Raw genomic sequence first — 41924 nt, 5'->3', positions numbered from 1 at the left:
CCACAACGGTATGCTAAGAACAAAAATGCCGTTCACTCTTAAGTGAACGGCATTAGACCAGCGTGTCTCCTTTTCTTTGTTATCAAGCCGACACTCTCAACGATTGAGACCACAACACAATTATAACTAACTGATTACACAATTAAGCAGAGCTGCACACAATGCGATCAATCTCGCAGAACAAATACAGTACCAGGTGCATAATACGCAAAATTTTATAAAGGTGCAGCAGAGGACAGATATGGATACAACTACACTCATCTACGATACATTGGAAGGTCTGTCGAGCGCAAAGCCACAGCAACACGCTCAAATCCGCCAAAATCTATATAACCAATTAGATTTATCATTTGAGAAGCAGTTGGCTTTGTATTCATCAGTTCTTGGTCCAGCAAGTGCTGGTAGATTGACCGATTTGGATAGCGCAGTGATGTCTGCACGCAAGATTGTTGGCTTAGAAAACAGCTAAGTAATCTTCAACCGCTCTCAACTTTAACGCTGCCACTGTGCAGCGTTTTTTATGGATGCCATTTACGATAAGTACCGTTGGTTACGATGAATGCAGTTAGGTACGATAAATACTGTTAGTTAAGATCAGTTCAATAAGGTCTGTTTTTCAAGTTACACGCATTCTCATTTGGTTAATCTTATGTTCCATTTTTAACAGGTGTGCAACCTCAACAATGGCGCTAATGTTAGTAGCACGTTAACCACACATCGGATTGAAGAATCATGAGAGTACTTATTGAATATACACAAACAGGCAAATACCGTGATCATGCGTGGGAAGCACTAACTATTCGTTCCAAGGGCGAAGTTCAAGCTGTGACTCCCTCTTATGCGGCTCAACTTATCGAACAGAACCGCGCCAGCTTATCGACTACTGAAAATCAAGATATCGTCATCCAACCATAATGAGTTTAGGAACTATCCCTCCCGGTTCTTAAACTCTCTGTTTTACTCGCTTTAGTAATCAATACGATACTGAGTAAAACAGAGTTTGATGACATAAAAAAACGCTGCACGGATGCAGCGTTTTCTTGTTTCTAGCGTATCTTGTCTCTAACGTAGAGAGCTTCTAACATCGATAGCTTCTAACGTAGATAACCTACGCAGAGAGTTTGACTATTTTGGCAGGTTCTCTAACGCTTCGACCATCGTCATTAATTTATCTACAATTCGTTCACCATCGACTCTCAAGCCATTGTGTTCATACTCGTTAGTGATCCACGCTTTTGAGTTTGGAATGTTCGCTAGCGTTTCACGGCTGTAATCCAGCTCTACATACATGTCATCCGCGTAAACTGCGCATGCCATTGGAACCGTATTCTTACTCAGCTGCTCTGCGTTGTACAAAGAGCCCCAGTCCGACTTCTCGGCCAACATATTTGCCGCTTCACGTAATGGCTTCAGCGTTTCTAATTGGTCGAACATCCATGGGTACACCATTTCTCCGGTAAACCAGAACTCGCTACCCGATTGATAGTTAAAGTGTGGGTACTGCTCGCGTACTCGGTGTGCAGACCAGTTAGACGCTGCACCTTGGCAGTAAATCGATTCATGCAAAATAGCGTAGATTGGGTTCGTTAGGTAGCCCTGCTCTTGCTGCATTTGATTTAAGAAGCTATAGCTCAGCTGCTTGCTTCCGTTCACTTCAACAAACGCACTCTCCAGTGTGAAATACATTGGAAGGTTTGCTTCGCCGCCACCAAGATTAATACCGATCAACTGGAACTGTTCAACGGTAAACACCTGACCGTTTGGCAGTCTCACATCATTGTTAAGCAGGTAATCAGAGATCTCACGACACATAACTTGCGCTTGTGGGAACTGAGCAAAGAAGGCTCTGTTTTTGTCTTCTACACGCTTGTAAGTCGCACGATAAACATCGTCAGCTTCTCGTTCAATAGAAGGAATGCCGCCCGTCACATAACAACGCTGCAAGCTCTGTGGGAACAGTGACAAATAGCTCAGTGTACAGAAGCCACCAAAGCTTTGACCAATCGTCGACCATTGCTTAATACCAAACTGTTCACGAATCGCTTCAGCGTCACGAACGATGTTATCCGCTCTGAAATGCGTTAAATATTCGACTTGTTGTTCTGGAGACAGATGGGCCAATGTTTCATGGCTGATCACGGTGCTGTTACCAGTACCACGTTGGTCAAGAAGCAGAACACGATAGTTTTGTAATGCACGCTTTAGCCAACCTGATTGACCGCTCACTCGTGGAGATGGAAAGCCTGGGCCGCCCTGAAAGTAGATAAGCCACGGCAGTTCTTGCGCATCTTTTGCGAGATCAACCAGTTCACGTGCGAAGACTTGGATCTGTTGTCCATCTTTGGCTTGATAGTCGAGTGGCAACTCAAAAGAGTGCTGACGATACAGGGTGGTTCCATCAATAAAGTTAGCTTGCACGCTTCATTCCTTTTTATCTAATTCTAAAGTCATCGGTACGAATAAAAACGGCGCCCTTTGGCACCTTCCAGTTAGCAAGATACGCATAGTAGCTTGTAAAAGAAACCGTTTGTTTAATATGAATGTGAAGGTGCTTCGTTTAATTGTTCAATTACCTCTCAACGGGTAACAACGTGTGTCAAAACAGTCAGTTTAGAATAGGTAGATCCAGCGAGAGATCAAAAGAATGAGGTAAAGCAAACCCAAAGCGTGAGGCAAATAAAAAGAGCTTAACGAGGTGAGGATACGTTAAGCTCTTTGGTTTTATCTGTGTTGATAAACTAACTGGCTTACTCGCTGTTAATCTATCGAACCTGTTAGTTCTAATGAACCTATTAAATCTAGCGGCTACGAAGCTGTCAGTTCACCTGCACCTTGAGTCGAGCGTTCGCTGCTCTGAACTAAAATTGCGGTAGCGGTCTCTTTCAGTGCCGCCCACTCCCCATCATCAACTTCAATGCCATCGTTCCACGCTTTCTCTTGAGTTTTAAAAAGCGCTTCTGATTCAATGTGTGTTTGGTAGCCATCTGACAAACGTTCGATATCGAAATCCTGGACGGAAAGTTCGATGGTCATATTGTGGATATGTTCGTACGATGCCAGTGGCAAATCTGATAAAAACAGTTCTGGAGCAACGCAACCACGATTAAGCACATACAAAGTGCTCTTAGGGTTAGAGCCGTTATCCCAACGTGCCATGCACGCAATACCTTTCGCAGCTAACTTTACAAGCTCGCTGTACGCCAACCAACGGTTGTGGCAGTTATTTAACTCAATTTTCAGCGTCTTTTTGCCGACCATTTTTTCAATGGCGTAATCGATAACCACAGGAAGGTGACACGCCAAACTCGCTTTGTGCAGGTCAACTTCAACCGTATTGTCACTAAGCACTTGAATGTCAACTGGGCAATCGTCTTCTAGCCCAATGAAGTTGCTTGCATTGTTAAAGTGACGAACACCATCCAAGCCCACCATTTGTAAATCTGCCACCATGTTCGCTATCACATCGGCTTCACCACATGTACGACGCATCCCCAGAAAGGCTTTATTGACGGCCGCTACCAGTTCATTGTGAGAAACGATCATAACGATTTACCTCCATGCTGAGCGTTGATATGTGTAGGAACTTTATTTGAGTCAGCCATCTCCGCTTCACTCGGTAACACTGGGAACACCCATTCGTCCTGATGAATTTCATCAAGCAGTGGTGCACCTTGGAAAAACGTCACTCGTACCCAACGGTCTGAGCGAGGATCAAACTTAGTCGCACCAAACATCGCTAGCTTGCAACGCAGCAAGTGCATTGGTGGCGAATCTTGATGCAGCACATTCATTTGAATGTCGCCCATCGCTTTGTTACCTAGCGTCCACACACGGCGCGCAATTGCACGGTGTTGCGGCTGTTTAACAAGGAACTCAGCCAATGAAAGCTCAGGCGCGAATTGCAATAAAGCATGGTACAAACGGTAAGCTTGACGGCCAATATCCAACGGCAGTTCACGCTCTTCACCCAACTCTTCGCCTCGAACTCCAAGCCTTGGCTCTTCTTTATCTTGAGAGCGATACCAGAACCAGTAGTTGTTTTCTGCTTTAGTAAAGTCGGTCGTGATCGCCCAACGGTACTTTTCTTCTAGTACAACCAGAAGGTCTTGAATCTTTTTGCCGCTAGGAAGCGACAGTGTTTCGCTGCAATTCATTTGCTCTTGATGGGCGTCCACTAATTCTGGGTACAATTCCATCAAACATGAGATAAGGATTTCTTGGGCTTCCATACTCATTTGCTTAGATTGCTCGACTAACTGCGACCATGTATCGCACAGGCTGACAGAAGCTTCTAATGATTGTTCTGTGTGCTTCAAATCATCAACAGCAGCTTTGTTCAACTCTTGTTGTGTTTCATTGATAGTAACGACTTGTTCTAAATGACAAATCGCTTTTTTAACTAAGGTACGTAGTGGCTCGATCAACGCCGTATCAGTTTCACTGGACAACACGTCCGCCAATGCATGTTCACGGGTTGTCATCCACTGGTCGACAATACTAGGGTGGTTAATAAGGTATGGCGCCATGCCTAAACCTGTTGCATTACCAACACCAAGGTAACGTTGTAATCCTCGATGCAAGGCAATCGCTTGTTCACCGCCCTGTTGCTCGGCTAGGTAATGAACCCAGTCTAAGCTGAACTCACGCAGCATATACACCGCACACATTTGCGCGCTAAACGACTGATTAAAAACTTCATTTTTCTCTAAGATTTTAAAATCAGCGATGCCAAATTTGCCATTACCATAAACGGCAGTGGTTCGCAGGATGTAGCCTACTTCAGCCAGTTCTTTGGGCGTTGGTTGAACACCTTTAGCCAGGTGACTAACGATATGTTCAAACACACGTACACTTTTGTTTGCACGCGCTAAAACAAGCACATTGTTAGGATTACGGCCGGCTTCTTGAAGCGGTACATTCGCACGAAGTCTTTCAAGTAGGGTGACATCAACATCACCAAGAACAAGCGCAAACGTTACGTCCCACTTTTCAGCAATTACACGGTCATTTCGTTCGTCATCTGCAATTTCATCGCAAAAAACAACCAAATGATAAACATGGTTTGGCGTCGCTAGCTTATAGATAACATGACCAAAACCTTGAGCATCTAATTGCCACTCATGTTTGGTCACTTTCCACTCTTGCTGCGCCATTTTACGAATCAGAGTTCTCACGAAGCTGATGCGTGTTTGGTGCATCGCACCTAGCCTTTCCGGTGCCATGACAACCGTTGCGTCACGTAATGCTGATTCAGTGTAGGTAGAACGATGTGCATCCATTTTGCTCACCACCTTATAGTTATAGGGTTTTGCTAGCCATTCAGAACCGATCGTTGCCGTCATTTGAAGCATTCGTTATTACAGTATGCTGGTTAGCTTTCACGTTATGTGGGGCAAGCGAGCTCGCCCCTTATTATTTGTCCTGACTAGATCGATTGACCTAAATACTTTGCTGTCCGGTGTATCTTCACCAGTACAGTTTTGCTGCTCCTTTCGGAATTTTTGCATCAGCCTTCTTTCGAAGGCTGATTTTTCTTATTTAATCAGTTTCTTGTTTTACAGAGCTCTTGTCTTAAAGAGCCCTTTTCTTTACAAAATCTGCTCTTTAAAAAACCTGTTCTTTAAAAACCTTGTTCTTTCGCCATCTTGATTGCGATTTGAGGCGCATTCCAAAGCGATGGCAGTAAGATTATGGACACCGGTACCGCTGTGATTACAATGAACGATTGCAGCGCAGAGATTCCGCCTGAACCTAGGGAAATCAGAATCAATGCTGTTACCCCCATCATCACACCCCAGAAAGTACGAATAATTGCGTTAGGCTCTGTCTCACCACTGACTACCACACTGATGGTGTAAGTCATTGAGTCACCTGTCGTTACGATGAAGATCGTCGTCAAGATCAAGAACAGAATAGAGATAAGCATTGGCATTGGTAGTTGCTGAGTTACTGCCAATAGCGCGCCAGGTAAGTTAAAGCCTTCGAACGCTTTACTTACGCTGCCTGGATCTGCAATTTCGAACGCAAGACCAGAGCCACCAACAATCGTGAACCAGAAGCAAGTTACAAACGGTGCGATGAGGCTAATGGTTGATACCAATTGGCGAATACTACGACCGCGTGAAATACGAGCGATGAAGATTGCCATCATTGGGCCGTAACCTAAGAACCAACCCCAGAAGAACACTGTCCACCAGCTTAACCAACCTTCATCACCACGGTATGTTGCCATTGGGATGAAGTTATCTATCATGCTGCCTACACCTTGAATGTAGCCATTGAAGATGAAGTTCGTTGGACCGAAGATAAGGATGTAAATCATCAATGCCATTGCTAAAATTACGTTGTAACGACTTAGCATTTGCATTCCGCGGTTGAGACCACTTAATGCCGACAATGTGTAAAGCACGATAGCGAACAAGATAATGATTAGCTGAGTTGTGAAGCCATCTGGAATACCAAACAGTTCATTCAGAGCGTAGCTGACTTGCAAACCCAAGAAGCCGATCGGACCGATAGTACCCGCCGCTACAGCGACAATACAACATGCATCAATCAGTGCGCCGGTATGGCCTTTCAGTGCTCTTTCGCCCAAAACTGGGTAAAGCAAAATACGAGGTTTAAGAGGCAAGCCTTTGTCGTAGTGAAGGTGCATAACCACGATAGACGTTAAGCTGCCCACAATAGCCCATGCTAGGAAACCCCAGTGCATGAATGATTGTGATAAAGCATTCACTGCGCCTTGCTGTGCGTTTTCTTGTGCACCATACAACGGTGGTGGGTTAACGTAGTGTGCGATAGGCTCTGCTGCCGCCCAAAATACACCACCGCCTGCAAGTAGCGTACAGAAGATGATTGCCATCCAACGGAAGCCATCCATTTCAGGTTTCGCGATGCCGCCTAGGATAACCTTGCCTGTTCGCCCTGCCGCCAGGCCAAGACCAATAAGAAAAGTCAGAAGAAGAAGCATTTGCCAATAAGGGCCGAACACTTTTACCGACCAAGCAAAGCCTGTATTTACTAAGCTTGATAGCAGCTCGCCATCAAATAAAGCAAGCGCCACGAACAGAGCGATAAAACCGCCGCTGTACCATAATGCTGGGTTGGTAAGTCCTAATTTGTCTGAAGTCGATTCAGACTGGTTTGTGTTACTTGTTTTGTTGCTTGCTGTGTGTGCTTGACCCGCATTTACGTTTGAAGATTTCACGCTATTGGTTAAATCAGACATACTCTGACTCCAGAGGTTTCTTTGCAGCTGTCATTTTAATGATGACTACAAGAGGTGTATTTAACACCTGCCCTATTGTTTTTTGTGTTGGGCAGGCTAATCCATGTTTGGGTTACCGCGTTGCGAAATAGACCGTTGTTCCTTTTGAATAGTGAAATTGGTTACAACAGCACGTCTAAATGAACGTTAATTAGAAGGCTGCCAATTCGATGATTATTAGTGAGAAAACGCTTAACCCTTGCTTTGAGGCTCTAGGCCATCTTTTAAGAAGTTAAACCAGTTTTCTCCCAAGACTTGCCCAGCTTCAGACTCGCTGAAACCATGACGCATCAATCCGTTATAAATATTTTCCATACCCGCACTACCACAGAACCAAGGCAACGCATCTGGCCAACCTGAGTTGTTCGCAGAGCCTTCACCGTAGTCCATTGCTTTAGACCAACGACCATTTCTCATCCATTCAAGAACGGCTTGAGGTTGGTTTAAGCATAGGTCACTACCAATACCTAGGTGTTCTACGCCAACCATGTCAGCGGTCGTCGCAACCATTTGGCAGAAATCTTCCAACGTACATTGGCTGCCATTTGGTAGGTGGAATGGGTACAAGCTGAATCCGATCAAGCCACCGCGTGCGGTTAGGGCTTTAATCACATCGTTTGATTTGTTTCGTAGTGCATCATGAGCGAACGTTGGGTTCGCATGGCTGATACAAATAGGACGAGAAGACAGGTCAATCGCCTCAAGCGTTGAACGCTCGGCACTGTGAGACATATCGATGATCATGCCCACTCGGTTCATCTCTTCGATCGCTTGCTTACCAAAGCGAGTAATACCTGTGTCGTTCTTCTCGTAGCAACCCGTCGCCAATAAGCTCTGGTTGTTGTACGTCAATTGCATGATCAAAAGACCTTGCTGACGCATTACTTCGATAAGACCAATCTCATCGTCGATTGGAGAACAGTTTTGAGCACCTAGAAAAATGCCGACTTTGCCTGTCGCTTTTGCAGTTTCCACATCAGCCATTGAATGAATCGGCATGATAATGTCTGCATTCTGCTCGAATCTTAAGTTCCATTCTGCAAAGCGAGATAAGGTTTCACGAGCTGTCTCGTGGTAAACCGCGGTAGCGTGAACTGCTGTAATGCCGCTCGCCTTTAGTGTTTGGAAATATTCTCTGTTCCAATTGCAGTATTGCAATCCATCTATAACAATCCGTTGCTGGTACATAACCACTCCTATTGAAAGCTCAGTGTTCTAGCTCGGTTTTGAAAACACGCTCAAATAACATGTTTTCAAAAATGGGTTAAATCACCTGTCTAATTTCGTTTGCTGCTTTGGTTGGGATGTTGGCCTGACTCTGTGAATCAGGCCAATTCGATAGCTGGATAGCTAGAGACTTAATATCTTCAGCTATCCAATTCTTATATAGAAAGTTGATTAGTAAGGACGCTGGTAAGCTGTCTTCACTACTGTGTAGAACTCTTTCGCGTATTGACCTTGCTCACGAGGACCGAAGCTAGACTCTTTACGACCACCAAACGGTACGTGGTAATCGGTGCCTGCTGTTGGTAGGTTCACCATCACACAACCTGTTTGCGCTTGTTGCTTGAACATTGCGCTAGTACGTAGGCTTTGAGTAATGATGCCGCCCGTTAGACCAAAGCGTGTATCATTTGTTGTCGCAATCGCTTCTTCTAGGTCAGCGACACGAATCACGCTTGCCATTGGTGCAAACACTTCTTCTTGGTTCACTTCCCAATCGTTCTTAGTGTTCAAGAACAGCGTTGGAGACATGTAGAAACCTTCGTGTTTCATGCTTAGGCGTTCGCCACCAAATGCTAGCTCACCGCCGCTTTGACGTGCTTTCTCAACCCAACCTAGGTTTGCTTCAAGTTGGTTGCCGTCAACAACAGGACCCATGAACACGCCGTCTTCTAGTGCGTGACCCACTTTCAGCTCGCTCATACGTTTGATTAGTGCTTCAACGTATTGATCGTGAATGCCATCCATAACCACTAGACGAGAAGATGCTGTACATTTTTGACCCGCGCCAGAGAACGAACCTGCGATAGTCGCATCAACAGCTGTTTGGATATCCGCATCATCAGCAACCACAAGTGCGTTCTTACTGCCCATTTCTAGTTGGCAACGAACGAAGTTTGGCGCTGTAGCCGCCGCAACCTTACGACCTGTATCAACAGAACCGGTAAAGCTCACACCATTCACTTCTTTAGAGTTGATCAGTGCATCACCTACTTTTGAACCACTACCTAGAACAAGGTTAAACGTGCCTGCTGGCATGCCTTGACGGTGGATAATCTCAGTTAGCGCAACCGCACTTGCTGGTGTTAAGTTTGCTGGTTTCCAGATAACGCTGTTACCGAAAGCAAGCGCTGGAGCGATTTTCCAAGCAGCAGTCGCTGTCGGGAAGTTCCAAGGAGATATGATGCCGATAACACCCACCGCTTCACGAGTCACTTCTACAGAAACGCCTGGGCGTACTGATTCTGCGTTGTCGCCAATTTGACGAAGTACTTCTGCTGCGAAGTATTGGAAAAACTGACCTGCACGGTAAATTTCGCCGCGACCTTCGGCAAAAGGCTTACCTTCTTCACGAGAAAGCAACGTACCTAGCTCATCACAACGTGCAATCAGCTCATCACCAATCGCTTGAAGTACTGCTTGCTTACGTTCAATCGGCGTTTTTTCCCACTCAGGTTGAGCATGCTTCGCCGCTGAAATCGCTTGTTGAACTTGGTCAGCACTTGCTTGTGCAAAGTTACCGATGTTTTCAGAAATATCTGATGGGTTAATGTTCGCAACGGTGCTTACACCCGCTTGCCATTCGCCACCAATGTAAAGTGCGTTTTCTGCTTGAACATTCTGTAATTGAGTCATCATTCTGTCCTTGTAACGGTTAGGTTGCGTTTGAGCCTGGCAACCATCTGATTAATGAATAAAACGTTAATTTATATAAGAAATAACGTTTAAATCTTGTATCTAAAACTGAACCAAGACGCTTGTATCAATAAAGATCTTTACAGACAAATAGCTTTAATCCGCAAATTGCCTCAGTTCACAGTATCTTTATTCAGGTTGAGAGGCTGATGCGTAAACCACGAACTCAACCAACATTTCTTCTCTTGCTAACCCTGCAACGACGACCGCAGCACGGTTTGGATAAGGTGCATTGAAGTATTCTCCGTATACGCTGTTGACCGTTTTTAGATATTCACGGTCTGTCACGTAAATCAGAACTTGCAGCACTGAATCCATAGATTCGCCTGCACACTCCAACGTATGAACAAGGTTGTTAAAAGTCTGACGCGTTTGCGCTTCGATACCGCCTTCTACTACTGCGCCAGTTTCATCAATTGGAATCTGCGCTGTGTATAGAGTGCCGTTATTAACGATTGCCCACTCTAGTGGTGCTTTTGAAGCGAAAAGCTCGGTTTTTACTGGGTGTTTTTTAGTTTGTGCGTTCACGATTCCATCCAACTTTGTAACAACTATGTTTCAAGATGGTTAAATACTGCACCTTGACGGCTGATAAATCTAACGGTAAATTTTGTGCATTTGATAAATAAAATCTATCACCTTTAAAAAAGTAAGGTATAGCAAGGCCTAGAGAAGGATTCCTGTCATGAGTATTAAGCTACAACAGTTAAAACATTTTGTTTTAGTGGTCGAAGAAGGCGGATTTAGAGCGGCATCTCACCGAGCAAATCGCTCGCAAGCGGCACTTTCAACATCGATAAAAGAGCTAGAAAAAATTCTCGGCCAACCGCTGTTTGAAACGGGCAACAAATCGACGCTGACACCTTTTGGCGAAATATGTTTACCGAAAATCATTCAATTCTTAAATGTTTACAAGGCATTAGATAACGACCTCCGTGCTGCAGCAGCTGGTCAACAAGGGCGAGTTCGAATAGCGAGTGTCCCTTCAGTGGCCGCAAAGCTAATCCCTAGTGTTTTAGGGGCTTTTTGCGAAAAGTACCCCAATGTTGAGGTCAGCTTAATTGATGATAATGCGGCAGGTGTGGAAGCGAGATTACTCTCTGGAGAGGTGGATGTAGCCCTCGGAAATAGCTCCCACTTAGAAGAAGAGAGTATCGACTTCACGCCTTTGCTCTCTGACCCTATTGGTGTGGTCTGCCTCAAAGATAACCCCATCGCCTCTCAACGAGAGGGAATCGAATGGCAAACTTTGTTAAAACAACCCTTCATTCGCAACGGTACTTGTACCCTACTTGACCCAACACCTGCACGAATGCTCAGCGAACAGGCTCTGTATTCAGTAGAGAACATCACTTCGTTGTTTTCGGTGTTAGAACTCGGGATAGGCGTGACCACGCTACCTAAGTTGGCTTTCCCGACCAATGAAACCCGTTTGGTGTGGATCCCATTGATTGACCCGCCCTTACAGCGTCAGATCGGTATTTTCAGATTGTCTGATCGTACGATCTCGCCACAAGCGCAGGCTTTTCATGACTTATGTATTCAATATCTAAGTTATGAAGACGAATAGAGGGACATGATTGAGTTTGTTTTCTTAAAAAGCGGTTGATAGAGCAACACATCAAGAAATTCCAGCTCTAATATCCAGAGTTTTGACCTTTCTATCTTGGGCTTAGTGCCCTAACCTTCAGATTTTTACCCTATCTTCAGCTCCTTACATCCATGTGAGGAGCTGAATTTCTTCCATCATATTCATCTTAAACGCCGACTTATCCGTTTCGGATCGCCTGAAAGGCGTTAAGAATGAAGTCACGACAAACTATTTTGAAAAATAATCACTTCTAGATAGAGAACGCCGTACAAATAAATAACTCAATGCACGACGGCTTTCATCGCTAACTAAACTTGCTTTATCCACTTGTAGAATCACACTCAACAATCAACTTATAAATGACGCTAAGTGTTTGAATATACGTAATTGATAAGATCGTAACTTGCCCAATTGGTAGCTAAAACTTTTTCACAAAAACGCCCATTTTCGCTAAAAATAAAGCATTTAAAATTTTCATGAATAAAGTTATTCAACTATTACTTTCATAAATGAAAAACACTCATTTCAAAAATGGAATTATTGATGTCGCTTTTTGCCGTTTTGATCACATATTTTTAGGCGTAGTTTATATTTTGTCGAAACGATAGCGAATTAGTTTTTATCGTTTAATTTCGTCAGGAGATATAAAGCCAGAAAGATTATTTCTTTGTTAACAAGTAAAGGTTTATTAACAAGTCAAATTGCTATTAACAAGTAAGTGCTAGTAACAAAACATATTCAAACTGTGTTTTATATTGACTTACACTGTTAAATATAGGGTTTTATTATGAGGCTTAATGGGATAAGTAGCGACATCCTTGTTGCTGCTAAAAGAGTTATTCTCTGCCAAATAGTATTAGCCGTCGGTGTAGTTTTATATGAAGTGTTTTTTGGTAATAAAGTAGATATGGAGTCTTCAGCTTTGGGTGTCGTAATCGCGATGTTACCACCGCTGTTTGGTTTTATATATGCAAGCCTAAAGGTGCACAAGAATCCTAGTTATAGTTTACGTGACTTAATGCAAATGAGTCGTGTCGTGAAAATAACCTATACGTTCTTAATGTTTATCTTGGCATTCCAGTTTTTTAAATTGGATAACCCAGTAATATTATACGCGTACATTTTCACAATGATTGGGTACTTCTTAACACCATTTATTACTGCCTCTACAAGATCGGAGTACGTGTAGTATGGATCAAGTCACTACCGCTCACGAATACATAGAGCATCACTTAACCTTCTTAACTACAGGTGATGGTTTCTGGGCGTTCAACATTGACTCAATGTTGGTATCTTGGATTACGGGTTTATTGTTTATTGGAGCTTTTCGATATGTAGTGACCAAGGGCACGAGCGGTGTTCCAGGTCGTTTTCAATGTTTTATCGAGCTTATCTTTGATTTCGTTAACAACCTAGTCAAAGAGATTTTTCAAGCGGAGGATAAATTAATAGGGCCACTGGCGTTAACCACTTTTGTTTGGGTGTTGTTAATGAATGCAGTCGACCTATTACCAATTGATTTAATACCAGGGTTAACTCGTGTAATGGGTTTAGAACACTTTAGAGATCTACCGACAGCGGATGTAAATATCCCAATGTCGATGGCACTCGGTGTGTTTATTCTACTGTTAACTTATACGTTAAAAAATAAAGGTTTGAAAGGCTTTATCAAAGAGCTCACTACTCAGCCATTTGATAACCCTCTTTTATATCCTGTTAACTTCGTTCTTGAATTAATAACATTAATTTCAAAGCCAATATCACTAGGCTTACGATTATTCGGAAATATGTATGCAGGCGAGATGATATTCATCCTTATTGCACTAATGCCTTGGTGGATGCAGTGGGCACTGAGTGTACCTTGGGCCTTCTTCCACATATTAATCGTATTCTTACAAGCATTTATATTTATGGTACTGACCGTTGTTTATTTAGGAATGGCAAAAGAAGAACACCACTAATTAATAACTAAAAAATTAACTAACAAATTATTTTCGGAGATACAAATGGATATCGTAAGCGCAGTTTTATATGTAGCAGGTGCATTACTGATCGGTTTAGGTGCAGCGGGTGCAGCATCTGGTATTGGTAACTTAGCAGGTAAATACCTTGAAGGTGTTGCGCGTCAACCAGACCTTACTCCAATGCTTCGTACTCAATTCTTCATCATGATGGGTCTTGTGGATGCGGTACCGATGATCGGTGTTGGTATCGGTCTATACATCATCTTCGCCGTGGCTTAATCAAACCGCTTTGAAAGATCGATTTATACATAATCAAGATTTAGTGAGGAAGGTATGAACTTAAATGCAAGCATGTTTGGACAAGCAATCTCATTCGTGATTTTTGTTTGGCTCTGCATGAAATATGTATGGCCCCCTCTCACCGCGATGTTAGACGAGCGCCAAAAAGAAATCGCTGATGGTTTACGCCACTCAGAAAACGCTGCGAAAGAGCTAGAACTAGCAAAATCAAATGGCGCGCAACTCATCGAAGATGCAAGAAAAGATGTGACTGAACTGGTTGAACAAGGCCGAAAACGCCGCAATGAAATCATCAGCTTAGCGCAACAAGAAGCCGAGCAAGAAAAGGCACGCATCTTAGAACAAGGTAGAGCTGAGCTAGAAGGCGAACGCCAAAAGTTACGCCGTGAACTTCAGGCGGATATGGCAGACGCCGTTATTCAAAGTGCACAGAAATTGCTCAGCAAAAACCTAGATTCTGAAACGAACCGAGCGTTAGTTGATCAAATGATAAGCGAACTCTAAACGGAGGCAATATGTCAGATTACACCAATATTGCTCATCCCTACGCTAAAGCATCGTTCGACTTTGCTTTAGGTGAAAACAAGTTACAAGAGTGGCACTCAATGCTGTCCATTCTTGTGACGGTAGCGGAAGAAGAAACGATTGCTAAGCAGATTTCATCAGCAGAAGGTGTTCACACACAGCAATCTGAAGAACTGGTCAATCTCATCATTCACGTTTGCCAAGGACTTGTTGATGACCACGTCATTAATCTCATTAAAGTCTTGGCTGAGAATGGCCGTCTTGCAGTGATCAGAGACTTGTTTAACTTGTTCAGCGACCTAAAGGACGAACATGAACGTGTAATCCCTGTCACTGTCACCAGTTCAGAATTGCTTACACAAGATCAAGTTACATCACTCACTGCTGCACTTGAGAAAAAATTAGAGCGTCAGGTTGAAATGGAACAGGTTATTGATGACTCGCTGGTTGGCGGGATCGTAATCAAGGCGGGTGAAACCGTCATCGATGGTTCTTTGAACGCATCAATTAACCGATTAGCTCATCAACTTCACGCGAGATAGGTAACAATTATGCAAATAAATTCAAATGAAATCAGCGACCTGATTAAAGATCGCATCTCGAAATTTAATGTGAGCACCGAAGCTCGCAACGAAGGCACCATTGTCTCGGTTCGTGACGGCATCATTACCATTAACGGCCTTGCGGATGTCATGCAGGGTGAGATGATCGAGCTTCCAGGTGGCAAATACGCTCTTGCTCTTAACCTTGACACGCACTCAGTCGGTGCCGTGGTTATGGGTCCCTACACTGACCTGTCTGAAGGTATGAAAGTGAAAGGGACAGGTCGTATCTTGGAAGTACCCGTAGGTAATGGACTTCTTGGCCGTGTAGTGAACACACTAGGTGAGCCAATCGATGGCAAAGGCCCAGTGAGTTGTGACCGACTCGACCCTGTAGAAGTAATTGCACCCGGCGTAATCGAGCGTAAGTCCGTCGATCAGCCAATTCAAACCGGTTATAAAGCCGTTGATACCATGGTGCCTATCGGTCGTGGTCAACGTGAACTTATCATCGGTGACCGTCAGACGGGTAAAACCGCGTTAGCTATCGATGCGATCATCAATCAGAAAGATTCTGGCATCAAATGTGTTTACGTGGCTATTGGCCAGAAAGCCTCTACTATCGCAAACGTTGTTCGTAAACTGGAAGACCACGATGCGCTTAAAAACACCATCGTTGTTGTTGCATCAGCATCAGAATCAGCAGCTCTTCAATACCTAGCACCTTATGCGGGTTGCACCATGGGTGAATACTTCCGTGACCGCGGTGAAGATGCACTGATCATCTATGATGACCTATCAAAACAAGCCGTCGCTTACCGTCAAATCTCATTGCTACTTAAACGTCCACCGGGTCGTGAAGCCTTCCCTGGCGACGTATTCTACCTCCACTCACGCCTACTAGAACGTGCGGCACGAGTAAATGCGGAATACGTTGAGAAGTTCACAAACGGTGAAGTGAAAGGCCAAACAGGTTCATTAACCGCGCTTCCTATCATTGAGACTCAAGCGGGTGACGTATCGGCGTTTGTACCAACCAACGTAATCTCAATTACTGATGGTCAGGTATTCCTACAAACCCAACTATTCAACTCAGGTCTACGTCCTGCTGTTGACCCAGGTATCTCGGTATCTCGTGTGGGTGGTGCAGCGCAGTGCAAGATCATCAAGAAACTGTCTGGTGGTATTCGTACATCGTTAGCTCAATACCGTGAGTTAGCCGCATTTGCTCAGTTCTCTTCTGACCTAGACGACATGACGCGCAAGCAGCTTGATCATGGTGAGCGTGTAACCGAACTGATGAAGCAAAAGCAATACTCGCCGATGTCTGTCGCTGAACAAGCAACGGTTATCTACGCAGCAGAAAAAGGCTATTTGGCTGACGTAGAGTTGCACAAAGTTGCGCGTTTTGAAGAAGAATTAATTGCTTACGCAAAGGGCCAAAACCCAGAGTTGTTCGACACAATTAACGCTAACGGTGACTACAACGACGAGATCGACAGTGCACTTGCAAAGCTTCTCGGTGACTTTGTAGCGTTGAAAGCTTGGTAAACGCTCCGGTTTGTTGGCTGGAAATCAAAACAAATTAGGAGCAGATGATGGCAAATACTAAAGAAATTCGCACCAAGATAGGCAGTGTTAGTAACACTCAGAAAATCACCAGTGCAATGGAGATGGTTGCGGCAAGTAAGATGCGTAAGGTTCAAGACAATATGACGCTAACACGTCCATATGCCGAGAACATGCGCAAAGTTATCTCTCATGTCGCATCAGGGTCGCTGGAATACCAGCACCCCTACCTTCAACAGCGTGAACCAAAACGCGTTGCTTACATCATTATTTCGTCCGATCGAGGCTTATGTGGTGGCTTGAACTCGAATTTGTTCAAGAAAGTGTTAGAAGAAATGGAGATGTGGCGTACCAAAGGCGTTGAGGTAGAAACGACCCTAATTGGTTCAAAAGCTATCTCATTTTTCCAACGCAGCGGCAATGTTATCGCGCAAACGTCAGGCCTTGGTGACGCGCCTAAATTAGAAGACATTTTAGGTACGGTTAACGCGATGCTAGGGCATTACGACGACGAAAAAATCGACAGTTTGTATCTCGTGTATAACCAGTTCATCAACACCATGGTTCAAGAACCAACGACCTTGCAGTTGCTGCCCCACCCTTCAGATTCTGAGGCCGATGGAGGCGCGAAAAAAGCACGTCGTTGGGACTACATCTATGAACAAGCACCAAGAGACATCCTCTCTGAGCTGTTACATCGATACATTGAATCGCAAGTTTATCAAGGCATCGTAGAGAGCATTGCCTGTGAGCAAGCAGCCCGAATGGTGGCCATGAAAGCGGCGACCGATAACGCAGGCCAACTCATCGATGATTTGCAGTTGGTATACAACAAAGCGCGACAGGCTGCCATTACCCAAGAACTGAGTGAAATAGTCTCAGGTGCTCAAGCTGTCTAAGGGCAGAAAAGAGTGGGTTAAGAATAGAATTTGAGGATTTAGAGATGAGTGTTGGAAAAATAGTTAAAGTTATCGGCGCGGTGGTAGATGTCGAGTTCAGCGGCGGCAACAGCCCACGCGTTTATGATGCATTGAAAGTGACTAGCGAGGAAGCAAGCTCTCTCGTATTGGAAGTTCAGCAACAACTGGGTGGCAGTATCGTTCGTTGTATTGCAATGGGTACGTCAGATGGCTTGCGCCGCGGCCTAACTGTTGAAAACACCGGTTCTCCAATCACCGTTCCTGTGGGCGAAGAAACCTTAGGCCGTATCATGAACGTTCTTGGTCAGCCTATCGATGAATGTGGTGAAATCGGTCAAAAAGAAAGCTACGAAATTCACCGTGAAGCACCCTCTTATGAAGAACAAGCAAACAGCACTGAACTTCTTGAGACCGGCGTTAAAGTTATCGACCTTATTTGTCCGTTCGCAAAGGGCGGTAAAATCGGTCTGTTCGGTGGTGCTGGCGTAGGTAAAACCGTCAACATGATGGAGCTTATCAACAACATCGCAAAAGCCCACTCAGGTCTCTCTGTATTTACCGGTGTTGGTGAGCGTACTCGTGAAGGTAACGACTTCTACTACGAGATGAAAGAAGCGGGTGTACTCGACAAAGTAGCCATGGTTTACGGCCAAATGAACGAGCCACCGGGAAACCGTCTACGTGTTGCACTTACAGGCCTGACTATGGCTGAGCGCTTCCGTGATGAAGGTCGTGACGTACTGTTGTTCATTGATAACATCTACCGTTACACGCTTGCGGGAACAGAGGTGTCAGCACTGTTAGGTCGTATGCCTTCAGCAGTAGGTTACCAACCAACACTCGCTGAAGAGATGGGTGTGCTTCAAGAGCGTATCACTTCGACTAGACAAGGCTCTATCACGTCTATCCAAGCGGTATACGTACCTGCGGATGACTTGACCGATCCATCACCAGCAACAACCTTTGCTCACTTAGATGCGACCGTTGTACTGTCTCGTAATATCGCGGCATTGGGCCTCTACCCTGCGATTGATCCATTGGATTCAACCTCTCGTCAGTTGGATCCGCTTGTGGTTGGTCAAGAGCACTACGACATTGCACAAAAAGTACAAACAACGCTGCAACGCTACAAAGAGCTAAAAGACATCATCGCGATTCTTGGTATGGATGAGCTGTCTACTGAAGACAAACAGACCGTATCTCGCGCTCGTAAGATTGAACGTTTCTTAACTCAGCCTTATCACGTGGCCGAAGTGTTTACCGGTCAGAAAGGTGTATTTGTACCGCTAAGCGAAACACTAAGAGGCTTTAAAGGCCTGTTAGGCGGCGAATATGACGATATCCCAGAGCAAGCATTCTTGTACTGTGGTTCTATCGACGAAGTGCTTAACAAAGCAAAATCACTCTAAGAGGCAGGTGCACCATGGCTATCGGAATTGCAGATAATACATTTCAACTTAATATTGTAAGTGCGGAAGGTACGCTGTTTTCAGGTCCAGCGTATGCCTTAGCCGTTTCTGGCGCTGATGGTGAGCTGGGGATCCGCCCCGGTCACTCCCCGCTTCTCAGTAAAATAAAGCCAGGCGTGACAGTGTTTGTCACAGATCCTAAATCAGAGGGGCAAGTGCTTTATGTCTCTGGCGGGATGCTGGAAGTTCAGCCGGATGTAGTAACGGTGTTAGCCGATACTGCCTTGCACGGCCAAGATATTGACCGCGCTCGCGCAGAAGAAGCGAAATATGCAGCCCTAGAGAATATCAATAAGGGCAATGTAGACATCAACTTTGCACAAGCTCAGCTTGAGCTAGCAAAAGCCGTTGCTCAGCTTCGCGCATCAGAACTGACGTCTTCTCGCACTCGACACTGAGAATAAGCGTTATTGGCCGTTAGCTGTGCTAGCAAACAAATACAAAAAAGGCTCACTAGATAGTGAGCCTTTTGATATCTGCTTAACGTAAAACCGAGGTCTAACGTTGCTTGATGTTCAAACGAATAGTTTTAAAAGATTCGTTTTAGAAAAGCAGTTTAGAGCTGAACTATAGAACTATAGAACTATAGAACTATAGAACTATAGAACTATAGAACTATAGTTTAGAAGAATTCAATCGAGTTACGGCCGCTTTTGTCGTCACGTGTTGGCTTTGGCGTATCCGCTTTCTTTTTCGGCTTTTTTTCTTTCTTCTCTTTTTTCTCTTTCTTTGGTTCAGCCGTTGCGCTTAGCATTTCTGCTTTGCTTTTCTTAGATTCTTTCTTCTTAGAATCCTTTTTAGACTGACCTTTCTTCGCCTTGTTCTCTTTTTTAGGCGCTTCTTTCTTTTTCGGCTGTTCTGATTCTTCTTGTACTGGCTGATCACACACCACTACATAGTACTCTTGGTTGAATTCAAAGAAGTCGCCATCGTACATTTTACGACGTTTACGAGTTTCTAATTCACCATTAACCGCTACATAACCTTCAGAAATGATGTGTTTAGCTTCACCGCCACCACTCACTAAGTTAGCAATTTTAAACACTTTGTAGAGTTCGATGGGCTGAGACGATACATCAATACCAATTGCTTCAATCTCAATCTCTTCGCCTTCTTCGCCCAGCTCTTGACCTTCGTAGTCAGCGTCTTCGTAATGTTCTTGGTCCATGGTGACCTCTACCTAAATATGTACTTCTGAAATATTGGGCGCAGTGTAATCTTAAAACAAGTAAATGACCATGTTGAATTCACCGAGCACTCTTTTGTTCTCGTTACGCACCCACTTTATAGCGCACCACCAACATTCGAAAGGCTGACAAGCTGCTTGGTGTATTCATGCTGCGGATTGCCGAATAAGGTTTCTGTGTCACCCTTCTCTATTACCTCGCCAGCTTTCATAACGATGGTGTAATGACACAGGGATTTCACAACATTCAAATCATGACTAATGAACAGGTACGTCAGACCATACTTTTCTTGAAGTGATTTCAACAGATCCAGCACCTGCGCTTGAACCGTTCTGTCGAGTGACGATGTCGGTTCATCGAGCAAGATAAACTCTGGCTTAAGGATCAGAGCACGAGCAATCGCAATACGTTGCCTTTGACCGCCCGAAAACTCATTCGGATATCGGTGACGAGTCTCAGGATCGAGGTCGACCTCTTTCATTACATCGCAGATGCGTTGGTCGAGTTCAGTGTCGTCCAATTGTTGATGTACTAACAAGCCTTCGCCAATCACTTGCGCGACCGACATTCGAGGGTTCAACGCTGAGAATGGGTCTTGAAAGACCACTTGCATACGGCTTCTAAACGGTAGCATTTGTTGTCGGTTTAAGCCTTGGATTTGTTCGTCAGCGTAGGTAATTGAACCCTCACTCTCCACCAGCTTCAATATCGCCATACCGGTTGTTGATTTACCAGAGCCACTCTCTCCAACTAGACCGATTGAGTGCCCCTTTTTCAAGCTGAACTCCATGTCGGTGACTGCTTTAACATGCGAAATAGTCCGCTTGAACAAGCCTCCCGTAATTGGGAACCAAACACGCAGTTGGTCGACGTTGAGCAGGGGTTCGCTTTGCGGAGAAACAGGAACGGGCAAGCCTTTAGGGTCAGAGTTGATAAGCTTTTGTGTGTAAGGGTGCGCAGGCGCGTTGAAGAGTGTTTTACAGTCATTGCTTTCAACTAAGCGGCCATCTTTCATTACCGCCACTCTGTCGGCAATTTTACGAACGATACTCAAATCATGGGTGATGAAAAGCATCGCCATACCGAGTTCTTGTTGCAGGTCTTTTAGAAGATCAAGGATCTGCGCTTGTACCGATACATCCAATGCCGTTGTCGGCTCATCAGCGATCAGTAACTCTGGTTCATTGATGAGTGCCATCGCAATCATCACACGTTGACGTTCACCACCTGATAGCTCGTGCGGGTACGCTGATATCTTCTGCTCTGGGTAACGAATACCCACCTTTGAAAGCCACTCTATCGCCAAGGCTTGTGCTTTATTGGTCCGCATACCTCGGTGAATCGCGAGGGTTTCAACCAGCTGCTTACCGACTCGATGAAGTGGATTAAGCGAAACCATAGGCTCTTGAAAGATCATGCCAATGCGGCCACCACGAATCCCTCGCAATTGCCTTTCAGAACAACTCAGAATATCGGTGCCAGAGAAATTGATCTTACCGTTTAAGTAGTGCGATGAGCCTTTAGGTAGCAGCTTTAACACTGAGTTAGCCGTAACCGATTTACCGGAGCCACTCTCGCCCACCAGCGCGAGTGTCTCACCTTTGTATATCTCCAACGAGACGTCTTGCGTCACTTGTTCTATCGAGTCTTTACGCCCAAACCCGACAGACAATTTATCTATGGTCAGAACTGGAGATGCATTCGAAGCCTCTGCTGTTGACCCTGAAGCAGGAACTGTATTTGAAGTCATAACCTATCCTTACTTCTGTTGATGTGGGTCGAAAGCATCACGCACCGCTTCACCAACGAAGACCAGTAACGTCAGCATAAGTGATAGCACGACGAAAGCAGAAATGCCAAGCCAAGGCGCTTGCAAGTTAGCTTTACCTTGCGCCAATAGCTCGCCTAATGAAGGCGAACCCGCAGGAAGACCAAAACCTAAGAAATCTAACGACGTTAATGTGGTGACTGAGCCTGAAAGGATAAACGGCATCATAGTTAGTGATGCGACCATCGCGTTAGGTAACATGTGGCGAAGCATAATGCGTTTATCATCAACACCCATCGCTTGCGCGGCACGAACGTAATCAAAATTACGACAGCGTAAGAATTCAGCTCGCACAATCCCAACCAAACTCATCCAACTGAACAGCACCATAATCCCGAGCAACCACCAGAAATTCGGCTCGATAAAACTCGACAGAATGATCAACAAGATCAGAGTCGGCATACCAGACCAGACTTCAATAAAACGTTGTCCGAATAGATCAACCCAGCCACCGTAGTAGCCTTGGGTTGCCCCAACGACGACACCGACCACGCTCGATACAATCGTCAGAATAAACCCAAATAGAACGGAAATACGGAACCCATAAATGATACGAGCCAATACATCTCGTCCTTTATCATCGGTTCCTAACCAGTTCACTGAATCAGGCTCCGAAGGCACCGCGCCTGAAATATCGAAGTTTATTGTGTCGTAACTAAACGGAATGATTGGCCATACGATGTAACCGCTGTCTTCGATGAGTTCGATAACATACGGGTCTTTGTAGTCGGCTTCGGTTTCAAACTCGCCACCAAATTCGGTCTCGGCATACTCATTAATGACAGGTACAAACCACTGATTATCATAAGAAACCAAGAGTGGCTTGTCGTTGGCGATGATCTCAGCGAACAGGCTCAATCCAAACAAAATGGTAAATATCCAAAGGGAGATAAAACCACGCTTGTTTGCTTTAAAACGTAACCAACGAGCTTCAGCTAAAGGGTTGTTAAACATTTATTATCAATACCTTTTTATTCATTCGCCATTAACGCGCTTCAAAATCAATTCGAGGATCAACCCAGGTATAAGTCAGGTCGGAGATAATGCTCAGCACCAAACCAAGCAAGGTCATGATATAGAGAGAACTGAACACCACGGGGTAATCTCGCTGAATGGTCGACTCAAAGCCAAGCAGACCGATGCCTTCGAGTGAAAACATCACTTCAATCAACATAGAACCCGTGAAGAAGATACTAATAAATGCACTCGGGAAACCGGCAATAATGATCAACATCGCGTTACGGAAAACGTGCTTGTAGAGAATACTGCTCTCGTCCAAACCTTTCGCTCGCGCAGTCACCACATATTGCTTATTAATCTCATCCAGGAAGGAGTTTTTGGTCAGCATGCTGAGTGTTGCAAAGCCGCCGATGACCATCGCAAAAATAGGCAAAGCTAAATGCCAGAAATAGTCGCCAATTTGCTGATACCAGTTGAGCTGGTCGAAGTTACTCGATACGAGCCCACGCAATGGGAACCAACTGAAGTAGTTACCACTCGCGAACAAAATAATCAGGATAATCGCAAACAAGAAGCCCGGAACGGCATAGCCGACAATCACCACCGCGCTCGACCAAATATCAAAGCGAGAACCGTGATGTATCGCCTTCATAATGCCTAAGGGTATCGAAATCACATAAATGATTAAGGTACTCCAGAGCCCTAAGGAAATGGAGACGGGCAGCCGCTCGATGATGAGATCAATCACGTTACCGCCCTTAAATAGGCTTTCACCAAAGTTAAAGGTTGCGTAATTTTTCAACATATCGAAGTAACGAACGTGAATTGGCTTATCAAAACCAAACTGCTTTTTGATCTCTTCAACCACTTCAGGATCAAGCCCGCGTGAGCCTTTATAGCCACTGGCAGACGCTTGGTCACTTTCGCTTAAATCAACTTCTTGTCCACCACCAGAAAAGCGCTCCATGATTCCAGAGTTATGCCCTTCTAACTGAGCAACGGCTTGTTCCACCAGGCCACCAGGGGCGATCTGAATGATGAAAAAGTTGATGGTGATGATCGCCCACAACGTGGGGATCACCAACAGTAAACGCCGAAATATATACGCGGCCATGCTAACTAACTCCTAGCGACGTTTTTCAGGAAGCAATGCCGCCTTCTCTTCTGAAATCCACCATGTATCGATACCTAAATCGTATTTAGGCAATACATCTGGACGCTCAAACTTGTCCCACATCGCGACGCGGTACTCGCCAACGTGCCATTGCGGGATGTTGTAGAAATTCCACTGCAATACACGGTCAAGTGAACGACCTAACGTAAGCAGCTTTTCAGGATGCTGTTGGTTACGCGCAATTTCTTCTGTTAACGCGTCAACCACCGGATCCATTACACCTGCAGTATTGTAAGTAGAATCAATGTAGTTAGAGTTCCAAACAATCATTAAGTTCTGGCTAGGATAAGGGTTGGCCGAAAACGATGAAGACACCATATCGAAATCACGGTCACGTAAGCGCTTGATGTACTGAGTGGTATCTATGGTACGGATCTTCATCTCGATACCCATGCGCTTAAGGTTCTTTTGAACCGGCGTTGCGATACGTTCCGTGGTTGGACTGTAAATCAACAACTCAAATGACATCGGCTTACCGGTCTTTTCGTTGGTCATCACCTTGTCTTTCAGCACCCAACCCGCTTCTTTCAGCAGTTTGAAAGCGGTACGCATTTGGCTACGAATACGGCCGCTGCCATCGGTGACTGATGGCTGGAATTCTTCAGTAAACACTCTTGGCGGGATTTGATCTTTGTACTGAGACAACAACTCAACTTCAGCTTCGCTTGGTAAGCCTTTCGCTTCATAGTCAGTGTTTTGGAAGTAACTACGAGTCCGTTTGTACTGACCATAAAACATGTTCTTGTTCATCCACTCAAAGTCCATCGCGTACGTTAACGCTTCACGAACTTTAGGATCAGAGAACACAGGAGATTGAATATTGAAGACAAAACCTTGAGTCGTTTCAGGCTTCTCATGGTTGATCTCTTCTTTAATGATGTAGCCTTTATCGAAGTTTGCGCCCGTGTAAGAGTTGGCCCAGAACTTAGCCGAGTTCTCGGTTCGAAGATCGAACTCCCCTGCTTTAAACGCTTCCAGCATTACGGTGTCATCGCGATAGTAATCGTACTGCACCTGCTTGAAGTTATTACGACCAACGTTAACTGGTAGGTCTGCTGCCCAGTAGTTTTCATCTAGACCAGAGGTAACACTTTGGCCTGATTTGTAGCTGATGATCTTATAAGGACCACTACCGACAGGAGGCTCACTTAGAGGCTCAGACAGTTTTCTGTCTTTCCAGAAATGTTTCGGTAGTACACGAGTGCTTTGCGCAAAGCTAAACAGCTTCTCACGGTTTGGCTTGTTCATCTCAATACGAGCAACCGAATCAGAAACAGCCGTTACTGACTCGATTTCTTTGTAATACACGCGATATTGAGGCACACCTTCTTTTGAAAACTTATCAAAAGTGAAGGCAACATCGTGAGCAGTGATTGGTTTGCCATCTTGGAATTTAGCATTTGGGTTGATGTCGATTTCCATCCAAGTGAAATCACTGGCGTAGCGAACCTTTGAAGCAATCAATGGATAGTACGCATCAATCTCGTCGCTCGGAGAAAACATCAAGGTATCGTAAATCTCTCCGGTATAACTTGCAGCAACGCCGCGGGAACCGAATCGATTAAAGCTATCGTAGGTACCTATGCTGCCATAGGTCACTTTGCCCTGCTTTGGCGCATCAGGATTAACGTAATCAAAGTGAGTAAAATCGGCTGGATATTTTGCTTCACCAAAACCAACCAATTGTGTGGTTTCAATAACGGTGACAGCAGGAGTTGATTGGGTACCAGAAGCGTAAGTAACGGAGGGGTGTAAAACAATAAGCGGCAGCATAACTGCACAGGACTTTAAATTAGACCTGAAAAACTGAGTGCGCTGCGAGGCTTTGCGTCGAAAAACTGTTCCCATTTGACTCTCCCTTCAAATGTTATGAATTCGATATTCAAGTTGATTAATCGGCTTTGAATGCATGCCGTTAAAACAAGTATAGGTTCAAATCTAACATCATGTAATAACTAATAAAACCATCAGCACTTCATCTCTGACGGTTTATTTACAAATTACTCGTCACCGCTCGAAACTATTGGATGCAGTTAACGCTGATCGCTTTGATTCCTTTAATTAGCTTGGTGGCGTTGGAAAGCACGGAGATTGCTCTAGCGGGAATGACATAAGCCTCCACGGTTTAGATTCGCTTTGATTCGCTTTGAAAGTGAAATTTAGGTTCTAAATAATCAACAATCTATACTTTACTGGAGTATCCTTGCTGCTTAGGTCTAAATGGAATGACACTTTGAACAAACCAAACCACATAACATTCGCAACGTTCAACCTTCTGAACTATCTCGAATCGCCGAATGCTTACTATGATTTTGAGAACATCTACAGCTTCGATGAATGGCAGAAGAAACAGCACTGGATGGCTGAAACGATTCGTTCATTAGATTGTGATGTGATTGGCTTTCAAGAGATATTTAGCCCACAGTCTTTAGAGCAATTGATGAACGAGCTAGGTTATCCATACTTTGCAGTCGTCGATAGCGCAAACGTTGAAGATGATTACCTATACACCTCACCTGTCGTTGGTATTGCTTCCCGTTATCCGATTGAAAACGTGCAGCCTGTTACGCCAGATTCGAAGTTACTGACAGCGTTCAACCTTGGAGACAATTTCTCATTCAACAGAACGCCTGTTCATGCCACGATTACGTTACCCCATTTAGGTTCAACCGACTGTTATGTGGTGCACTTCAAATCACAACGTCCGACAGAACCCAAAGCAGAATCTATCGATGTGGATAACGCTCAGCAAGGTGAAAAATCACAAAGTGACACGCTCACTCGCTTCCACCAAGAGCAACTTGGCTCTTGGTTATCTAGCGTGCAGCGCGGCCTTGAAGCTCAGATGCTGCATCAATACATCACCAATCATCGTTACCAAACCGATCAGCCTGTTGTGTTAATGGGTGACTTTAATAAGCCTCTATTCAACGACGAGTTTAAAGGGCTATTAAGTTATTCAATAAGCAGAGACGAAAACAGCAAGCATTGGCTTTCCCACTTCCGGTTAAAAGACAGCTGGGATATTTATCATCAATTGCATGAACAAGACTTACTTGAACAACGCAAACCAACCCACTATTACGGTGCCTCTGGTTCTGTTCTGGATTACATTTTAATGTCGAACGAATTTGACTGTCAGAACTCATCAAGCATGATGGAAATCTCTTGCTACACAGTGCTCGACCATCACCTCATCAATCCCAGCTTTGAACACGACCAATTCAGTACTGACCATGCCATCGTTGCTGTCACCGCTCATATCCGTGAAGCCTAGCTATTCGATTACATCTTCAATCGAGAGTTACCTGAGTTGAACATGAAAAAAACCGCAGTCAAAAACTGCGGCCTTCCACTTTAGCCAAACGGGTTGAGCCAACCGACGCCCCATCTAGAAACCGATTTACCGTTTATCCAATTACGGAACTTAAAAGTTATAGGTTGCGCCAAGGTAGAAAGAAGCCAATACAATATCTTTCTCTACCTTTCTTTGTTTCCAAGAGCTGCCTTCGTCAACTTCTACTGTAAATGCATCGGCTTCATAACCAAGTCTCAGACTTAATTCACAAAGTGGCGTGTACTCAACGCCAAAACCAACTCGTACACCTGCACCAGAATCATCTAAATCAGAACTTGAAGGACGTGAACCGTCTGCATACTTCATATCGAGATCGATTGAAGATAAGCCAATTGTACCAAATGGGCGAACGCCATTATCAAACGTATAACCAAGGTTTGCAGCAATCGAAAAGACTTGAGGAGTCCATGTAAAGCCAGCGTTGCTTCTTAAAGGATATTTAGCAACCACATCACCATAATCCGTGTACTGAAGCTCAAGTGATACAATACGGTTAAACTTATAGCCAGCAATGATACGGTAAGCATTGTCTTCTGCTTCAAACGTCACTGGCTCTTTAATTGATGAAAATAGTCCACCATCATCCACGCCAGAAGTACCAATGGCACCACCTAGATACAAGCCACTGTCATCTGCCATTACATTGTTCGCTGCAAACGCTGACATCATTGCGATGCTTAGAATTAATTTATTGTTCATTATTGATTGACCTTACTTATTTCAAATCAAGATCGCTGCGACTTCCACTGCTACACAATCTTGTTAGAGTTATCCGACACCCCGTCGAATTCGCAAGCAGGATAAGCTCACATAAAACAAAAAAATAAATAAAAATATAATCACTTTGTAATCCCAGTCAACAGAATCAGTTAAAACACAACAAATCACTGAATAAAAAAGAAATAAAAAACATCCCGCATTAACTCTAACAATCCATCCCCTTTCAAATCATCCGGTTTTTATGTTTTTTCACCTGGCACTTACGCAAGCTTACTTTCAAGAGTGGCGTGATTTTGCATAATCCACACGCTTTAGTAGCTTGCGACTTAACTCAATCTCAACCATTCAGAATAAGACGAATAGAAACACGATGAACCACACAATAGAGCTCAACGGCTTAATCATTGATACTGACTCTCGAACGATTACTAATGAACAGGGGAATAAAATCACTTTACGCCCTCACCTACTTTCGGTGCTCTGTTTACTGGCAGAAAATCTAGGGGATCCCGTTTCTAGGGAAGATATTATTGATATGTGCTGGGAAGGGGAACTCACTTCTCCTCACATACTTGCTAACGTCATCTATAATCTGCGTAATGTTTTTACGCGTTTAAGAACACCAGACATTCAGATAACCACAATCACCAAGTTTGGCTACATTTTGTCGGTTGACCCTACTTAATTAAATTTAAGCGACATTACATTGTGTCAAAACTGTATGGGCAACAAGCCGTAGCGCACTCTTTATATCTCCATTGAGAACGTATTTATGCAATCAATGGCGTTGATTAAGATCACTAAAAAACGCCGCATCGAAACGTTTCGATGATCGTTATCACACTCTAGCAAAGTGAAGAGTGCAAATGATAAATCAGACACTATTATCACTATCGAAACGTTTCGATGGTTTTTCTTGAGTTGTTCTCAACCCATTAAACGTTATTTTTCGATAGGTCGTGATATGAAAAAAAGTACTCTAATTAATTCTGAACTCTCTTACTTAGTGGCGACTCTTGGCCACACAGATGAAATCACGATTTGTGACGCGGGCTTGCCGATTCCAGATCACGTAACTCGTATTGATCTTGCCTTAACTCATGGTGTTCCGAGCTTTCAGCAAACAGTAAAAACCATGCTGGATGAATCTCAGATTGAAGGCGTTGTGATTGCAGAAGAGTTTGCGAAAGTAAGCCCAGACCATCACGCTGCACTGATTGATTTAGTTAAGACAGAAGAAGCGCGTTGCGGCAAATCGCTTTCGATTACTTACATCACTCATGAAGAATTCAAAGAGCGAACGCATGACAGCCGCGCGGTTATTCGCACTGGCGAATGCACGCCATACGCAAATGTTATTTTCCAAGCTGGCGTAACCTTTTAACTCAAGCTCAGCGTTTGAACCTAAGCGCAACGACAGCTCAGTGTCATCACTGAACCAAGCAATATTTATGCAGAACAATCAAATACAACTGGCCCCGAGTAAAGGAACCGACATGACTCAAGCCATTTTAGAACTTAGCTCAATTGAGAAAGCCTTCCCAGGTGTTAAAGCACTAGATAAGGCAAGCCTCAACGTTTACCCAGGGCGCGTAATGGCGTTAATGGGGGAAAACGGTGCAGGTAAATCAACGTTGATGAAAGTGCTTACCGGCATTTACCACTTGGACGGCGGCACTATCGCATACCAAGGTAAACCCGCAGCATTTAAAGGACCACGTGATTCACAACAAGCTGGCATTAGTATCATTCACCAAGAATTGAACCTAATTCCTGAGCTAACCATCGCCGAGAACATCTTCTTAGGTCGTGAAATCACAGGCACCATGGGACGTATCTTGTGGAACGAAATGTACCAAGAAGCGGACAAGCTACTTAAACGCCTTAACGTAAAACACAGTTCAAAAACTCCTTTAGGTCAGCTAAGCCTTGGTGAGCAGCAAATGGTAGAGATAGCGAAAGCCCTATCGTTTGAATCTAAGGTCATCATCATGGATGAGCCAACGGATGCACTAACCGATACCGAAACTGAGTCTCTATTTAAAGTAATTAACGAACTACGTGATGAAGGCTGTGGCATTGTTTACATCTCTCACCGTTTGAAAGAGATCTTTGAGATTTGTGATGACATCACCGTGCTTCGTGACGGTAAGTTCATTGGACAATGTGAAGTAAAAGACACCGACGAAGATGGCCTAATCGAGATGATGGTTGGCCGTAAACTGGACGAGCAATATCCACGTATCGGACAGAGCCACGGTGAAACCTGCCTTGAAGTGATTGGCCTGACTGGTTCTGGTGTTCATGACGTGAGCTTTACTCTAAAGCGCGGCGAGATTCTTGGTGTATCTGGCCTAATGGGTGCAGGTCGTACCGAACTGATGAAAGTGATTTACGGTGCCCTTCCAAGTGAACGCGGCGTCATCAACCTAGAAAACAAAACCATCAACCCGGTAAGCCCGAAAGATGGCTTGGCGAATGGCATTGCTTACATCTCTGAAGACCGTAAAGGCGATGGCTTAGTTCTAGGGCTTTCAGTGAAAGAGAATATGTCTTTATGTTCACTTGACCTACTGACAAAGAGCGGTCAAATCCAACATAAAGACGAAGTGATCGCCGTGGATGACTTCATCAAGCTCTTCAACATCAAAACCCCGACTCGCGAGCAAATCATTGGCAACCTTTCTGGTGGTAACCAACAGAAAGTGGCTATCGCTAAAGGCTTGATGACAAAACCAAAAGTATTGATTCTCGATGAGCCAACGCGTGGTGTCGATGTCGGTGCTAAGAAAGAGATTTACCAACTCATTAATAAGTTTAAAGCCGATGGCATGAGCATTATTTTGGTCTCATCTGAAATGCCAGAAGTGTTAGGAATGAGTGACCGCATCATGGTGATGCATGAAGGCCGTGTAAGCGGTGAATTTGATGCTAAAGAAGCAAACCAAGAATTATTACTGGCGTGTGCGGTCGGTAAAAAGATCAACGAGGACGCAGCATGAGTACTAAAACCATGAGCAAAACAACTGAAACTGAAGCGCCAAAGAAAAAACCGTTAATCAGCAAAGAATGGCTGATTGATCAAAAGTCATTGATTGCTTTGATCTTCCTGATTGTTGTCGTTTCTTTCTTAAACCCAAACTTTTTTACTGTCGACAACATTCTGAATATCCTGCGTCAAACCTCGGTTAACGCGATTATCGCAGTAGGTATGACACTGGTTATTTTAACCGCGGGTATCGACTTGAGTGTCGGCTCTGTACTTGCGCTTTGTGGTGCATTCGCAGCCAGCATGATTGGCATGGAAATCCCTGTCATGATCGCAGTACCAACCGCTCTAGTAGCTGGTGCAGCATTAGGTGCTATTAGTGGTGTGATTATCGCCAAGGGTAAAGTTCAAGCCTTCATCGCAACGCTTGTAACCATGACACTACTTCGCGGCGTAACCATGGTTTACACCGACGGTCGCCCTATCTCAACAGGCTTCACTGACACAGCAGACGCATTCGCTTGGTTCGGTACAGGCTACGCAATGGGCATCCCAGTTCCAGTATGGATCATGGTCGTGGTGTTCGCAGCAATATGGTACCTATTAAACCACACACGTTTTGGTCGCTACGTTTACGCACTGGGTGGCAACGAATCAGCAACTCGCCTATCAGGCATCGACGTAGACAAAGTGAAAATCGGCGTTTACGCAATCTGTGGCCTGCTAGCTGCAGTGGCTGGCATCATCGTGGCCTCTCGCTTGTCATCGGCTCAACCTACCGCAGGTATGGGTTATGAGCTAGACGCCATCGCAGCCGTGGTTCTTGGCGGCACAAGCTTAGCGGGCGGTCGTGGTCGCATCATGGGTACATTGATTGGTGCACTGATAATCGGCTTCCTAAACAACGCCCTAAACCTATTAGACGTATCTTCTTACTACCAAATGATTGCAAAAGCAGTGGTTATTCTTCTGGCAGTATTGGTCGATAACAAAAACAAATAAGACTCTAGTTTGAGTCAATGCAACACCCTGCTTTATCTATAGAAAACCCATAGAAAAAGCACCTTTAATAAAAAGATCTATCAGTAACAAACCTATAAACATTAAATCTATAAATAATGTAACAACGAGCTAGGGTTATCCAACCTAGCTCACCCTACATAAAGGACTTACACCATGAAAAAATTAGCGACTCTTATTTCTGCTGCCCTTCTTTCTACAACAGTATCTGTGTCTGCACAGGCGCAAGATACAATGGCAATCGTTCTGTCTACACTGAATAACCCATTCTTTGTAACCATGAAAGATGGCGCAGAAGCGAAAGCAGAAGAGCTAGGCTACAAGCTTATCGTTCTTGATTCTCAAAACGATCCAAGCAAAGAGCTTTCGAACATTGAAGATCTAACCATTCGTGGTGTTAAGGCAATCCTGATTAACCCTACAGATTCAGACGCAGTGTCTAACGCAATTCGCATTGCTAACCGTTCAAACATCCCTGTACTAACACTAGACCGTGGTGCAAGCCGTGGTGACGTAGTGAGCCACATTGCTTCTGATAACGTAATTGGCGGTGAAATGGCGGGTCACTACATCATGGAAAAAGTGGGCGAGAAAGCGAAAGTAATTCAACTTGAAGGTATCGCGGGTACATCGGCTGCTCGTGAACGTGGCGAAGGCTTCATGAACGCAGTAAACGGCAGCGACCTTGAGCTTCTTGCAAGCCAACCTGCTGATTTCGACCGTACTAAAGGTCTGAACGTAATGGAAAACTTGCTTGCTGCTAACCCAGATGTACAGGCGGTATTCGCTCAAAACGATGAAATGGCACTAGGTGCTCTTCGCGCCGTTCAAGCTTCAGGTAAAGAAGTGATGATCGTTGGCTTTGATGGCACTGAAGACGGTATCGCTGCTGTTAACCGCGGCCTACTAGGCGCAACGGTTGCACAACAGCCTGACCTAATCGGTTCTTTAGGTATTGAAATAGCAGACAAAGTACTGAAAGGCGAGACAGTAGACGAGTACGTACCAGTAGCTCTAAAAATCATCGCTAAGTAAGCTTGTTTGTTACTAAGTAATTCAGTTTAACGCTGAGATCTAATTAAGCAGGGAGTCCCCTATCTCCCTGCTCATTAGCTCACTAACTTGCGACTCAAAAAAAAACAAAAAAACCGACAGTGCATCGCTGTTTCTCATAAGCCGTCTAACAAGGCGAGCAATTTACGTAATGAGAAAGACCCATGCATTTTCAAATACGATATATCATAAGGCTCGTATCATGACTCAACTGATTGTTTTAGGTAGCGTTAACGCTGACCACGTACTGCAAGTTCCTTCGTTCCCTCGTCCGGGTGAAACCTTGATTGGCGGTAACTATCAGGTCATCCCTGGCGGCAAAGGCGCAAACCAAGCCGTAGCGGCAGCAAGATTAAACGCAGACATTGGCTTCATCGCCTGTGTCGGTGACGACCCATTTGGTATCAATATTCGTCAAGATTTGGCTAAAGACGGCATCAACATCGACGGCGTGATCGTTGCAGACAACACGCCGACAGGCATCGCGATGATTCAAGTATCAGCAACGGGCGAAAACAGCATTTGTCTTTCTGCGGAAGCCAACAACGAGCTAACTTGCGACCAAATCGAACCGCATCTAGAGAAGATTCGCGGCGCTAAATACCTGCTGACTCAACTTGAAACGCCAATTGAAGGCATTGAATACGCAGCAAAAGTAGCAAAAGAGAGCGGCACGCAAGTGATTCTTAACCCGGCTCCTGCTCGTCCTCTATCAGATACACTATTGGCGTGTGTTGATGTGATCACACCAAACGAAACAGAAGCAGAAGTGCTGACGGGCATTACCGTGACGGACAATGCATCTGCTCATCAGGCAGCTTTGGCTTTGCATGCTAAAGGCATCGAGACTGTAATGATCACGCTAGGCGCGAAAGGCGTTTGGGTGAGTCATCATGGTCAAGGTAATAAAGCTAGCGAAGGTGAATTAATCGCAGGTTTCCGTGTTGAAGCAACGGACACAACCGCTGCTGGTGACACCTTTAACGGCGCATTAGTCACTGGCTTGCTTGAAGACATGCCATTAGAACGCGCGATTAAGTTTGCTCACGCTGCCGCTGCCATTTCAGTGACTCGCTTTGGCGCTCAAACATCGATTCCAAGCCGCGCTGAAACCGATGCGTTTTTGGCAGAGCAACTGTCTGCTTAGCTTGATACCTATTTGAAGGGTTAACTCCTGAACTAAACCGTAGTTAACGGATGTAAGCCTTCAAATTCGGTAACAACAAATATCAAGCATAAGCCCCTGTTTTCAGGCAGAATATCGCCCAACGTGGAAAAGTGATTCCCACAAGGATTTTATATGGCAACAATGAAAGACATCGCTCGGGTTGCAAAGGTTTCAACGTCTACCGTGAGCCATGTGATGAACAAATCACGTTTTGTCAGTGAAGAGATTGCTGAGCGTGTTAACAGTGCGGCCAAAGAACTCAACTACGCGCCGTCTGCATTAGCTCGCAGCTTAAAAATGAAGCAAACCAAAACCTTGGGCATGTTGGTTACCACCTCTACCAACCCATTCTTTGGTGAAGTAGTGAAAGGTGTTGAACGTCGTTGCTACGAAAAAGGCTACAACCTCATCCTATGCAACACCGAAGGCGATAGCGAACGCATGAAATCCTCTATCGATACCTTGCTGCAAAAGCGTGTCGATGGCTTGATGCTGATGTGTTCAACGCTTGAAGGTCAACATATCGATGTGTTCGAGCGCTACCCAGAGTTGCCTGTCGTGGTAATGGACTGGGGTCCAATGCTGTTCGCAAGTGATAAAATCCAAGACAACTCGCATCAAGGTGGCTACATGGCAACCAAACACCTGATCGATAATGGTCACTCGGATATTGGCTGTATTACTGGCCCACTGCATCGCAACCAAGCCTCTTCTCGTTATCAAGGCTATAAGCAAGCAATGGAAGAAGCGAATTTAGAGATCAACCCTAAGTGGATTGTTGAATCCAACTTCGAATGCGATGGTGGCTTTGATTCTTACCAAACATTGAAAGCTCGTGGTCAAATGCCTTCGGCTTTGTTCGTTAGTAACGACATGATGGCGATGGGTGTGATTCATGCGGCAGCTCAAGATGGCACATTGATTCCAAATGACCTGTCTATCATTGGCTACGATGACATCCACTTATCTAAGTACATGACACCCGCTTTAAGCACAATCCACCAGCCAAAGCACCGTTTAGGTAAAGCGGCGGTCGATACCCTGTTAAGCCGACTACAAACGCCAGACGCCTACCCGCAAGTCGTTGAACTAGAACCGACTCTTGTAGAGCGAAGCAGCGTAAAAGCGATTTAGGGCTCAACCTGCCCATGATACAGTTGAAAGCTAGCTTATTCGGGCTAGCTTTTTTGTCTTTGGTACATAATTACGACTTTTAGTTGCTCCCTAAATACCCTTTATATGCAGGACTTACATCCCCAACGTATGCATTTGCGCGCTTAGCAACTATTTACGCACTTAGCTACTCATTATCATCTACACTAACAATGAAATGACATCGACATGGAGAGCGCTGTTTTATGATCGCGGGTTGGTTTGACAACATATCCCTACAGAAGAAGCTATTGGTTAGCTTTTTTATTCCTATCGCTTTGATGCTTATCGTTGCTTTTTCTGTTCATGACAACACCCGAAATATTGTGAAAGACAATAATTGGGTCGTTCATACACACAAAGCCATCGCTCGGGCTCAAGAACTTCTCAGCCTAACAGTAGACATGGAAACAGCTCAGCGTGGCTATCTGATCTCCGGTGACCTCGTGTTTTTAGAACCCTACTACTTAGCACTTGATGTATGGCCTCAAAAAATTCAAACCCTTGAGACTCAAGTGAGTGACAACCCACCTCAAGTAGAACGCCTTAATCGAATTGATGCTATCCACAACACATGGCTAGAAAAATCAGGAGAGAAAGAGATCATGCAGCGCAACCTCGTGAACACAGGTGAAGCTGAAATGCAGAGTGTTGTCTATCTCACTCAGCAGCAAACCGGAAAAAAGCTGATTGATGAGGTCCGTCAAGAGATTGCTCAATTTATTGAAATTGAACAACAACTTATCAGTGTCAGAGTCGCCAAGTCCGAAAGCTCAGCCAATCAAACCAGTTATGTACTCATTCTGGGAACACTGTTTTCGGTGTTTATCTCACTCCTTGTCGCTACGTGGTCGTCCAAGCGAATAAAACGAAGATTACACACTCTACTTCAAGCAGCGAACCAAGTTGCCGCTGGCCATTTGAAACAAGGCGCTGCGACTCTCGAACTTGGTTCAAAGAACGACAGCCAAGACGAAGTGGCTCTCCTCACACAAAGCTTTCAAAAAATGACAACAAACCTCGTAAAAAATGACAGCGAAATGCGAGAGAAAAATCACGAGTTAGTCGAAGAAAGAACCAAAGCAGAAGCGGCGGTAAAGGCTAAGAGCGAGTTTCTGTCGACTATGAGCCACGAGATTCGAACGCCAATGAATGGAGTACTTGGTATCTCCCAGATCATTGCCAGCCAAACCCAAGAGCCGGAAACAAAAGAGAACATCGATCTCATTCTCGATTCTGGCCATCATTTAATGACGATACTCAACGACATATTAGATTTCTCGAAAGTGGAAGAAAATAAACTTGAGTTAGACTTTGCACCCTTTAATTTTGTCCAAGTAATACAACCTGTACGTAGCGCGCTTAAACCCTTGGCCGATGAAAAAGGCATTCGCCTGTTAATCGAAAATAATATACCAACAAGCATCCAGCTGATCGGAGACTGTGCAAGATTACGTCAGATCATGTTCAACTTGGGCGGTAATGCGACCAAATTTACTAAAGAAGGTCACGTATCCATTCAAGCGGATCTCAACAGACCAAACAACCAACTTATTCTCACGGTAACAGACACGGGTATTGGCATTCCAAAGGACAAACACGAGCAAATTTTTAATTCGTTTGAACAAGCTGACACTTCAACCACAAGAAAGTTTGGCGGGACGGGGCTTGGCCTCGCGATCGTTAAGAATCTAGTCAACTTAATGAATGGTGAAATAACACTGACGAGCGCTGTTGGGCTTGGCACAAAATTCCAAGTTTCTCTACCTATCGCATGGCAAGAAGGAAAAACAGGGGATATCGTCACACCAGTAATCAATACAGAAAACCTGACTTGTGATTCATTGCGTATTTTATTGGTGGAAGACAATCGTATTAATGCGATCGTGGCACAAGGCTTCTGTGAAAAGCTCGGCCATCATGTTGATCTTTCGGAGAATGGCAAATTGGCAATTGAACGCCTCAAAACCAATCAATACGAACTGATCTTGATGGACAATCACATGCCGGAAATGAACGGGATCGAGACCACTCAGTACATCCGCGAGAAACTAAAACTCGACACCTTGATATTCGCCTACACGGCCGATGTTTTCCGTGAAGCTCATGACAACTTCATTCAAGCCGGTGTCGACCATATTCTGACTAAACCTCTACAACAAGAGAGCTTTTTCGACGCCCTGCAACAATTTTCGAATCGATTACCTAAGCAAATAAAAACCGAAGGCTCGAGTGACATCGAAAACATCGTCGAACTTCATCGCAAGCCAATTGAAACACTGAGATTAACAGAAGAAGAGATAAGTCAGTCAGAAGTAATACGCATACTTAAAGACGACACGGAAGGATTCAGCTTACTTATCGATTCAACCATTATTGAGTTCGAACAGTCTGTTGATCGAGTCATCGAATACTATTTATCGAAGGAGTTAGAGCCACTATGTCGCACCCTGCACTCCATTAAAGGTATGTCGTTAAACTTAGGTCTCAACATGCTTTCTAAGCAGGCATTAGAGCTAGAAGTGCAAGCAAAAGACCAGCAACTGCCTGATATTGAACTGCTGCAAAAGCTGCTCAATCGACTTACGGTCAACATACATCAAGCTCAGCGGATGAAAGCGGTTAATTCGATTGAGCGCCAGACTCAAATGAATGATAAAACTTAAAAAAATTCACTCTCAAACCAAAGCGCAAGGTTTAATCACTTTGCGTTTTTCGATCTTATGTCGCTCTAGTCTTTGTTCTAACGATTTAACGGTCTAACGGTCTAACGGTTTAACAGGGCGGTTATTTGCTGGATCTCATTTTCGACATCAATACCATTGTATTGCGGCGCAATCGAGGGATCTTGAATACTCACAGTTTCTACAGATTGCTTGTCGTTGAGCTGAAGCATTAAGTCTCCCTTTGGTGAATAGGTTCTACTGCTACCACAATAAGTCGCGGTAAACGCATCAACCACATCCTGCCTAACGCGATTACACGTCACGACATGACACCCCTCTTCTAAAGCTCTTGCTTGAGCAATAGCAAAGCTGTGGTGACCGCCAAAGTTGGCCGGGTGCAGAATAACGTCGACCGACTGATACGCTCTCATGATCTCCGGGAACCAAATATCAAAGCAAATCGCAACACCAAACTTTAAGCCCTTGAGCTCAAATGTAAGGAGCTCACACCCACGTGAAAAATACTGTTTGTCGAATTTGGTTTGACTGACTTTTCTGTATTTATGAAGTAAACCTGAACCATCAACCACCACGACGCTATTGTAATATTGGCAGCTATCTTTCTCTGCAATACCAGCAACAATCAAGGTGTGATGCTTCGCTGCCATCTGAGTTAATGAATCAATAGTAGTACTGTCGTTGAAGTCTTCAGCCAGTTCATGAATTTCTTCAGCATCGTTAAAAATGTATCCTGTAGTGAACAATTCAGGCAACAGAGTGATATCCCCAACTGTCGACTCCGCTTCCAAAAGATCAGAGACCGACTCAATGTTCTTTTGTTTGTTTTTGTATTCAACCTCAAGCTGAATAAGGGTGATGCTGACATTATTCAAAATCGAATCCTTGCTAGGTAATACTTCAAACTGTAACGCTTCAAGCTTTAATACTTCAAACTAGAAACTAAGAACTAGAAACTAAGAACGACAGAGTAAGACAATCCCCTATCACTTTCTTATTCACACGCCAAAGGTTGAAGCAGGAGCACAGTCCTGTACGCATTTCAAACCTGCCTACGGCGCTAATTTAGGCTCTGGTAAAACGGGAGGCGTGCTGTCCATATAGGTTAAGAAATTTGCCCACACTTCATGCGTGCGCTGCTTGGTTAACGTTGTCTTGCAGGAAAGCGCCATAACCCCTCGTATTGAACCATCACGCCATTGGGTGTACACAGAGTTACAATGAGCCGACATGTACGCCTGCCAGCTGTCTTGAGCCACCTTGATTGAACTAACCAACTCCGCATCATATGCATTGTGTTCAAAGCTCGCTGCAAGGTATTTATCCAGTTCCGCTTGTGCAGATTCCAACTCAATTGCCGCACAGTGATTAATCTCTAGCGTGTTCATAGCATTCTCGCAATCGACTGTCTTTTCAACAGCGAGCACAGAGCACGAGAAGTAAGCCAAACCGAACAGTGTTATCACTCTTTTCATAAAAATCCTTGATTCTGTCATCAATAAATTTGCGACATGTTTCGATTAACTGAAACACAGGTTATTGAGTCAATTTCCTTCAATATCCCAATCGTATATAACTCTAGTCTTTATAGGGTTATAAATATCTTTTATTCGTATTAGTACTGCAAAACCAAGTAAAACCCACAAAGAAAAATCGACTAAACATCAATATGTTACTGGTAAAATCGAAAAAACATTATCTTTATCAATAATTCATGCGTTTATTCACAATATTTATCATTTTCCTTGCTACCTAATCGTTAAATTTATAAATTAAATCGAATGCTCACTTAGATCGGTAGTCTTACTCCAACTATGGATATCAATTACCCGAATATTGCTAAAACATCTTTATGCTTCGTTGTTTCCTTTTGTATATCAATGGCAATGCTCATTCCGGCTACGCCTTTTCATTACCAAACGTTGACTGAAGACTCATCCAAACAACTAGAGCAAAAACTGAGGCACATTCAATCTCAATTCGATTACTTTTTGACTGAGGTTGAGCACGGGCAATCATGCGAGTCCGTGGTTACTCGGCTGAGACAAACGGTTTTTGATACCGACTGGATTAAAGAAGCGGCGTTGTTTAATAAAAATGACCAATTTTATTGTTCAACAACAGAAGGTGACGTCTCATTCCGTCTCTTTAAATCCATCAGAGAGCGCTTGAATTCCGATCCAAACATGACCACGTTGTCTTATACCAATGCTGCGATCACTAAAGTCAATTCCATCATGCTCATTTCTTCTAACGAAGATAATGCGGGAATTAGCTTAATGATCCCTCCTCATTTCCTGTACGACATAGTAAATCGAAATCTATCCAATTTTGGTATCGAATCAAAAGTAAAAGTAATTGATAAAAACATATCCTTACCAAAGGAAGGGACATATTTGCAGAAAGTAGTCATTGTTTCTGATAAATACCCACTAACCGTTACCTCATATATTGGGTATCAATATTACTTTAATTACCTCTTACGTTACTCTTGGTTCGGTTTCCTATTTGCGGGAATCGCGACAATTATCGCCGTGTCTATCAGGCACAATAAACAAAACCACAGAAGCTTAGAGTATTCATTATCTGATGCGCTAAGAAACGATCACTTGCATGTCCACTTGCAGCCTATCGTTAACCATAATACTCATGAAATAGTCGGTTGTGAGTCTCTGTTGAGGTGGCATGACCCAATTGAAGGTAACGTCTCTCCCGCAATATTCATCCCTCTTGCAGAAAGCTTAGGGTTAATAGAAGACCTCACGTACTTCGTGTTACGTGAAGTATTAGCCATGATCAACAGCAACCAACACCTGTTTCAATCAAGGTATGTCAGCGTCAACATAAGCCGGAATGTGCTATCAAATAGCAACTTCGCAAGCAAGGTGAGTCATATATACAAGAAGAACCCAGACATTCTCAAACAGGTGGTTTTTGAAGTCACAGAGGATGGTGAATGTTCTGATGCCGATATGGTTAAGATTAAAGACAACCTGACTAAACTATCGAATATGGGCGTAAGAGTTGCGATTGATGATTTTGGTACGGGCTATGCGGGCTTAGACTTTGTGAGACAGTTCCCGTTTAGCATTCTCAAAATCGATCGCGTGTTTGTGAAAAACATTTCAGACGAATCAAGCCTTGGTATCCCTTTGCTGGAGTCCATGCTTCAGTTGTCCCGCACCTTAGGTATGCAAGTCATCGTCGAAGGGGTTGAGTACGAATCCCAAGTGAACATCTTGTCTAAACTGGGCGTCGACTATATCCAAGGCTTCTATTTTTATAAGCCGATGCCAATAAGCCTAACGATAAGTTTGCTCAGACAGCAACATATGGCTGCAGATAATGAAGACAAACTCTCATCCACCTCAACGCCAGAATGGGAACAAGTCTAAGCAGACTCATTGATGGCAGCAGGCCTCACAATCTTTTTACATCGAGTTAGGACACTCGGAGCGTTTCCAATGAACATAAGAGCGTAGTTCACGCCCCTAAAATATATGCGTGTTATCTAGGGCGTGTTGATCTTTGCTGTACATTTCGCGTTCAACAATACATCGGTAGC

37 protein-coding genes are annotated in these 41924 nt (G+C 44.3%); 22 read left to right on the top strand and 15 right to left on the bottom strand.

The genetic code is table 11. The features are described 5' to 3' along the window. Positions 1-241 precede the first annotated feature (241 nt). Both AB6C75_RS12625 and AB6C75_RS12620 read left to right on the top strand, forming a co-directional pair. Positions 242-469 carry a PAS factor family protein gene (locus AB6C75_RS12625; protein WP_004730426.1) on the top strand — a complete coding sequence of 76 codons (228 nt, stop codon included), beginning with the start codon at positions 242-244 and terminating at the stop codon, positions 467-469. A gap of 263 nt (positions 470-732) precedes the next feature. After that, on the top strand, positions 733-915 hold the full coding sequence (locus AB6C75_RS12620; protein ID WP_017102586.1) for a hypothetical protein: 183 nt from the start codon (positions 733-735) through the stop codon (positions 913-915). A gap of 210 nt (positions 916-1125) precedes the next feature. Here the strand turns inward: AB6C75_RS12620 and AB6C75_RS12615 are convergent, their stop codons facing one another. The 7 genes from AB6C75_RS12615 to AB6C75_RS12585 all read right to left on the bottom strand — a co-directional run bounded on the left by AB6C75_RS12615 (position 1126) and on the right by AB6C75_RS12585 (position 10714). Further along, a complete protein-coding gene (locus tag AB6C75_RS12615) occupies positions 1126-2418 on the bottom strand; it encodes an alpha/beta fold hydrolase (RefSeq protein WP_372047641.1) in 1293 nt (430 codons plus the stop codon). A 387-nt stretch (positions 2419-2805) separates the two neighbouring features. Then, a complete protein-coding gene (locus AB6C75_RS12610; RefSeq protein ID WP_371694503.1) occupies positions 2806-3543 on the bottom strand; it encodes a DUF3726 domain-containing protein in 738 nt (245 codons plus the stop codon). After that, on the bottom strand, positions 3540-5342 hold the full coding sequence (locus AB6C75_RS12605; RefSeq protein ID WP_372107923.1) for a hypothetical protein: 1803 nt from the start codon (positions 5340-5342) through the stop codon (positions 3540-3542). Before AB6C75_RS12605 ends, AB6C75_RS12610 begins: the two co-directional genes overlap by 4 nt. A gap of 278 nt (positions 5343-5620) precedes the next feature. Next, a complete protein-coding gene (locus AB6C75_RS12600) occupies positions 5621-7228 on the bottom strand; it encodes a BCCT family transporter (protein ID WP_372107922.1) in 1608 nt (535 codons plus the stop codon). Positions 7229-7459: 231 nt separating this feature from the next. Further along, positions 7460-8455 carry a membrane dipeptidase gene (locus tag AB6C75_RS12595; protein ID WP_029222845.1) on the bottom strand — a complete coding sequence of 332 codons (996 nt, stop codon included), beginning with the start codon at positions 8453-8455 and terminating at the stop codon, positions 7460-7462. 210 nt (positions 8456-8665) lie between these two features. After that, on the bottom strand, positions 8666-10126 hold the full coding sequence (locus AB6C75_RS12590; RefSeq protein WP_004730413.1) for an aldehyde dehydrogenase family protein: 1461 nt from the start codon (positions 10124-10126) through the stop codon (positions 8666-8668). Between the two features lie 189 nt (positions 10127-10315). After that, positions 10316-10714 (bottom strand): RidA family protein, encoded by a 399-nt coding sequence (locus AB6C75_RS12585; protein WP_004730412.1) that lies wholly within the window; start codon positions 10712-10714, stop codon positions 10316-10318. A gap of 157 nt (positions 10715-10871) precedes the next feature. Between AB6C75_RS12585 and AB6C75_RS12580 the strand changes: the two genes are divergently transcribed. The 10 genes from AB6C75_RS12580 (at position 10872) to AB6C75_RS12535 (ending at position 19464) form a co-directional block, all read left to right on the top strand. Continuing rightward, a complete protein-coding gene (locus AB6C75_RS12580) occupies positions 10872-11756 on the top strand; it encodes a LysR substrate-binding domain-containing protein (RefSeq protein WP_371710216.1) in 885 nt (294 codons plus the stop codon). Between the two features lie 808 nt (positions 11757-12564). Next, entirely contained in the window at positions 12565-12966 is a 402-nt protein-coding gene (locus tag AB6C75_RS12575) for an ATP synthase subunit I (protein WP_372047643.1), read from the top strand. Position 12967: 1 nt separating this feature from the next. Continuing rightward, positions 12968-13738: a F0F1 ATP synthase subunit A gene (gene atpB / locus AB6C75_RS12570; RefSeq protein ID WP_372107921.1), complete on the top strand. Its 771-nt coding sequence runs from the start codon at positions 12968-12970 to the stop codon at positions 13736-13738. A 45-nt stretch (positions 13739-13783) separates the two neighbouring features. Next, the gene (gene atpE, locus AB6C75_RS12565) at positions 13784-14020 is read left to right on the top strand and encodes a F0F1 ATP synthase subunit C (protein WP_004730405.1); all 237 of its coding nucleotides are present in this window, start codon (positions 13784-13786) and stop codon (positions 14018-14020) included. Positions 14021-14074: 54 nt separating this feature from the next. Continuing rightward, positions 14075-14545, top strand: a complete 471-nt coding sequence (locus AB6C75_RS12560) for a F0F1 ATP synthase subunit B (protein WP_372107920.1) — start codon at positions 14075-14077, stop codon at positions 14543-14545. Positions 14546-14556: 11 nt separating this feature from the next. Continuing rightward, positions 14557-15108, top strand: coding sequence for a F0F1 ATP synthase subunit delta (locus AB6C75_RS12555; RefSeq protein ID WP_372047646.1), 552 nt, complete (start codon positions 14557-14559; stop codon positions 15106-15108). Positions 15109-15117: 9 nt separating this feature from the next. Next, positions 15118-16659, top strand: coding sequence for a F0F1 ATP synthase subunit alpha (gene atpA, locus AB6C75_RS12550; RefSeq protein WP_372047647.1), 1542 nt, complete (start codon positions 15118-15120; stop codon positions 16657-16659). Between the two features lie 47 nt (positions 16660-16706). Then, positions 16707-17576 carry a F0F1 ATP synthase subunit gamma gene (atpG, locus tag AB6C75_RS12545; protein ID WP_012600781.1) on the top strand — a complete coding sequence of 290 codons (870 nt, stop codon included), beginning with the start codon at positions 16707-16709 and terminating at the stop codon, positions 17574-17576. Positions 17577-17620: 44 nt separating this feature from the next. Then, the gene (gene atpD, locus AB6C75_RS12540; RefSeq protein ID WP_004730394.1) at positions 17621-19006 is read left to right on the top strand and encodes a F0F1 ATP synthase subunit beta; all 1386 of its coding nucleotides are present in this window, start codon (positions 17621-17623) and stop codon (positions 19004-19006) included. A 14-nt stretch (positions 19007-19020) separates the two neighbouring features. Beyond that, positions 19021-19464, top strand: coding sequence for a F0F1 ATP synthase subunit epsilon (locus tag AB6C75_RS12535; protein WP_372107919.1), 444 nt, complete (start codon positions 19021-19023; stop codon positions 19462-19464). A gap of 224 nt (positions 19465-19688) precedes the next feature. Here the strand turns inward: AB6C75_RS12535 and AB6C75_RS12530 are convergent, their stop codons facing one another. The 5 genes from AB6C75_RS12530 to AB6C75_RS12510 all read right to left on the bottom strand — a co-directional run bounded on the left by AB6C75_RS12530 (position 19689) and on the right by AB6C75_RS12510 (position 26063). Beyond that, positions 19689-20234, bottom strand: a complete 546-nt coding sequence (locus tag AB6C75_RS12530; protein ID WP_017098980.1) for an RNA-binding S4 domain-containing protein — start codon at positions 20232-20234, stop codon at positions 19689-19691. 116 nt (positions 20235-20350) lie between these two features. Further along, positions 20351-22003, bottom strand: a complete 1653-nt coding sequence (gene yejF / locus AB6C75_RS12525; protein ID WP_372107918.1) for a microcin C ABC transporter ATP-binding protein YejF — start codon at positions 22001-22003, stop codon at positions 20351-20353. Positions 22004-22012: 9 nt separating this feature from the next. Beyond that, on the bottom strand, positions 22013-23035 hold the full coding sequence (locus AB6C75_RS12520) for an ABC transporter permease (RefSeq protein WP_372107917.1): 1023 nt from the start codon (positions 23033-23035) through the stop codon (positions 22013-22015). 31 nt (positions 23036-23066) lie between these two features. Next, the gene (locus tag AB6C75_RS12515) at positions 23067-24155 is read right to left on the bottom strand and encodes a microcin C ABC transporter permease YejB (protein ID WP_372107916.1); all 1089 of its coding nucleotides are present in this window, start codon (positions 24153-24155) and stop codon (positions 23067-23069) included. 12 nt (positions 24156-24167) lie between these two features. After that, the gene (locus tag AB6C75_RS12510) at positions 24168-26063 is read right to left on the bottom strand and encodes an extracellular solute-binding protein (RefSeq protein WP_372107915.1); all 1896 of its coding nucleotides are present in this window, start codon (positions 26061-26063) and stop codon (positions 24168-24170) included. Positions 26064-26448: 385 nt separating this feature from the next. On the opposite strand from AB6C75_RS12510, the gene AB6C75_RS12505 reads away from it, so the two are divergent. Then, a complete protein-coding gene (locus AB6C75_RS12505) occupies positions 26449-27492 on the top strand; it encodes an endonuclease/exonuclease/phosphatase family protein (RefSeq protein ID WP_372107914.1) in 1044 nt (347 codons plus the stop codon). Positions 27493-27642: 150 nt separating this feature from the next. Here the strand turns inward: AB6C75_RS12505 and AB6C75_RS12500 are convergent, their stop codons facing one another. Then, positions 27643-28272, bottom strand: a complete 630-nt coding sequence (locus AB6C75_RS12500; RefSeq protein ID WP_372107913.1) for a porin family protein — start codon at positions 28270-28272, stop codon at positions 27643-27645. Positions 28273-28663: 391 nt separating this feature from the next. On the opposite strand from AB6C75_RS12500, the gene AB6C75_RS12495 reads away from it, so the two are divergent. The 8 genes from AB6C75_RS12495 to AB6C75_RS12460 all read left to right on the top strand — a co-directional run bounded on the left by AB6C75_RS12495 (position 28664) and on the right by AB6C75_RS12460 (position 38341). Further along, entirely contained in the window at positions 28664-28978 is a 315-nt protein-coding gene (locus tag AB6C75_RS12495) for a winged helix-turn-helix domain-containing protein (protein ID WP_017099336.1), read from the top strand. A 279-nt stretch (positions 28979-29257) separates the two neighbouring features. Next, the gene (gene rbsD, locus AB6C75_RS12490; protein WP_009844907.1) at positions 29258-29677 is read left to right on the top strand and encodes a D-ribose pyranase; all 420 of its coding nucleotides are present in this window, start codon (positions 29258-29260) and stop codon (positions 29675-29677) included. Between the two features lie 112 nt (positions 29678-29789). Continuing rightward, a complete protein-coding gene (gene rbsA, locus AB6C75_RS12485) occupies positions 29790-31295 on the top strand; it encodes a ribose ABC transporter ATP-binding protein RbsA (protein WP_009844906.1) in 1506 nt (501 codons plus the stop codon). Beyond that, a complete protein-coding gene (gene rbsC / locus AB6C75_RS12480) occupies positions 31292-32284 on the top strand; it encodes a ribose ABC transporter permease (protein WP_372107912.1) in 993 nt (330 codons plus the stop codon). Before rbsA ends, rbsC begins: the two co-directional genes overlap by 4 nt. A 174-nt stretch (positions 32285-32458) precedes the next feature. Beyond that, a complete protein-coding gene (gene rbsB, locus AB6C75_RS12475; protein WP_012600805.1) occupies positions 32459-33337 on the top strand; it encodes a ribose ABC transporter substrate-binding protein RbsB in 879 nt (292 codons plus the stop codon). 220 nt (positions 33338-33557) lie between these two features. Next, positions 33558-34502: a ribokinase gene (gene rbsK, locus AB6C75_RS12470; RefSeq protein ID WP_372107911.1), complete on the top strand. Its 945-nt coding sequence runs from the start codon at positions 33558-33560 to the stop codon at positions 34500-34502. A 153-nt stretch (positions 34503-34655) separates the two neighbouring features. Next, the gene (locus tag AB6C75_RS12465) at positions 34656-35657 is read left to right on the top strand and encodes a substrate-binding domain-containing protein (RefSeq protein ID WP_004730338.1); all 1002 of its coding nucleotides are present in this window, start codon (positions 34656-34658) and stop codon (positions 35655-35657) included. Positions 35658-35881: 224 nt separating this feature from the next. Beyond that, positions 35882-38341, top strand: coding sequence for a CHASE3 domain-containing protein (locus tag AB6C75_RS12460; RefSeq protein ID WP_372107910.1), 2460 nt, complete (start codon positions 35882-35884; stop codon positions 38339-38341). Between the two features lie 101 nt (positions 38342-38442). Here the strand turns inward: AB6C75_RS12460 and AB6C75_RS12455 are convergent, their stop codons facing one another. Both AB6C75_RS12455 and AB6C75_RS12450 read right to left on the bottom strand, forming a co-directional pair. Next, complete coding sequence (locus tag AB6C75_RS12455) at positions 38443-39234, bottom strand: carbon-nitrogen hydrolase family protein (RefSeq protein WP_372107909.1); 792 nt, start codon at positions 39232-39234, stop codon at positions 38443-38445. A gap of 177 nt (positions 39235-39411) precedes the next feature. Beyond that, the gene (locus tag AB6C75_RS12450; protein WP_372107908.1) at positions 39412-39834 is read right to left on the bottom strand and encodes a lysozyme inhibitor LprI family protein; all 423 of its coding nucleotides are present in this window, start codon (positions 39832-39834) and stop codon (positions 39412-39414) included. 339 nt (positions 39835-40173) lie between these two features. Here AB6C75_RS12450 and AB6C75_RS12445 point away from each other — a divergent pair, with 339 nt between their 5' ends. Beyond that, positions 40174-41754: an EAL domain-containing protein gene (locus AB6C75_RS12445; protein ID WP_029222188.1), complete on the top strand. Its 1581-nt coding sequence runs from the start codon at positions 40174-40176 to the stop codon at positions 41752-41754. The last annotated feature ends 170 nt before the right edge of the window (positions 41755-41924 follow it).

This window comes from Vibrio sp. 10N.237.312.B06 (assembly GCF_041464685.1).
Classification (GTDB): domain Bacteria; phylum Pseudomonadota; class Gammaproteobacteria; order Enterobacterales; family Vibrionaceae; genus Vibrio; species Vibrio tasmaniensis_A.
The sequence above is the reverse complement of the archived record's forward strand: the minus strand, read 5'-3'. Positions and strand labels throughout refer to the sequence as shown.

Bases quoted from the DNA above. Each gene is read 5' to 3' on its own strand.
- AB6C75_RS12445 (WP_029222188.1), top strand. From the start codon at position 40,174: ATGGATATCAATTACCCGAATATTGCTAAAACATCTTTATGCTTCGTT.
- yejF (WP_372107918.1), bottom strand. From the start codon at position 22,003: ATGACTTCAAATACAGTTCCTGCTTCAGGGTCAACAGCAGAGGCTTCG.
- AB6C75_RS12555 (WP_372047646.1), top strand. From the start codon at position 14,557: ATGTCAGATTACACCAATATTGCTCATCCCTACGCTAAAGCATCGTTC.
- AB6C75_RS12495 (WP_017099336.1), top strand. From the start codon at position 28,664: ATGAACCACACAATAGAGCTCAACGGCTTAATCATTGATACTGACTCT.
- atpG (WP_012600781.1), top strand. From the start codon at position 16,707: ATGGCAAATACTAAAGAAATTCGCACCAAGATAGGCAGTGTTAGTAAC.
- AB6C75_RS12610 (WP_371694503.1), bottom strand. From the start codon at position 3,543: ATGATCGTTTCTCACAATGAACTGGTAGCGGCCGTCAATAAAGCCTTT.
- rbsK (WP_372107911.1), top strand. From the start codon at position 33,558: ATGACTCAACTGATTGTTTTAGGTAGCGTTAACGCTGACCACGTACTG.
- rbsA (WP_009844906.1), top strand. From the start codon at position 29,790: ATGACTCAAGCCATTTTAGAACTTAGCTCAATTGAGAAAGCCTTCCCA.
- AB6C75_RS12465 (WP_004730338.1), top strand. From the start codon at position 34,656: ATGGCAACAATGAAAGACATCGCTCGGGTTGCAAAGGTTTCAACGTCT.
- AB6C75_RS12510 (WP_372107915.1), bottom strand. From the start codon at position 26,063: ATGGGAACAGTTTTTCGACGCAAAGCCTCGCAGCGCACTCAGTTTTTC.
- AB6C75_RS12620 (WP_017102586.1), top strand. From the start codon at position 733: ATGAGAGTACTTATTGAATATACACAAACAGGCAAATACCGTGATCAT.
- rbsB (WP_012600805.1), top strand. From the start codon at position 32,459: ATGAAAAAATTAGCGACTCTTATTTCTGCTGCCCTTCTTTCTACAACA.
- AB6C75_RS12580 (WP_371710216.1), top strand. From the start codon at position 10,872: ATGAGTATTAAGCTACAACAGTTAAAACATTTTGTTTTAGTGGTCGAA.
- AB6C75_RS12460 (WP_372107910.1), top strand. From the start codon at position 35,882: ATGATCGCGGGTTGGTTTGACAACATATCCCTACAGAAGAAGCTATTG.
- AB6C75_RS12600 (WP_372107922.1), bottom strand. From the start codon at position 7,228: ATGTCTGATTTAACCAATAGCGTGAAATCTTCAAACGTAAATGCGGGT.
- rbsD (WP_009844907.1), top strand. From the start codon at position 29,258: ATGAAAAAAAGTACTCTAATTAATTCTGAACTCTCTTACTTAGTGGCG.
- atpD (WP_004730394.1), top strand. From the start codon at position 17,621: ATGAGTGTTGGAAAAATAGTTAAAGTTATCGGCGCGGTGGTAGATGTC.
- AB6C75_RS12595 (WP_029222845.1), bottom strand. From the start codon at position 8,455: ATGTACCAGCAACGGATTGTTATAGATGGATTGCAATACTGCAATTGG.
- AB6C75_RS12590 (WP_004730413.1), bottom strand. From the start codon at position 10,126: ATGACTCAATTACAGAATGTTCAAGCAGAAAACGCACTTTACATTGGT.
- atpB (WP_372107921.1), top strand. From the start codon at position 12,968: ATGGATCAAGTCACTACCGCTCACGAATACATAGAGCATCACTTAACC.
- atpA (WP_372047647.1), top strand. From the start codon at position 15,118: ATGCAAATAAATTCAAATGAAATCAGCGACCTGATTAAAGATCGCATC.
- AB6C75_RS12500 (WP_372107913.1), bottom strand. From the start codon at position 28,272: ATGAACAATAAATTAATTCTAAGCATCGCAATGATGTCAGCGTTTGCA.
- AB6C75_RS12515 (WP_372107916.1), bottom strand. From the start codon at position 24,155: ATGGCCGCGTATATATTTCGGCGTTTACTGTTGGTGATCCCCACGTTG.
- AB6C75_RS12605 (WP_372107923.1), bottom strand. From the start codon at position 5,342: ATGACGGCAACGATCGGTTCTGAATGGCTAGCAAAACCCTATAACTAT.
- AB6C75_RS12530 (WP_017098980.1), bottom strand. From the start codon at position 20,234: ATGGACCAAGAACATTACGAAGACGCTGACTACGAAGGTCAAGAGCTG.
- AB6C75_RS12450 (WP_372107908.1), bottom strand. From the start codon at position 39,834: ATGAAAAGAGTGATAACACTGTTCGGTTTGGCTTACTTCTCGTGCTCT.
- AB6C75_RS12535 (WP_372107919.1), top strand. From the start codon at position 19,021: ATGGCTATCGGAATTGCAGATAATACATTTCAACTTAATATTGTAAGT.
- AB6C75_RS12520 (WP_372107917.1), bottom strand. From the start codon at position 23,035: ATGTTTAACAACCCTTTAGCTGAAGCTCGTTGGTTACGTTTTAAAGCA.
- atpE (WP_004730405.1), top strand. From the start codon at position 13,784: ATGGATATCGTAAGCGCAGTTTTATATGTAGCAGGTGCATTACTGATC.
- AB6C75_RS12625 (WP_004730426.1), top strand. From the start codon at position 242: ATGGATACAACTACACTCATCTACGATACATTGGAAGGTCTGTCGAGC.
- AB6C75_RS12560 (WP_372107920.1), top strand. From the start codon at position 14,075: ATGAACTTAAATGCAAGCATGTTTGGACAAGCAATCTCATTCGTGATT.
- rbsC (WP_372107912.1), top strand. From the start codon at position 31,292: ATGAGTACTAAAACCATGAGCAAAACAACTGAAACTGAAGCGCCAAAG.
- AB6C75_RS12575 (WP_372047643.1), top strand. From the start codon at position 12,565: ATGAGGCTTAATGGGATAAGTAGCGACATCCTTGTTGCTGCTAAAAGA.